The 54812-nt window shown below is 71.4% G+C and carries 60 protein-coding genes and 3 tRNA genes (2 of these 63 running past the window's edge); 34 read left to right on the top strand and 29 right to left on the bottom strand.

All coding sequences use genetic code 11. The features are described 5' to 3' along the window. On the top strand, window positions 1–266 hold the 3' end of the coding sequence (hemL, locus tag LEL83_RS06145) for a glutamate-1-semialdehyde 2,1-aminomutase (RefSeq protein WP_225558147.1). It extends 1066 nt beyond the left edge of the window; the window shows 266 of its 1332 coding nt (coding positions 1067–1332); the start codon falls outside the window, past its left edge; it ends in the stop codon at window positions 264–266. 57 nt (window positions 267–323) lie between these two features. On the opposite strand, the gene LEL83_RS06140 is transcribed toward hemL, so the two are convergent. From LEL83_RS06140 to LEL83_RS06120, 5 genes are all read right to left on the bottom strand, one after another. Then, window positions 324–968: a hypothetical protein gene (locus tag LEL83_RS06140; protein ID WP_225558146.1), complete on the bottom strand. Its 645-nt coding sequence runs from the start codon at window positions 966–968 to the stop codon at window positions 324–326. Window positions 969–1068: 100 nt separating this feature from the next. Further along, window positions 1069–1854, bottom strand: a complete 786-nt coding sequence (locus LEL83_RS06135; protein WP_225558145.1) for an ABC transporter ATP-binding protein — start codon at window positions 1852–1854, stop codon at window positions 1069–1071. Window positions 1855–1874: 20 nt separating this feature from the next. Next, entirely contained in the window at window positions 1875–2543 is a 669-nt protein-coding gene (locus tag LEL83_RS06130) for a GntR family transcriptional regulator (protein ID WP_225558144.1), read from the bottom strand. A 67-nt stretch (window positions 2544–2610) separates the two neighbouring features. Then, window positions 2611–3588, bottom strand: a complete 978-nt coding sequence (locus LEL83_RS06125; RefSeq protein WP_225558143.1) for an acrylyl-CoA reductase family protein — start codon at window positions 3586–3588, stop codon at window positions 2611–2613. Between the two features lie 52 nt (window positions 3589–3640). Next, window positions 3641–4669: a 6-phosphofructokinase gene (locus LEL83_RS06120; RefSeq protein WP_198657289.1), complete on the bottom strand. Its 1029-nt coding sequence runs from the start codon at window positions 4667–4669 to the stop codon at window positions 3641–3643. A gap of 71 nt (window positions 4670–4740) precedes the next feature. Between LEL83_RS06120 and LEL83_RS06115 the strand changes: the two genes are divergently transcribed. After that, window positions 4741–5700 (top strand): DNA-3-methyladenine glycosylase family protein, encoded by a 960-nt coding sequence (locus LEL83_RS06115; RefSeq protein ID WP_225558142.1) that lies wholly within the window; start codon window positions 4741–4743, stop codon window positions 5698–5700. A gap of 135 nt (window positions 5701–5835) precedes the next feature. Here LEL83_RS06115 and LEL83_RS06110 read toward each other — a convergent pair whose 3' ends face one another. Continuing rightward, window positions 5836–6693 (bottom strand): NAD-dependent epimerase/dehydratase family protein, encoded by an 858-nt coding sequence (locus LEL83_RS06110; RefSeq protein ID WP_225558141.1) that lies wholly within the window; start codon window positions 6691–6693, stop codon window positions 5836–5838. A gap of 78 nt (window positions 6694–6771) precedes the next feature. Here LEL83_RS06110 and LEL83_RS06105 point away from each other — a divergent pair, with 78 nt between their 5' ends. The 5 genes from LEL83_RS06105 to LEL83_RS06085 all read left to right on the top strand — a co-directional run bounded on the left by LEL83_RS06105 (window position 6772) and on the right by LEL83_RS06085 (window position 10284). Next, the gene (locus tag LEL83_RS06105; protein WP_225558140.1) at window positions 6772–7107 is read left to right on the top strand and encodes a hypothetical protein; all 336 of its coding nucleotides are present in this window, start codon (window positions 6772–6774) and stop codon (window positions 7105–7107) included. A gap of 179 nt (window positions 7108–7286) precedes the next feature. Next, a complete protein-coding gene (locus LEL83_RS06100; RefSeq protein ID WP_225558139.1) occupies window positions 7287–8327 on the top strand; it encodes a TerC family protein in 1041 nt (346 codons plus the stop codon). A 42-nt stretch (window positions 8328–8369) separates the two neighbouring features. After that, window positions 8370–9059 (top strand): YceI family protein, encoded by a 690-nt coding sequence (locus LEL83_RS06095; RefSeq protein ID WP_225558138.1) that lies wholly within the window; start codon window positions 8370–8372, stop codon window positions 9057–9059. After that, the gene (locus LEL83_RS06090) at window positions 9056–9571 is read left to right on the top strand and encodes a sigma-70 family RNA polymerase sigma factor (RefSeq protein ID WP_198657297.1); all 516 of its coding nucleotides are present in this window, start codon (window positions 9056–9058) and stop codon (window positions 9569–9571) included. The genes LEL83_RS06095 and LEL83_RS06090 overlap by 4 nt, the downstream gene beginning before the upstream one ends. Continuing rightward, window positions 9568–10284 (top strand): anti-sigma factor, encoded by a 717-nt coding sequence (locus LEL83_RS06085; RefSeq protein ID WP_225558137.1) that lies wholly within the window; start codon window positions 9568–9570, stop codon window positions 10282–10284. The genes LEL83_RS06090 and LEL83_RS06085 overlap by 4 nt, the downstream gene beginning before the upstream one ends. Here the strand turns inward: LEL83_RS06085 and LEL83_RS06080 are convergent. Beyond that, window positions 10281–10760 (bottom strand): MarR family winged helix-turn-helix transcriptional regulator, encoded by a 480-nt coding sequence (locus LEL83_RS06080; RefSeq protein ID WP_225558136.1) that lies wholly within the window; start codon window positions 10758–10760, stop codon window positions 10281–10283. The two genes, LEL83_RS06085 and LEL83_RS06080, sit on opposite strands and share 4 nt — an antisense overlap. 128 nt (window positions 10761–10888) lie before the next feature. Between LEL83_RS06080 and LEL83_RS06075 the strand changes: the two genes are divergently transcribed. Beyond that, the gene (locus tag LEL83_RS06075; protein ID WP_225558135.1) at window positions 10889–14461 is read left to right on the top strand and encodes a proline dehydrogenase family protein; all 3573 of its coding nucleotides are present in this window, start codon (window positions 10889–10891) and stop codon (window positions 14459–14461) included. Window positions 14462–14558: 97 nt separating this feature from the next. Here LEL83_RS06075 and LEL83_RS06070 read toward each other — a convergent pair whose 3' ends face one another. The 4 genes from LEL83_RS06070 to LEL83_RS06055 are packed head-to-tail and all read right to left on the bottom strand — an operon-like array spanning window position 14559 to window position 16691. Further along, the gene (locus LEL83_RS06070) at window positions 14559–14756 is read right to left on the bottom strand and encodes a hypothetical protein (protein ID WP_198657301.1); all 198 of its coding nucleotides are present in this window, start codon (window positions 14754–14756) and stop codon (window positions 14559–14561) included. A gap of 10 nt (window positions 14757–14766) precedes the next feature. Next, a complete protein-coding gene (locus LEL83_RS06065; protein WP_225558134.1) occupies window positions 14767–15318 on the bottom strand; it encodes a dihydrofolate reductase family protein in 552 nt (183 codons plus the stop codon). Window positions 15319–15351: 33 nt separating this feature from the next. Beyond that, complete coding sequence (locus tag LEL83_RS06060) at window positions 15352–15699, bottom strand: hypothetical protein (protein WP_225558133.1); 348 nt, start codon at window positions 15697–15699, stop codon at window positions 15352–15354. Then, the gene (locus LEL83_RS06055) at window positions 15696–16691 is read right to left on the bottom strand and encodes an SDR family oxidoreductase (RefSeq protein WP_225558132.1); all 996 of its coding nucleotides are present in this window, start codon (window positions 16689–16691) and stop codon (window positions 15696–15698) included. The genes LEL83_RS06060 and LEL83_RS06055 overlap by 4 nt, the downstream gene beginning before the upstream one ends. A 99-nt stretch (window positions 16692–16790) precedes the next feature. On the opposite strand from LEL83_RS06055, the gene LEL83_RS06050 reads away from it, so the two are divergent. Beyond that, window positions 16791–17444 carry a hypothetical protein gene (locus tag LEL83_RS06050; protein ID WP_225558131.1) on the top strand — a complete coding sequence of 218 codons (654 nt, stop codon included), beginning with the start codon at window positions 16791–16793 and terminating at the stop codon, window positions 17442–17444. Here the strand turns inward: LEL83_RS06050 and LEL83_RS06045 are convergent. From LEL83_RS06045 to LEL83_RS06030, 4 genes are read right to left on the bottom strand one after another with little or no spacing between them, the layout of a single operon-like run. Further along, the gene (locus LEL83_RS06045) at window positions 17416–18177 is read right to left on the bottom strand and encodes a YqjF family protein (protein WP_225558130.1); all 762 of its coding nucleotides are present in this window, start codon (window positions 18175–18177) and stop codon (window positions 17416–17418) included. The genes LEL83_RS06050 and LEL83_RS06045 overlap by 29 nt on opposite strands. Then, window positions 18174–19004, bottom strand: a complete 831-nt coding sequence (locus LEL83_RS06040) for a nitroreductase family protein (RefSeq protein WP_225558129.1) — start codon at window positions 19002–19004, stop codon at window positions 18174–18176. The genes LEL83_RS06045 and LEL83_RS06040 overlap by 4 nt, the downstream gene beginning before the upstream one ends. A gap of 21 nt (window positions 19005–19025) precedes the next feature. Continuing rightward, window positions 19026–19373, bottom strand: coding sequence for a hypothetical protein (locus LEL83_RS06035; protein WP_225558128.1), 348 nt, complete (start codon window positions 19371–19373; stop codon window positions 19026–19028). A 40-nt stretch (window positions 19374–19413) separates the two neighbouring features. Continuing rightward, complete coding sequence (locus tag LEL83_RS06030) at window positions 19414–19851, bottom strand: Lrp/AsnC family transcriptional regulator (protein WP_198657309.1); 438 nt, start codon at window positions 19849–19851, stop codon at window positions 19414–19416. A 234-nt stretch (window positions 19852–20085) separates the two neighbouring features. Here LEL83_RS06030 and ddaH point away from each other — a divergent pair, with 234 nt between their 5' ends. Beyond that, window positions 20086–20988, top strand: coding sequence for a dimethylargininase (ddaH, locus tag LEL83_RS06025; RefSeq protein WP_198657310.1), 903 nt, complete (start codon window positions 20086–20088; stop codon window positions 20986–20988). After that, window positions 20988–22217, top strand: a complete 1230-nt coding sequence (gene rocD, locus LEL83_RS06020; protein ID WP_225558127.1) for an ornithine--oxo-acid transaminase — start codon at window positions 20988–20990, stop codon at window positions 22215–22217. The genes ddaH and rocD overlap by 1 nt, the downstream gene beginning before the upstream one ends. A gap of 72 nt (window positions 22218–22289) precedes the next feature. Here the strand turns inward: rocD and LEL83_RS06015 are convergent, their stop codons facing one another. Then, window positions 22290–23282, bottom strand: a complete 993-nt coding sequence (locus LEL83_RS06015) for an NAD-dependent epimerase/dehydratase family protein (RefSeq protein ID WP_198657312.1) — start codon at window positions 23280–23282, stop codon at window positions 22290–22292. Window positions 23283–23650: 368 nt separating this feature from the next. On the opposite strand from LEL83_RS06015, the gene LEL83_RS06010 reads away from it, so the two are divergent. Then, window positions 23651–24661, top strand: coding sequence for an aldo/keto reductase family protein (locus LEL83_RS06010; protein WP_225558126.1), 1011 nt, complete (start codon window positions 23651–23653; stop codon window positions 24659–24661). Window positions 24662–24870: 209 nt separating this feature from the next. Here LEL83_RS06010 and LEL83_RS06005 read toward each other — a convergent pair. The 3 genes from LEL83_RS06005 to LEL83_RS05995 all read right to left on the bottom strand — a co-directional run bounded on the left by LEL83_RS06005 (window position 24871) and on the right by LEL83_RS05995 (window position 25170). Then, a tRNA-Phe gene (locus LEL83_RS06005) sits at window positions 24871–24943 on the bottom strand. Window position 24944: 1 nt separating this feature from the next. Continuing rightward, window positions 24945–25021 (bottom strand) — tRNA-Asp (locus tag LEL83_RS06000). 76 nt (window positions 25022–25097) lie between these two features. Further along, a tRNA-Glu gene (locus LEL83_RS05995) sits at window positions 25098–25170 on the bottom strand. Window positions 25171–25429: 259 nt separating this feature from the next. Here LEL83_RS05995 and LEL83_RS05990 point away from each other — a divergent pair. Together LEL83_RS05990 and LEL83_RS05985 are read left to right on the top strand one after the other, a co-directional pair. Beyond that, window positions 25430–26707, top strand: coding sequence for a M23 family metallopeptidase (locus tag LEL83_RS05990; RefSeq protein WP_225558125.1), 1278 nt, complete (start codon window positions 25430–25432; stop codon window positions 26705–26707). Window positions 26708–26741: 34 nt separating this feature from the next. After that, complete coding sequence (locus LEL83_RS05985; RefSeq protein WP_225558124.1) at window positions 26742–28247, top strand: C40 family peptidase; 1506 nt, start codon at window positions 26742–26744, stop codon at window positions 28245–28247. Between the two features lie 129 nt (window positions 28248–28376). Here LEL83_RS05985 and LEL83_RS05980 read toward each other — a convergent pair whose 3' ends face one another. Continuing rightward, window positions 28377–28868, bottom strand: coding sequence for an inorganic diphosphatase (locus LEL83_RS05980; RefSeq protein WP_027467055.1), 492 nt, complete (start codon window positions 28866–28868; stop codon window positions 28377–28379). 75 nt (window positions 28869–28943) lie between these two features. On the opposite strand from LEL83_RS05980, the gene tilS reads away from it, so the two are divergent. The 15 genes from tilS (at window position 28944) to LEL83_RS05910 (ending at window position 41852) form a co-directional block, all read left to right on the top strand. Continuing rightward, the gene (tilS, locus tag LEL83_RS05975) at window positions 28944–29963 is read left to right on the top strand and encodes a tRNA lysidine(34) synthetase TilS (protein WP_225558123.1); all 1020 of its coding nucleotides are present in this window, start codon (window positions 28944–28946) and stop codon (window positions 29961–29963) included. Window positions 29964–29972: 9 nt separating this feature from the next. Next, on the top strand, window positions 29973–30524 hold the full coding sequence (gene hpt / locus LEL83_RS05970) for a hypoxanthine phosphoribosyltransferase (RefSeq protein WP_017887686.1): 552 nt from the start codon (window positions 29973–29975) through the stop codon (window positions 30522–30524). Window positions 30525–30692: 168 nt separating this feature from the next. Continuing rightward, window positions 30693–32681 (top strand): ATP-dependent zinc metalloprotease FtsH, encoded by a 1989-nt coding sequence (gene ftsH, locus LEL83_RS05965; protein WP_225558122.1) that lies wholly within the window; start codon window positions 30693–30695, stop codon window positions 32679–32681. Between the two features lie 6 nt (window positions 32682–32687). Next, window positions 32688–33656, top strand: a complete 969-nt coding sequence (folP, locus tag LEL83_RS05960; protein WP_198657318.1) for a dihydropteroate synthase — start codon at window positions 32688–32690, stop codon at window positions 33654–33656. After that, window positions 33653–34042 carry a dihydroneopterin aldolase gene (folB, locus tag LEL83_RS05955; RefSeq protein WP_225558121.1) on the top strand — a complete coding sequence of 130 codons (390 nt, stop codon included), beginning with the start codon at window positions 33653–33655 and terminating at the stop codon, window positions 34040–34042. Before folP ends, folB begins: the two co-directional genes overlap by 4 nt. Next, window positions 34039–34593 carry a 2-amino-4-hydroxy-6-hydroxymethyldihydropteridine diphosphokinase gene (gene folK / locus LEL83_RS05950; RefSeq protein WP_225558120.1) on the top strand — a complete coding sequence of 185 codons (555 nt, stop codon included), beginning with the start codon at window positions 34039–34041 and terminating at the stop codon, window positions 34591–34593. Before folB ends, folK begins: the two co-directional genes overlap by 4 nt. After that, window positions 34590–35081: a DUF3180 domain-containing protein gene (locus LEL83_RS05945; RefSeq protein WP_225558119.1), complete on the top strand. Its 492-nt coding sequence runs from the start codon at window positions 34590–34592 to the stop codon at window positions 35079–35081. Before folK ends, LEL83_RS05945 begins: the two co-directional genes overlap by 4 nt. A 22-nt stretch (window positions 35082–35103) precedes the next feature. After that, window positions 35104–35625 carry a PH domain-containing protein gene (locus LEL83_RS05940; protein ID WP_198657322.1) on the top strand — a complete coding sequence of 174 codons (522 nt, stop codon included), beginning with the start codon at window positions 35104–35106 and terminating at the stop codon, window positions 35623–35625. A gap of 9 nt (window positions 35626–35634) precedes the next feature. Continuing rightward, on the top strand, window positions 35635–37392 hold the full coding sequence (locus LEL83_RS05935; RefSeq protein WP_225558118.1) for a PH domain-containing protein: 1758 nt from the start codon (window positions 35635–35637) through the stop codon (window positions 37390–37392). Continuing rightward, a complete protein-coding gene (locus LEL83_RS05930) occupies window positions 37389–38081 on the top strand; it encodes a Rossmann-like and DUF2520 domain-containing protein (protein WP_181441644.1) in 693 nt (230 codons plus the stop codon). The genes LEL83_RS05935 and LEL83_RS05930 overlap by 4 nt, the downstream gene beginning before the upstream one ends. Window positions 38082–38163: 82 nt before the next feature. Then, window positions 38164–39687 (top strand): lysine--tRNA ligase, encoded by a 1524-nt coding sequence (gene lysS / locus LEL83_RS05925; RefSeq protein ID WP_225558117.1) that lies wholly within the window; start codon window positions 38164–38166, stop codon window positions 39685–39687. A 29-nt stretch (window positions 39688–39716) separates the two neighbouring features. Further along, window positions 39717–39920, top strand: a complete 204-nt coding sequence (locus tag LEL83_RS05920) for a hypothetical protein (protein ID WP_198657326.1) — start codon at window positions 39717–39719, stop codon at window positions 39918–39920. A gap of 47 nt (window positions 39921–39967) precedes the next feature. Beyond that, entirely contained in the window at window positions 39968–40159 is a 192-nt protein-coding gene (locus LEL83_RS05915) for a hypothetical protein (RefSeq protein ID WP_225558116.1), read from the top strand. A gap of 143 nt (window positions 40160–40302) precedes the next feature. Beyond that, window positions 40303–40434 carry a hypothetical protein gene (locus tag LEL83_RS15875; RefSeq protein ID WP_263867246.1) on the top strand — a complete coding sequence of 44 codons (132 nt, stop codon included), beginning with the start codon at window positions 40303–40305 and terminating at the stop codon, window positions 40432–40434. Between the two features lie 359 nt (window positions 40435–40793). Continuing rightward, window positions 40794–41852 (top strand): sigma-70 family RNA polymerase sigma factor, encoded by a 1059-nt coding sequence (locus LEL83_RS05910; protein WP_225558115.1) that lies wholly within the window; start codon window positions 40794–40796, stop codon window positions 41850–41852. A 162-nt stretch (window positions 41853–42014) separates the two neighbouring features. On the opposite strand, the gene LEL83_RS05905 is transcribed toward LEL83_RS05910, so the two are convergent. After that, a complete protein-coding gene (locus tag LEL83_RS05905) occupies window positions 42015–42947 on the bottom strand; it encodes an NAD(+)/NADH kinase (RefSeq protein ID WP_198657329.1) in 933 nt (310 codons plus the stop codon). A 69-nt stretch (window positions 42948–43016) separates the two neighbouring features. Here LEL83_RS05905 and LEL83_RS05900 point away from each other — a divergent pair, with 69 nt between their 5' ends. Then, window positions 43017–43493, top strand: coding sequence for a Clp protease N-terminal domain-containing protein (locus LEL83_RS05900; protein WP_225558114.1), 477 nt, complete (start codon window positions 43017–43019; stop codon window positions 43491–43493). 222 nt (window positions 43494–43715) lie between these two features. Then, window positions 43716–46235: an ATP-dependent Clp protease ATP-binding subunit gene (locus LEL83_RS05895; RefSeq protein WP_225558113.1), complete on the top strand. Its 2520-nt coding sequence runs from the start codon at window positions 43716–43718 to the stop codon at window positions 46233–46235. A gap of 270 nt (window positions 46236–46505) precedes the next feature. On the opposite strand, the gene LEL83_RS05890 is transcribed toward LEL83_RS05895, so the two are convergent. The 5 genes from LEL83_RS05890 to LEL83_RS05870 form a co-directional block, all read right to left on the bottom strand. Then, on the bottom strand, window positions 46506–47504 hold the full coding sequence (locus tag LEL83_RS05890; RefSeq protein WP_225558112.1) for an alpha/beta fold hydrolase: 999 nt from the start codon (window positions 47502–47504) through the stop codon (window positions 46506–46508). After that, window positions 47501–48451, bottom strand: a complete 951-nt coding sequence (locus LEL83_RS05885) for a hypothetical protein (RefSeq protein ID WP_198657333.1) — start codon at window positions 48449–48451, stop codon at window positions 47501–47503. The genes LEL83_RS05890 and LEL83_RS05885 overlap by 4 nt, the downstream gene beginning before the upstream one ends. Then, window positions 48448–48903, bottom strand: a complete 456-nt coding sequence (locus LEL83_RS05880; protein WP_225558111.1) for a hypothetical protein — start codon at window positions 48901–48903, stop codon at window positions 48448–48450. Before LEL83_RS05880 ends, LEL83_RS05885 begins: the two co-directional genes overlap by 4 nt. Then, window positions 48900–49343, bottom strand: a complete 444-nt coding sequence (locus LEL83_RS05875) for a hypothetical protein (RefSeq protein WP_198657335.1) — start codon at window positions 49341–49343, stop codon at window positions 48900–48902. The genes LEL83_RS05880 and LEL83_RS05875 overlap by 4 nt, the downstream gene beginning before the upstream one ends. Before the next feature lie 189 nt (window positions 49344–49532). Next, complete coding sequence (locus tag LEL83_RS05870; RefSeq protein ID WP_198657336.1) at window positions 49533–49985, bottom strand: SRPBCC family protein; 453 nt, start codon at window positions 49983–49985, stop codon at window positions 49533–49535. 154 nt (window positions 49986–50139) lie between these two features. Here LEL83_RS05870 and LEL83_RS05865 point away from each other — a divergent pair, with 154 nt between their 5' ends. Together LEL83_RS05865 and LEL83_RS05860 are read left to right on the top strand one after the other, a co-directional pair. Beyond that, window positions 50140–50682, top strand: coding sequence for an amino-acid N-acetyltransferase (locus LEL83_RS05865; RefSeq protein WP_198657337.1), 543 nt, complete (start codon window positions 50140–50142; stop codon window positions 50680–50682). A gap of 64 nt (window positions 50683–50746) precedes the next feature. Then, the gene (locus tag LEL83_RS05860; protein WP_225558110.1) at window positions 50747–51433 is read left to right on the top strand and encodes a hypothetical protein; all 687 of its coding nucleotides are present in this window, start codon (window positions 50747–50749) and stop codon (window positions 51431–51433) included. Between the two features lie 231 nt (window positions 51434–51664). Here LEL83_RS05860 and cspE read toward each other — a convergent pair whose 3' ends face one another. Continuing rightward, complete coding sequence (gene cspE / locus LEL83_RS05855; RefSeq protein ID WP_017887662.1) at window positions 51665–51874, bottom strand: transcription antiterminator/RNA stability regulator CspE; 210 nt, start codon at window positions 51872–51874, stop codon at window positions 51665–51667. Window positions 51875–52153: 279 nt separating this feature from the next. On the opposite strand from cspE, the gene LEL83_RS05850 reads away from it, so the two are divergent. Then, on the top strand, window positions 52154–52537 hold the full coding sequence (locus tag LEL83_RS05850) for an SseB family protein (RefSeq protein ID WP_198657339.1): 384 nt from the start codon (window positions 52154–52156) through the stop codon (window positions 52535–52537). Window positions 52538–52541: 4 nt separating this feature from the next. Here the strand turns inward: LEL83_RS05850 and radA are convergent, their stop codons facing one another. Both radA and LEL83_RS05840 read right to left on the bottom strand, forming a co-directional pair. Further along, window positions 52542–53903 (bottom strand): DNA repair protein RadA, encoded by a 1362-nt coding sequence (radA, locus tag LEL83_RS05845; protein ID WP_225558109.1) that lies wholly within the window; start codon window positions 53901–53903, stop codon window positions 52542–52544. Between the two features lie 10 nt (window positions 53904–53913). Next, window positions 53914–54812 carry the 3' portion of an SGNH/GDSL hydrolase family protein gene (locus tag LEL83_RS05840; protein WP_225558108.1) on the bottom strand. The gene runs 67 nt beyond the window's last position, so the window shows 899 of its 966 coding nt (coding positions 68–966); its start codon lies off the right edge, out of view — the gene reads right to left on this strand; the stop codon is at window positions 53914–53916.

Genomic DNA, 54812 nt, shown 5'->3' with positions numbered 1-54812 from the left:
GCGTCGCCCACACGGTGCAGCACGCGGGCAACCTGTTCTCGTTCGCGTTCTCGGAGACCGCGCCGCGGAACTACGACGACGTGCGGGCGCAGGACGTGTTCCGCTACGCGCCGTTCTTCCACGCCATGCTCGACGCCGGCGTCACGTTGCCGCCGAGCGTGTTCGAGGCCTGGTTCGTCACGGCTGCGCACGACGACCGGGCGGTCGGACGGATCCTCGACGCCCTGCCCGCCGCCGCGAAGGCCGCAGCCGCCGCGACGGCCTGACGCCCGAGCCCTCCACGAGTGCCTGCCCGGCCCCCGAGGGGGTCGGGCAGTCGCGTGTCAGGAGCAGTCGGCCTTGGTGAAGGTGGTGTCGACCGTCTTCGACGAGCCCTCGAACGCGTAGGTGTACCGCATGTCCACGTCGTCGTCGAGCAGCTTCTTGGTGTCGTCGTTCGAGCACAGGTTCGGACCGACCGCGTCGCGGATGACGTCCTCGGTGATCGCGGCGGGGTCGACGTCGGACGACACCGTGTAGTCGTAGTGGATCGCGGCGCCCTCGGCCTCGATCGCGGTCCACGTGGTGACGGAGTCGACCTGCTTCGGCAGGTTGCTCTGGTCGCGGATCTGCTCGACGGCCTTCGACACGGTCTCCTCGGTGGAGTCGGCGAAGGCGGCGTTGAGCCCCTGCCGGACGAGGAACGCCACGACGACGGCGACGACGACACCGAGGAGCGAGACGAGGATGCGCCGGCCGCGTGCCTGCTTGGGCGGCGGGGCGTACGGCGCAGCGGCCGGTGCGGCCTGCGCGTACGGCGGCTGACCGGGCTGCGCCGTGGGCGACTGGGCGTACGGCGGCTGCCCCGGGGCCTGCTGCTGGGCGTACGGCTGCTGCCCGTGCGGCTGACCGTCGGGCTGCCCGGCTCCGGGCTGCCCGCCCTCGGGCTGCGGTCCGGATCCCGGGTAGGGCGGCGGCGTGTTCGTCATGGTTCCCCCTGGTGACGGTCCGCGGCGCGACACCGGGGTGCGGTGCCGGGGTCCCTCCCCGACACGGGCCGCAGACGCTGAACGGCCATTCAAGCACGGCTCAGGCGGCGCGGCGCGCTGCCCATCGGCCCTCGGATCGCAGGATCGCCAGCGGGAAGTCGAAGGCGTGCGAGACCGCCGACGACGTGATGACCTCGTCCGAGGTGCCCTGTGCCACGGCGGTGCCGTCGCGCAACAGCATCGCGTGCGACGTCGACGCCGGCAGGTCCTCCAGGTGGTGCGTCACCATGACGCTGCCCATGTCCGGGTGGCGGTGCCGCAGCGCGTCGACGGTCTCGAGCAGGTGTTCCCGTGCGGCGACGTCGAGGCCGGTGGCCGGCTCGTCGAGCAGCAGCAGCCGCGGCTCGGACATCAATGCCCGGGCGATGAGCGCGCGACCCCGCTCGCCCTGGGACAGCACCGGCCACCGGGCGTCCCGCCGGGCGGCGAGCCCGACGTCGGCGATGTGCTGCTCGGCCAGCGCGACCTGCTGGGCGGACGGCTCCCACCGCATCATCAGGTCGGTGGTGCCGGTCAGCCCGGTGAGCACCGTCTCGAGCACCGTGAGCGGCGAGAGCATCCGGTGGCGGGGGTCGACGTGTCCGATGTGTTCGCGGAGCTCGCGCACGTCGGTCCGCCCGAGCCGACGCCCGAGCAGCTCGACCGTGCCCGCGGTGGGGTGTCCCGTCGCACCGAGGACGGCGAGCAACGTCGACTTGCCGGCACCGTTCGGACCGAGCAGGGCCCAGTGCTCACCGCTGCGGACGGTCAGGTCGATGTCGTGCAGCAGGTCGCGGCCGGAACGCGTGACGCGCAGGCCGGTGGCGTGGATCAGGACGTCGGTCACCCGTCCATCCTGCCCGCAGGTCAGCTGCGGGCGGCGCGGACCGACTCGATGTGCTGCTCGAAGTTGCGGGTCAGCGCGCGACCGGCCTCGGCCGCCGTCTCGCCGTCGCGCTCCTCGAGGGCCTCGCGGAGGATCGAGAAGAACGCCTCGGAGCCGTACTCCTCGAACGCGGGCGTCGGGTTGAGCGTGAAGCGCACGCGTTCGATCGCACCCACGGCGGCGTTCTGCACGAGCGGGTTGCCGGAGTGCGCCACGGCGAACTCGATGATCTCGGTCACGGCACCGCTGAAGCCCAGGTCGCGCACCTTGCGCAGCCCGTCGGCGCGGTCGAGCAGCTTCTGCAGGTCACGGACGTCCTGGTCTTCGTACTCGGGGACGCCCCAGCGCAGGCTGAGCTCGAAGAAGCCGACCATCGCACGGGTCGCGGTCACCCAGTCGTCGAAGGTGGGGGTGGCGACGCGGGTGTACCGGTTCGCCTCCATCTCGACCAGTCCGATGTCGACGAGCTTGGCGATCGCCTCGCGGATGGGGGTGCGACTCACACGCAGCCACTGCACCAGCTCGTCGTCGTTCAGGCGCTCGCCGTGCTGCAGCGTGCCGTCCCGCAGAGCCGCGAGCATCTTGTCGTAGACGACATCGCGCAGGAGCTTCCGGGGAGAGCTCTCCACGGTGGACTTGGGGACCGGCATGTCATCTCCTCCGGGGGCGGTACGGACAGCCGAAATCCTAACGTGCCGATATGCAAACGTTTGCTATTCAACGCGCCACGGCGACGACCGTCCGACCGTGCACGCGCCCCGCGACGACCTCGGCGCCGACGGCGATGGCCTGCTCCGGGGTGACCGTCCGCGTCACGTCGGCCAGCAGACCCGCGTCGAGGTCCGTCGCCAGACGGTCCCACGCCCGCCGACGCAGGTCGGCCGGGGCGTCGACCGAGTCGATCCCGAGCAGGGACACCGACCGCAGGATGAACGGCAGCACGGTCGTCGGCAGCGCCGAGTCCTGCGCCAGCCCGCACGCGGTCACCGCTCCACCCCACCGGGTCGACGCCAGCACGTTCGCCAGGGTCGCCCCGCCGACGCTGTCCACCGCCCCGGCCCAGGTCGCCCGCTGCATCGGCTTGCCCGGGTCGGCCAGGGTGGCACGGTCGACGACGTCGGTGGCACCCAGACGCCGGAGCGAGGCCGTGTTCGACGTCCGGCCCGTCGACGCCGTCACCCGGTAGCCGCGGGCCGCCAGCAGGGCGGTCGCCACGGTCCCGACGCCACCGGAGGCGCCGGTCACGAGCACCGGACCGTCACCCGGTGCGACGAAGCGCTCGAGCGCCAGCACGCTGAGCATCGCGGTGAACCCCGCGGTGCCGATGGCGGCCGCGAACGAGTCGTCGATCGTCTCCGGCAGCACCACGAGCGGCGCGGTCGGCACCACCGCCTGCGTCGCCCAGCCGCCGTGCCGCGTCTCGCCGAGCCCGGCGCCGGTCAGCACGACCCGGTCACCGATCGCCACGTCGTGCACACCGGGGCCGAGCCCCGACACCGTCCCGACGACGTCGATGCCCGGCACGAGCGGGTCGATCCGGGCCACCCCGGGCGCACCGGCCAGCGCGAGGCCGTCCTTGTAGTTGACGCTCGAGTACGTCACGTCGACCAGGACCTCGCCCGCGGCGGGCTCGGGCAGGTCGACGTCGGTGACGGTGGGCGGGGCGGAACGGGACACGAGCACGGCGCGGGTCATGCGCCGGACGCTACCCCGTGCCTCCCGGACGGGTCGCGACCGCGCTGCGGACTCAGCCGAACATGATGGCGGCTTCGTCGAACCGGGCCTGCGGCACGGTCTTCAGCTCGCCGAGCGCCTCCTCGAAGGACACGTGCTCGATGTCGGTCCCGCGCAGCGCGACCATCCGGCCCCAGCGCTCCTCCACCACGGAGTCGATGGCGGCCAGGCCGAGACGGGTCGACAGCACCCGGTCGTACGCCGTCGGGGTGCCGCCGCGCTGGATGTGACCGAGCGTGGTGGCGCGCGTCTCGATGCCCGTCATCTCCTCGATGAGCGGCGCGAGGCGCTCGCCGATGCCGCCCAGGCGCGGACGCCCGAAGGCGTCCAGGCCGCGCTCGGTGTGCGCGGTGTCCTCGTGGTCGGGCACGAAGCCCTCGGCCACCACCACGAGCGGCGCACGGCCGCGGTCGTAGGCGGCACGCACCCACTTCGCGATCTGCTCCATGCTCGTCTTCTGCTCCGGGATGAGGATCGCGTGCGCACCGGCCGCCATGCCGGAGTGCAGGGCGATCCAGCCCACGTGCCGCCCCATCACCTCGGCCACCATGCAGCGCGAGTGCGACTCACCGGTGGTGCGCAGGCGGTCCATGGCCTCGGTCGCGATGGCGACGGCCGTGTCGAAGCCGAACGTGTAGTCCGTCGCACCCAGGTCGTTGTCGACCGTCTTCGGCACCCCCACGATCTTCAGTCCGGCGTCGGTCAGGCGCTTCGCGGCGGCCAGCGTGCCCTCGCCGCCGATCGCGACGATGGCGTCGATGCCGTGCTTCTCGAGCATCCGCTCGATGTTCTCGACCCCGCCGTTCGGGCCCTCGAACGGGTTCGTGCGACTGGTGCCGAGGATCGTGCCGCCCTGCTTCGCGATGCCCTGGATGTCCTTGCGCCCGAGTGGGACGATGTCGCCGTCGACGACCCCGCGCCAGCCGTCGCGGAACCCGACGAAGTCGTGTCCGTAGATCGCGATGCCCTTCAGGACGATCGCGCGGATGACCGCGTTGAGACCGGGGCAGTCGCCTCCGGAGGTCAGGATGCCGATGCGCATGGGTGCTCCGTCGTCGGTTTCGTGGGACACGCCCATCATGACTGACGGTGGTTGCGCATTACCATCCCGGTGTGTCCCTCGCTCCGCCCGTCTCCGCCTCCGGTCGCGTCGACGACGCGTCGCGCGTCGACACGGTGTACCGGCCTGGAGGCGCGGTGGACGTCGCGTCGACCCTGCGGCCCCTGCAGCGCGGCTCCGGCGACCCGGCCTACCAGGTGGTCGGCGGCGTCGTGTGGCTCGCGCTGCGCACGCCCCAGGGTCCCGCGTCCGTGGCGGTCCGTCGGACGGGCGACGCCGTCGCCGTCTCGGCGTGGGGTGACGGGGCGTCGTGGGCGGTGGCGCACGCTCCGGAACTGCTCGGCCGTGGTGACGACCAGGACGGGTTCGACGTCTCCGGGCACGCGTTCCTGGCGGCGGCGCGGCACCGGCAGCCCGGGCTCCGGCTGCTCCGCACGAACACCGTCGTCGCGATGCTCGTCCCGGCGATCATGGAGCAGAAGGTCACCTCGCGGCAGGCGTGGGGCGCGTGGCGGTACCTGCTGCGCCGCCACGGCACACCCGCTCCCGGTCCCGCCCCCGCGGGCATGATGGTCCCGCCGGACGCCGCGACGTGGGCGCGGATCCCGAGCTGGGAGTGGCACCGCGCCGGCCTGGAGCCCGGTCGTTCGGCCACCGTGATGCGCGCGGTCAAGCTCGCGCCGGCGCTCGAACGCACCCTGGCGCACGGCCGTGGCGGGGATGCCGTGTCGGCCGCACTGCAGTCGATTCCCGGGGTCGGTCGGTGGACCGCCGCCGAGACGGCCCAGCGTTCCCACGGCGACCCGGACTCGCCGAGCGTGGGGGACTTCCACGTGCCGGCACTGGTCGGGTGGGCGCTCACCGGGGCGCCGGTCGACGACGACGGCATGCTCGAGCTGCTCGAACCCTGGCGCGGGCACCGGGAGCGCGTCGTGCGGTTGATCGGTGGTTCGGGGTTCCGCAAGCCGGCGTTCGGCCCGCGCCTGACGATCCAGGACCACCGCGGGCACTGAGCGCTTCGCGGCGTTCGCGGTTCGCGTTCGTCCGCACCCTTCTGCGAGACGACACCCCTTCTGCGACACGACACCGCGTGATCGTGTGGTGTCGTGTCGCAGAAGGGGTGCACGAGCGGGCGGGTGTCGGGGGCGTCAGGGGTGCCGGGTGCCCTCGCCGGCCAGCACGGCGCGGTAGCCCTCGCGGAATGTCGGATACTGCGGCGTCCACCCGGTCGCCCGCAGCAGCGCGTTCGACAGGCGCTTGTCGCCCCCGGCCTGCCGCGCGTCACCGTCGCCCTTCGACGGCTCGGCGACGTGGAGTTCGTCGGCCAGGAACCGCAGCACGTCGTCCAGCCGGCTCGGCTCGTCGTCGGTGCCCAGGTAGAGCGGCGCCGGGTCCGGCAGGGCCGCCAGGTGCACGAGCGCGGCTGCGGCGTCGTCGCGGTGGATCCGGTTGGTGTGCGGTGACGTGCCGGGTGCCAGGCGCGCCGACCCCGAGCGGACCTGCTCGATGAGCCGCTCGCGACCGGGGCCGTACACACCCGACAGCCGGACGAGCACGGCGCCGGGAGCCCGCTCGCGCAGCAGGGCCTCGGCCTCGACCAGGACCTCGGCGGTCGGGGTCGCACCGTGCGCCGGGGTCGCCTCGGTGACCTCGCTGCCGTCGGCGACGTCGTAGACCGCGGTCGAGGACACGACGAGCAGTCGCGGGTCGGCGTCGGACGCGTCGATGCCGTCGAGCACGTTGCGCAGGCCGTCGACGTAGGTGGCGCGGTACTCGTCGACGTCGCGGCTGCCGGCGGCGAAGGCCACCACGACGACACTCGTGTCCGCGGGGATCTCCGGGACCTCGCGGCGCAGGTCGACGCTCCGGCCGGTGATCGGAGCGGGCACCAGCTCGGCCCGGCGGCGGAGGCCGATCACGCGGTGGCCCTGTCCGGTGAAGCGGAGACCGGCCTCGGCCCCGAGGTCGCCGCAGCCGGCGATGACGACGGTGGTGGAGTTCTGCACGCATCGACCCTGGCACGGTCGCTTGGTGGAACGCGGGGAGCCCGCCCGTCGCGCAGCACCGTTCGCTATCGTCGCGGCATGGGGCAGCGGGGGCGCACGAGGCAGCGGGTGGCGCGGGACGTGGCGATCGCCCTGCCGCCGGTCGTCGAGATCGGACTCTTCGTCGCGGGCATGATCGTCTCCGTCGATGCCGTGGGGGAGAGCGCCGAGTCGTGGGCGCCGTTGTCGTGGCCGCTGTACGCCGTCCTCGGGACGTTCCCGTTCGCGGTCGGTGCGTTCGTCGCAGCAGTGCGCCTCCGAGGGTTGGAGGCCAGGACACCGGCCATCTGCTTCGCTGCCCTGTCGGCGGCCGTGGGAGTCATCCCCTTCGCGGGGGTGCTGAGCATCCTCGTGCCGATCTGGTTCGGCAGCTAGTGTCCTCGACGCCACCGAGGTCGCCCGGGCCGTCGCCGATGCGGTGACGTCGGAGCGCTGACCGGACGGGTCTGTCCACCGCACGCAGCCCCCGCGTTCGCCAGCACCCGGATCATGCCGGAGACTGGTCCGGGCCGTTCACGAAGCAGCCCGCCCACCACCAGCAAGGAAGGCTCCGCATGCCCGAGCTCCCCGTCGTCTTCGAAGTCGGCTCGATGATCGCCCTGGTCGCGATCCTGCTCGCCGACCTGCTGATCGTGGCGCGCCGGCCGCACGTGCCGACGCTCCGCGAGTCCGGCACCTGGGTGGGGATCTACGTCGGCCTGGCGCTGGTCTTCGCGGTGCTGATGCTCGTGTTCGCCGGTGGTGACCCCGCCGGGGAGTTCCTGGCCGGTTGGCTGACCGAGTACAGCCTGAGCATCGACAACCTGTTCGTCTTCGTCATCATCATGGCGCGGTTCTCGGTGCCGAAGAAGATCCAGCAAGAGGTCCTCATGCTGGGGATCATCATCGCCCTGGTGCTCCGGGGCATCTTCATCCTCGTCGGCGCGCAGCTGATCGAGAACTTCTCGTGGATCTTCTACATCTTCGGGGCCTGGCTGATCTGGACCGCGATCCAGCAGCTGCGCGGCGAGGACGAGGGTGAGCAGCAGGACAGCGCCCTCGTGCGACTGCTGCGTCGCCGGGTGCGGATCACCGACGACTTCGACGGCATGAAGTTCCGCACCACCCAGGACGGCGTGCGCCACTTCACCCCGCTGCTCATCGTGCTCATCGCGATCGGCACGACCGACCTCCTCTTCGCGCTCGACTCGATCCCGGCGATCTTCGGCATCACCGAGAGCCCGTTCATCGTGTTCACCGCGAACGTCTTCGCCCTGATGGGGCTGCGGCAGCTGTACTTCCTGCTCGGCGGGCTGCTCGAGCGCCTGGTCTACCTGAAGTACGGGATCGCGGTGATCCTGGCCTTCATCGGCGTGAAGCTCGTGCTGCACGCCCTGCACGACAACGAGCTGCCGTTCCTGAACGGCGGCGAGCACATCGCGTGGGCACCGGAGATCAACACCTGGGTGTCGCTCGGCGTGATCGTGGCGGCGATGGCGGTGTCGACCCTGGCGAGCGTCATCCGGATGCGTGGCGAGACCCCGGCGACCGACGACGACGCGGTGGCGAGCGACCCGGATCGTGCCGACGCGGAACGCGCCCGCGCCACCGACTGAACCCGACCTGAACGATCTGGCTGGCTGCCTCGTCGTCTGGGTATGGCACTCCGCAAACGCACCAAGGTCATCATCGGGATCTCCGCCGGCGTCGTCGTCGTCGCGGCAGCAGCCGTCATCGCCGGCCCGGTCATCTACGCGAACACCGTCAACGGCCAGGCCGCCGCGGCCCCGTCGCTGTCGGCGTCCTCGTCCGGCTCCCTCGACGCGAAGGACGCCGACGGCACCTGGACCAGCACGGGCAGCTCGTACGCCGGGTACCGGGTGCACGAGGTCCTGCAGGGGAACGACGTGGACGTGGTCGGCCGCACGAAGGACGTCGAGGGCACCGCCGTCGTCGACGACGGCTCCCTGACGAAGGCGACCGTCACCGTGCAGGTCGCGAAGATCACCACCCCCGAGTCCGCCCGCGACGAGTACTTCCGCTCCACCGCGCTGCAGACGGACGAGTACCCGACGGCGACGTTCGAGCTGACGAAGCCCGTCGACGTCACGAAGGCGCTCGACGGCTCGACGCAGGACGTCACCCTGACCGGCACGATGGACCTGCACGGCGTCGAGCAGCCCGTCACGGCCGATGCACAGGTCGCGGTCGGCAAGGGCGGCACCGTCCAGGTCGCGGGCACCGTGCCGATCACCTTCGCCGACCACGGCGTGAAGGCTCCCTCGCTCGGCTTCGTCACCGTGGACGGGAAGGGCTCCGTCGAGTTCTCCCTCGACCTCGGGAAGTGACCGTGACGAGTCGTTCCGCCGACGAGCTGCTGGCGACGCTGTACCGCGAGCACGGGGACGCGCTCACCCGGTACGTCCGGCACCTGACGCGGGACGGCTCGACGGTCGAGGACGTCGTGCAGGAGACCATGGTCCGTGCCTGGCAGCGTCCGGCCGTGCTCGAGCGGGCACCCGACAGCGCGCGTGCGTGGCTCTTCACGGTTGCCCGCAACCTGGTCGTCGACGACGCCCGGTCAGCGCGCAGCCGCCGTGAGCACGGTTCGGAACACCAGGTCGACCGGGTCGAGCCGGACAGCACGGACGCCGTGCTCGACCGGATCGTGGTCGCCGACGCCCTCGCGTCCCTGACCCCGGACCACCGCCGCGTGGTGGTGGACGCCTACTGGCTCGGACACACCGTGCCCGAGATCGCACGACGACACGACATCCCCGAGGGCACCGCGAAGTCGCGGCTGCACTACGGGCTGCGAGCCCTCCGGCTCGCGCTGCAGGAACGAGGAGTGACCCGATGAGCGACGACCGGCACGACGAGTACGCGGAGTGGGATGCGGCGTACGTCCTGGGGTCGCTCCCGGCGGACGAGCGGCTGGCGTACGAGCGGCACCTCGAGACCTGCGACCGCTGTGCGGCCGCGGTCGCCGAGCTCGCCGGTCTGCCGGGCCTGCTCGGCAAGCTGCCGGCCGACCAGGCGATCGAGATCGCCGAACCGGACGGGAGGCCCGACACCCGTCCCGAGAGCGACCTCGCCTCCGTCGCACACCGCGTCCGCCACCGTCGCCGCCGTCGCCGGGTCTGGGTCGCCGCCACCGCGGGGCTCGCCGTGGTCGCTGCCGTCCTCGGCGGGCTCGCGGTCGGGGCCGCGGGGGAGCGCACGACGGTGCAGGCCGGTCCCGTCCCGACCGCGGCGGCCACCGCCGACCGCTACGACATGACCGGCGTGCCGGGGCTCGACGTCCGGCTCGCGGTCAGCGGCCAGCAGTGGGGCACCCGCTTCGACTGGGGGTGCTCGTACGGCGGCAAGGAGTGGTCTGCCGACGGGTCGGTCCTGTACGACCTCGTGGTCGTCCGGACGGACGGCACCACCGAGACCGTGGGGTCGTGGACCGCTGCGGGTGCTGACGCCCGGGGGCTGTCGGCCTCGACGGACATCCCGCGCGACGAGATCGCGAGCGTGCAGGTCCGGCTGCGGGGTGAGCGCGGCGCGCTCGCCGCCGTCACGCTCTAACCGGCGTCGGCCTCGTCCGACGCGTCGTCGGGGCCGATGGCGTCCTGGACGCGCGCGCTGACGGACCGCAGCGTCTCGGCGTCGGTCCCCACGGGCCTCCAGAACAGGTCCTCGAGCGCCCCGGTGTGCGCACGGATGCCGGCGAGCACCGCGCGCCGGCCGTCCGCGGTCATCACCACCCAGCTGCCGCGGCCGTCGGTCGGGCAGTCCGCGCGCTCGACCAGGCCACGCGAGACCATCCGGGTGACCTGGTGGCTGACGCGTGACTTCTCCCAGCCGATGCCGGCCGCGATGTCCCGCACCCGCAGACGGTGGTCGGGGTCGCGGTGCAGTCCGATCAGGATCTCGAACTCGGGGATGGAGATGCCGGCGCCGGCCTGGACGGCCTGGTCGAGCGCCCGGTCGAGCCGTCGCCAGACGTCGTGGTACGCGTCCCAGGTGGCCCAGTCGTGGCCACCGTTGCCCCTCGTCGACATGCCGACCAGCGTATCCACCGGCTCGCTGGTCGGACCGTGCCGTCGGTGGTTTCATCCGCTCGGATGAACCCTGGCCGACGCACGGCGCGCTCCGATGTGGCGTCGGACGTGCGGCATACGATCGGAGCATGCCGAGCGCCCGTCTGCAGGACACCACCGACGACGCCGTCGCGCTCGTGCGACGGTGGCTGGCGGCGTCTGCGGGGGCCAAGCCGGACCCCGGAGCGGCCCGCCTGACCGAGGCGCTGCGCGACGAACGCGGACTCGACTTCACGCGCGGCTTCATCGACAAGGTCATCCGTCCGGAAGACCCCCGGGTCGCCGCCCGCAACCTCGAACAGCTCAGCCGTGACGTCCCCGACTTCCTCGCCTGGTACCTGCGCGGCGCGGTGACGCTCGGCGGCGGGTTCGCCACCATGGCGCCCTGGGCCGTGATCCCCACCGCGCGTCGGATCCTGCGCCGGATGACCGAGCACCTGGTCATCGACGCCAGCACGGCCAAGCTCGGGCCGGCGCTCGCCAGGGTGCGCGGACCGGGCACCCGGCTGAACGTGGCCCTGCTCGGCGAGGCAGTGCTCGGCAGCGCCGAGAGCGACCGCCGGCTGCAGGGCACGATGGACCTGCTCGCGCGCGACGACGTCGACCACGTGTCGGTCAAGGTGAGCGCTGTCGTGCCGCAGCTGTCGTCGTGGGGGTTCGACCAGACGGTCGAGCGCGTCGTCGACCGGCTCGTCCCGCTGTACCGACTGGCGGCCGCTCCGCTGGCGTCGGGCCGTCCGGCCAAGTTCATCAACCTCGACGTCGAGGAGTACCGCGACCTCGACGTCACCCTCGCGGTGTTCCGCGCGCTGCTCGACCGCGACGAGTTCACCGACCTGCCCGCCGGGGTGGCGCTGCAGGCGTACCTGCCCGACGCCGCACCGGCCCTCGACGCGCTGACCGTGTGGGCGCAGGAACGCCGCTCGCGCGGTGGCGCGCCGATCACGGTGCGGCTCGTGAAGGGCGCGAACCTCGCCCTCGAGCACGTCGACGCGATCCTGCACGAGTGGCCCCTCGCGACGTGGGGGAGCAAGCGCGAGACCGACACCGCCTACCTGCGGATGCTCGACGCCGCGCTGACCCCGGATCGCACCGACGCCGTGCGCATCGGCGTCGCCGGCCACAACCTGTTCGACCTCGCCACCGCGTGGGTGCTCGCCCAGCGTCGCGGGGTGACCGACGCGGTCGACGTCGAGATGCTGCTCGGCATGGCGTCGACGCACGCCCAGGCGGTGCGCGCCGACGTCGGGCAGGTCCTGCTCTACACGCCGGTCGTGCAGCCCGACGAGTACGACTCCGCGATCGCGTACCTGGCGCGCCGGCTGCAGGAGAGCGCGAGCCCCGAGAACTTCGTCTCCGGCGCGTCCGAGATCGACCGCGACGCCAGCGTCTTCGAGCGCGAACGGGAGCGCTACCTGGCGTCCGTCGCAGCGCTCGACGAGCCCGTGCCGACCACGCACCGCACGCAGGACCGCCACCGCGCCCTCGGCGAACCCGTGCTGCGCGACGCGTTCCGGAACGCCCCGGACACCGACCCCACCGTCGCCGCCAACCGGGCATGGGCGCTCGACGTCCTGCGCCGGGTCCCGCGCTCGAAGCTCGGCGCGCAGACGATCCGCGGGGCGCGGGTCACCGACCGCTCCACGCTCGAGCGCATCATGGCCCGCACCGCCCAGGCCGGCGTCAACTGGGGGCGGCAGGACCCGTCCGACCGTGCGGAGCTCCTCGACCTGATCGGGCACGAGCTCGAGACCCGTCGGGCCGACCTGATCGAGGTGATGGCCGCCGAGACCGGCACGACCTTCGCCGAGGCCGACACCGAGGTCACCGCGGCCGTCGACGCCGCCCACCACTACGCCGAGAGCGCCCGCCGCCTGGACGACGTCGACGGCGCGCAGTACGTCCCGCCGCGGCTCACCGTGGTCGTGCCGCCGTGGAACTCCCCCGTCGCGATCCCCGCCGGGGGCGTGCTGGCGGCGCTCGCCGCGGGCAGCGGCGTGGTGCTCAAGCCCGCGCCCCGTGCGGAACGGTCCGGTGCCGTGCTCGCCGACGTGCTCTGGGACGCCGGGGTGCCGCACTCGCTGCTGCGGCTCGTCGACATCGCCGAGGACGAACTCGGCCGCGACCTGATCGGCCACCCCGCGGTCGACCGCATCATCCTGACCGGGTCGTCGGACACGGCCCGGTCGTTCCGGTGGTGGCGGGCCGGGCTGCCGCTCACCGCCGCGACGAGCGGGAAGAACGCCATCGTGGTCACCCCGAGTACCGACGTCGACCTCGCGGTGCAGGACATCGTGCGGTCGGCCTTCGGGTACGCGGGGCAGAAGTGCTCGTCGGCGTCGCTCGTGGTGCTGGTCGGGTCCATCGGCGAGAGCGAGCGGTTCCGCCGTCAGCTCGTCGACGCCACGCGCACGCTCCGCGTCGCCTGGCCCGACGACCCCACGGCCCAGGTCGGCCCGCTCATCGACGAACCGCAGGGCACGGTGCGGCAGGGTCTGACCGAGCTCGGACCGGGGGAGTCCTGGCTGGTGCAGCCCGAGGCCCTCGACGACTCGGGGCGGCTCTGGTCACCGGGCATCCGCGACGGCGTGCGCCCCGGCAGTGACTTCCACCAGGCGGAGCACGCCGGACCGGTGCTCGGCATCATGCGCGCCGAGACCCTCGAGCAGGCCATCGCCCTGCAGAACAGCATCGACTCCGGACTGGCGGCGGGCATCCACTCGCTCGACGTCGACGAGGTCGCGGAGTGGCTCAGCCGCGTGCAGGCGGGCAACCTGTTCGTCAACCGCGCCACCACCGACGCCGTCGTGGGGCGCCAACCGTTCGGCGGGTGGAAGGGCTCCGCGGTCGGCACCGGCACCCAGGCCGGCGGCCCGATGTACGTCGCGACCCTCGGCCGGTGGCTCCCGGTGCCGCGCACGGTCCACAAGAGCATCCAGCTGCACGGCCTGCCCCCGCGCGTGACCGCGGTCATCGAGGCGGCACGCAGCGGCCTGTCCTTCGAGGAGTTCGACCGCGTCCGCGCCGGCGCGCTGAGCGACGTGCGGGCCCTCGAGACGCGCTACGGCCGGTCGCAGGACCTCGCCGGCCTCGTCGTGCAGCGGAACGTGCTGCGGCACCGCCCGCAGTCGGTCATCGTGCGCCAGGCCGAGGACGCCTCGACGGGTGACCTGGTGCGGACGCTCGTCGCCGCGACCGCTGCGCGTGCGCACGTCCTGCTCAGCACGGCCCGCCCGCTGCCCGGTCCGCTCACGCAACTGCTGGCGTCGAGCCGGTCCCCGCTCGACGTCGTCGACCACCTGGTGGAATCCGACCAGGAGTTCCACGCCCGCGCGTCGTCCGGCGCGGTGTTCCAGGCGAACTGGTCCGACGGCCAGGACGACCAGCCCGTCGACGCGCTGGAGGCCGTGCTGTCGCAGGGACAGGAGCGTCGGGGGCACACGGCGTTCGGAGGACCCGGCGCGCGCATCCGTCTGCTCGGTGGCGACCCGCTCGCGCTCGAGGAAGCCTTCGGGGCGAGCATCGACGTCGCGATCCACGACGCCCCCGTGGTCGAGGCCGGCCTGATCGAGATGCTGCCGTACCTGCGCGAGCAGTCGGTGTCGATCACCGCGCACCGGTTCGGTGACGTCGACCCGGACTTCGCCCAGCTGCGGGTCTGACCCCGCCCGAGCGTTCCGCGCGTCACGCTTCGTGAGCAGGAATGGTCGGGTACCCGCACGGCACCCGACCATTCCTGCTCACGAAGTCGCTCGGCGGTCAGTCCTCGCCGTCGCCTCCCTCTTCGGCCTCGACGCCGGTCTCGTCCATGCGGTCCCGCAGGTGGTCCGCCATCGCGCCGGCACCCTCGTCGCCGTGGTCGTGGTCGACCTGTTCGATCAGGCCCTGCAGCTTCTCGTGGTTCGTGGCTTCGGTGGCACCGTCCATGACGGGCTCGGTCTGCTCGTTGTCGCTCATGGTCCGGACGCTACGCCGACGAAGCTGCGGAAGCCGCGGAGCGGTAGTGCAGCTCGACTGCCCCGCCCGCGAACGGCGTCGTACCGACGAGCGCGAACACCGGGGTCGGGGCCGCCACCGGCAGCAGCGGTGCTCCGGCACCGAGCGCGACCGGCATCACGGTGACCCGCAGCTCGTCGAGGAGTCCCGCATGCTGGTACTGCGCCGCGAGCAGCCCGCCGCCGACGACCCACACGTCACGGTCACCGGCCGCATGCTCGAGGTCGGCCTGGTGGTCGCCGACCTCGCCGGAGACGAACCGCACGTCGGCGCCGTCCGGCACCGGCAGGGTCCTCGAGGTGAACACCCACGTCGGCACGTCCGGGTAGGCCCAGGTGTCGTCGTGGGTCAGCAACCACTCGTACGTGGTCGACCCCATCGCGATCGCACCGACGCCCGCGAAGAACCGGTCGTGGTGCTCCTGGAACGGCTCGAAGCCGAACTGCAGCAGCCAGCCGAGGTCGTCGTCGGGTGCGGCCACGAACCCGTCGAGCGACGAGGCGACCGAGTAGATCGTGCTCATGTCGGGGGACGCTACCGAGCACCCCCGACAGGATCAGCGCCGGCGCTGACCGCGACCGACCGCGGCGGCCTCGGCGACCGCCAGGACCGTCGCGATCCACAGCTGGTCGACGGCGAACCGACGGCGGTGGGGGTCGGCGACCGCGAGCGGCACCATGGTCACGCCGTGCAGCGCGTCGACGACGGCGCTCAGGGTGTGCGCGTTGCCGGTGCCGGAGCGCCTGACGAGCAGGGCCTGCGCCAGCTGCCGGACACCGAGCACGCCGTGCAGGACCGCCTGCTCCCGGCCGCGCAGGGCACGGCTCAGGTGCCACAGCCCGAGCCCGGCCCGACCGATCTCGACCAGCGACGGCGCTGCGAGCCCGGTTACCCGGCGGCTCATCGTCGTCGCCCGGCCACGAGCGCGACGGCGCCGGCGGCACCGAGCACCGCACCGATGATCCCGTTGCCGACCCGGCGGTGCTCGACCCACCACGTCTGCGGCGACCAGGCGTGCGCCGACTCGTCGAAGACCCCGTGCGCTCCGTGGTCGCCCGGCACCGGCTCGTACAGGTTGTCCCGCATCTCCAGGCCGTCCTTGTCGGGCGCCTGCTGCCCGGACACCAGGGTCTTCGCCGCGTACCAGTCGGCGAAGCGGCCGCTGATCCGGTTGCCCAGGATCGTGTACACCGTGGACTCACCGACCCACGTGCGGCTGCGCGGTCGTTCGGCGACGGCCGCGATGGACCGCGCCCCGACCTCGGGCTGGTAGATCGGTGCGACGGGCTGCGGGTGGTGCGGCAGCTTCGACTTCACCCACTGGAACTGGGGCGTGTTGAGCGCCGGCATGTCCACGCGGGAGACCCGGACCTTGCTGCCCTGCTCGCGGAGTTCGGAGACGACGGACTCGGTGAAGCCGACGATCGCGTGCTTCGCGCCGCAGTACGCGGCCTGCAGGGGGATGCCGCGGAACCCGAGCGCCGACCCGACCTGGATGACGTGGCCGCGGCCGCGCGGGACCATCCGCGACAGTGCGGCCCGGGTCCCGTTCACGAACCCCAGGTACGTGACGTGCAGCGCCCGTTCGAAGTCCTCCGGCGCGGTGTCGAGGAACTTGCCGAACACGCCGACCATGACGCCGTTCACCCACAGGTCGATCGGCCCGAGTTCCCGCTCGATCCGGTCGGCAGCGGCCTCGACGGCCTGACGGTCGGACACGTCGACGGCGACGGCCAGTCCCCGGCGTCCGGCGGCCTCGACCTCGGCGGCCGCGGCGTCGACGCCCTCCTGACCGCGGGCCAGGACGGCCACGTCCCACCCCCGTGCGGCGAGCTCCCGGACGGTCGCCCGTCCCAGTCCTGCGGATCCACCGGTCACCACTGCCACTCGCGTCATGGCTCCCTTGTACCTGCGACCGGTCGTGCACCACTCAGCCGCTGTCCCCCGGAGCGGCTGCGTCGAACCATGACGACGGCGACCGGACATCATGGCCAGGTGGAGACCCGACACCCCGAGACCGATGACCCCACCGACGAAGCACCGCCCGGTTGGGTGCTCAACGCGCCGAACCGGCCGCTCGAGGTCTGGACGTACCCGGTGCTGGCCGTGGTCTTCGCTGCCGCGTTCGCCGTCGTCGGTGTCGTCCTGGGGGGCGTGCTCGCCCTCGTCGTCGGAGTGTCGGGTGCGATCATCATCACCGTCGGCGCCGTCGCCGTGTTCGTCACCGGTCGGCATGCGTACGACGAACAGACGCGTGTGGCCTCGTGGCGGAGCCACGTGACCCGCGTGGTCGTCGCTGCGACGGCTGCTGTCGTCGTCGCGATCACCAGCTCGTTGGTCGGGTCACGACTCGGCCTGCTCGTCGGGGTGGGGGCCGCGGTGTGGCTGTACACGACCGCGCGCGCGGCGCCGCGGTTCGATCACCTCGTGGCCGCATGGGCTTCTGCGACCGTCGCGGTCGCGTGCGCGACCCTCGCCGTCGTCGGACTCACCGTCGAGAGCGTGCCGGAGTCCCTGCGTGCCGCCTGGATCGCCAGCGCCGTGTTCGCACTGTTCGCGACCCTGCTGGCCGTCGGTCAGTTCCGGATCGCCGCCCGCACACCACGCGGCCAGGAACCGCTCAGCGCCCCCGACCGAACCGCGTCGTGACCCCGGGCGAGGAGAGCACCGAGTCCGGCTCGAGCTCCGTCAGCCCGAAGGGCAGCCCAGCCGCCCCGACCAGGTCGTCCCGCAGCGACACCACCGACGCCCGGTGCAGCGGCCACGGCTCGTGCTCGTTCGGCCAGAACCGCGTCCGACCGGCGCGGTGCACGTGCATGCCCCACCGTGCAGTCAGGAACGTCTCGAGCGGCCCGGGCTCGTCGATCGCGTCGCCGACCCGCACGTCCACCATCGACCGCAGGTGCGTGCCGTGCCGTCGCATGGCGTACCCGATCCGTCCGTCACCGCTGCGCGACTCCGCGACCGCCCACCGGTAGGGCAGCCCGGTGGCGACACGCGCGCCGATGGTCGGCAGGAGCTTGCCGGCGTCGAGCGACAGGAACACGACGCCACGCTGCCCCTGCTCGTCGACGGTGTAGACGCGGACGTTCAGCTCGACGAAGTCGCCGATGCTGCCCGTCGAGAACGGCGGGAACCGCGTGTCCTCGAACCGGAACGCGATGAGCCCCACCCAGGTGGTCACCCCGTCGTCGGTCCCGTCGAGCGCCATCGTGTCGGGTCGCGTGCCGGCCGGCAGCAGCGGGGCCACCGCCGACACGTCGACGCGCCAGTGCACGAAGACGACGTCGAGCCAGTCCTGCGAGATCCAGGGGCGGCCGGTCAGGCCGGGGGCGACGGGTTGGAGGCCCGGAGCGCCGTCAGCGGGTCGGGTGTCGGTCACGGGGTGGTCGCCTCCGGGTCGGTGCTCACGACGGGCAGGTCGTCCCACCCGGCCTGCGGGGTCGCGCACGTGCCGCGGAACACGTACTGCGACGGTCGCTTCCGCTCGTTCGACACCCAGTCGATCGCGGGGCGCCGACGCTCGGGTGGCAGGTACCCGATCCGGTACACGGCCATCAGCTCGAGCTCCGGCGGGACCTCGAGCAGGGACTCGACCTCGGCCCACGCCTCCTCGATCTCCATCGGGAACGACACGAACTGGATCCCGAGGCCGAGCTCGGTGGTGGCGAGCCACACGTTCTCCATCGCCGCGCCCATGCTGAACACCGAGTAGAACGCGTTCCGCGCCTCCTTGCGGTACTCGTCACGGTCGAGCATCACGCCGAGCAGCATCGGCGACCCGGCCACGAGCTTCCGGTTCTCCTCACCCAGCGTCTGCGGCACCCGGAGCGCGTTCATGAGCACCTGCCCGCGCTTGGTGAACACCTGCTTCGTGAAGGGCCGGAGCGGTGCGGGCAGCTTGTCGAACAGCATGCCGTCGCGCCGGGCGTCCATTTCGGCCTGCGAGAACCGGAAGTACGGCTTGTACCGCTCGAAGAACGTCCCCTCGGCCATCGTGCTGGTCATCGACCGCCCACTGATCGCCGCGATCCGGTCGATCGTGTCGCGCTCCTCGATCACCACGAACCGCCACGGCTGGCTGTTCAACTGCGACGGGGCCCGGCCCGCGAGCTCCATCAGCAGTCGCTGGTGCTCCTCGGACACCGGGTCGGGCAGGAACGCACCGTTCGTCGTGCGTCGTCGTCGGATGGCCTCGAACAGCTCCACTGCGTCCTTCTCGTCTCGTCGTCAGGCACGGCGCCGGCTGAGCAGCGCCCCCAGGTAGGACGGGGCGGCGGCGACCGCGACGCTCCAGTGTGCTCTGGCGCGCGGGTCCGTGCGTGGAGCGACGGCCAGGGGCACGAGCGCCGGCAGCAGGAACAGGGCCGAGCGGTCCCGCGTCCAGACCGGCGTCGTCGCGGCGGCGCCGGTCAGGGTGGCCGTCACCACGAACAGGCCGTGGTGCACGACGCGGAGCTTCTTCGTGCGGATCAGCCGCACGGCCACCGCCGTGCCCCACAGGCAGTTCGCCACGTACGCGAGGGTCGCCGCGGTGACCAGACGCCGGGCTGCGCCCGATCGGACGGGAGGCCCCACGCGCCTCCAGGCTGTCTGCTCGCGTCCCACGAACGCGACGTTACGCCGTGTCGCGACTGACGAGCTTGGAGAGCACGATCGCAGACCGGGTGTGGTCCACCTGGGGTGCGAGGCGCACCTTGTCGAGCGCTTGCTCGAGCGCCGACAGGTCCTTCGAGCGCATGTGCACGACGGCGTCGGCGCTGCCGGTCACGGTGCCGGCGTCGATGACCTCGGGAACCGTGTCGAGCAGGGCGCGCAGCTCGCTGGGCGAGACGGTGCCGCGGCAGTAGAGCTCGACCCAGGCCTCGGTGCCGCGGTCCTCGACAGCGGGGTCGACCTTGATGGTGAAGCCCTGGATGACCCCGTCGCCGACCAGCCGGTCGACGCGGCGCTTCACGGCCGAGGCCGAGAGTCCGACCACCGACCCGATGTCGCCGTAGCCGGCGCGGGCGTTGTCCCGGAGCTGATCCAGGATGCGGTGGTCGAGCGTGTCCATGTACGACCATCGTACGCCGACTTCTTGCGAGTCCAGATGGTTCCGCGCACGAAACGTGCGTCACCCGAACGGGTGCCAAGCCGTGGGCAGCGGGGGACTGCACTCGTCGGACGGTTCGTGCCAGACTTTCCGTGGCGTCGACCTGGTCCGCTACGGCGAGTGAGCCTGCATCTCGCCGGAGCAACTTTCAGTGGTGGTTCCTGGCAGGCTCGGGCCCCGGTCCTCGGAGGACTGATGTCGAACACCGCACCCGCCACTCCCGCCGCTCCGGCCCGTGTCGCCACGAAGCGCACGATCCTGATGTGCAAGCCGGACTTCTACACGGTGAGCTACCGGATCAACCCGTGGATGCACCCGGAGGAGCCGACCGACACGTCGAAGGCCGTCGAGCAGTGGGAGTCGCTCGTCGCCGTCTACGAGCAGCTCGGCTTCGACATCTCGTACATCGACCCGATCGACGGGCTGCCCGACATGGTCTACGCGGCCAACGGCGGCTTCGTGCTCGACGGCATCGCGTACGGTGCGAAGTTCCAGTACCCGGAGCGCCAGCCCGAGGGTCCCGCCTACATGGACTGGTTCCGCGATGCCGGTCTGACGGTCGCCGAGCCGGAGCAGACCAACGAGGGCGAGGGTGACTTCCTGCTCATCGGCGACACCATCTTCGCCGGCACCGGCTTCCGGTCGGACAGCACCTCGCACGACGAGCTCGCCCGCATCTACGGCCGCGAGGTCGTCACGCTCAAGCTCATCAACCCGAGCTTCTACCACCTCGACACCGCCATCGCCGTGCTCGACCCCGAGCCCGCGGCGGACGGGACGTCGAACATCGCCTACCTGGAGAGCGCCTTCGACGAGCCGTCGCTGGCGATCCTGCGCGAGCGCTTCCCCGACGCGATCATCGCGACGGAGGAGGACGCCGCCATCCTCGGCTTGAACTCGTACTCCGACGGGTACAACGTCGTGATCGCCGCCCGGGCTGTTCGGTTTGCCGAGCAGCTGAAGGAGAAGGGGTACAACCCGATCGGCGTCGACCTGTCCGAGCTGCTGCTCGGCGGTGGCGGCGTGAAGTGCTGCACGCTCGACCTGCACCCGGTCGGCACCGGCACCTCGGTCGCGCGTTCCCTCGGGGTCAGCTGATGTCGGCGGCAGCATCGCTCGGGGTCAACACCGCGGCGGCGCTCGCCGTCGAGGACCGCGCCCTCGCGCACAACTACAGCCCGCTGCCCGTCGTCATCGCGTCGGGTGCCGGAGCGACCGTCACTGACGTCGACGGCAAGCAGTACCTGGACGGCCTCGCCGCGTACTCCGCCGTGAACTTCGGCCACGGCAACCCCCGGCTGCTCGATGCCGCGCGGGCCCAGCTCGAGCGGGTGACGCTCACGAGCCGCGCGTTCGTGAACGACCAGCTCGGGCCGTTCGCTGCGGCGTTGGCGGAGCTGACGGGGACCGAGATGGTCCTGCCGATGAACACCGGTGCCGAGGCCGTCGAGTCCGCGATCAAGGTGTCCCGCGCGTGGGGCTACCGCGTCAAGGGTGTGCCAGCCGACCGGGCCACGATCATCGTCGCGTCCGGGAACTTCCACGGCCGGACCACGACGATCATCTCGTTCTCCGACGATCCCGACGCCCGCGACGACTTCGGTCCGTACACGCCGGGCTTCCGCACGGTGCCGTACGGCGACGCCGCTGCCCTGCGCGAGGCGATGGACGAGACCGTCGTCGCCGTGCTGCTCGAGCCGATCCAGGGTGAGGGCGGCGTGGTCATCCCGCCGGAGTCGTACCTGCCGTCCGTCCGGGAGATCTGCGACGAGTTCGGCGCGCTGTTCGTCGCCGACGAGATCCAGTCCGGCCTCGGTCGCACGGGCCACACCCTGGCGGTGCAGCGCGTCGGCGTGCGCCCCGATCTCATCACGCTCGGCAAGGCCCTGGGCGGCGGGATCGTGCCGGTCTCCGCGGTGGTGGGCTCGCGCGAGGTCCTCGGTGTCCTGCGCCCCGGCGAGCACGGATCGACCTTCGGCGGGAACCCGCTCGCCGCAGCCGTCGGCGCCGAGGTCGTGGCGATGCTCGGTGAGGGCACGTTCCAGCAGCGGGCCCTCGAGGGCGAACCGCTGCTGCGCGGCCTGCTCGACGAGCTCGTCGGGCACGGGGTCGTGTCGCACCGCGTCGCCGGACTCTGGGCGGGGATCGACATCGACCCCGCGCTCGGCACCGGCAAGGCGATCGCGAAGGACCTCGCCGACCGCGGGCTCCTGGTGAAGGACACCCACGGGTCGACGATCCGCTTCGCACCGCCCCTCGTCGTCACCGACGACGAGATCCGCTTCGCGATCGCGACCCTGGGCGAGGTGCTCGCCGCGCGCGGGTAGCTCGCCGAGTGAGCAGAAGACGTCGGGTCATCGCAAGCGACCTGACGTCTTCTGCTCACTGAAGCGCCCGGCTCACACCGCCCAGCGCTCCGCCAGCTCGTCCATCAGCCCGTCGAGCCGCTCGTCCACGACCTGCTCCTCGGGGTGTGCCTCGTACCAGGCGATGACCTCGCGCACCCCGTGCCGGTACGGCGTGCGGGGCCGGTACCAGGGCACGAGCGACCGGACCTTGCTGTTGTCGAACACCGAGCTGTTCGCCTTGTCGCCGAGCAGTGCCGCACCCCACTCCGGGTCCACGGCGTTGATGGCGTCCGCCGGCACGTGCACGATCCGCAGGTCGTCGACCCCGGCCGCCGCCGCGATCTCCTGCGCGATGGCGTTCCACGTCGGCGCCTCGTCGCTCGTGATCGTGAACGGCTCGCCGATGGCCTCGGCCCGGTCGAGCAGCCCCGTGAACCCGACCGCGAAGTCGCGGCTGTGCGTGAGCGTCCACAGCGAGCTGCCGTCGCCCGTGATGATGATCGGCTTGCCGGCGCGCATCCGCGCGACCGCGGTCCACCCGCCGGTCAGCGGCAGCTTCGTCTCGTCGTAGGTGTGCGACGGCCGCACGATCGTCACCGGGAAGTCCTGCTCCCGGTAGGCCTGCATCAGCAGCTCCTCGCACGCGATCTTGTCGCGCGAGTACTGCCAGTACGGGTTCTTCAGCGGCGTCGACTCCGTGATCGGCAGGTGCGTCGCCGGCGTCTGGTACGCCGAGGCCGAGCTGATGAACACGTACTGCCGCGTTCGCCCGGCGAAGAAGTCGACGTCGGCCTGCACCTGGTCCGGCGTGAAGGCGATCCAGTTCACCACCACGTCGAACCGGCGGTCGCCCAGTGCGTCCGCCAGGGCGCTGCGGTCCGACACGTCGGCCTGGAGGCGCGTCACGCCCTCCGGGATCGGCCTGCCCCCGGTGGTCCCCCGGTTGAGCACGGTCACGTCGAACCCCTGCTCGACGGCTTCGCGGACACAGGCGGCGCTGATGACGCCGCTCCCGCCGATGAACAACACGTTCGCCCCGGTCATGGGTGCTCCCTCGCTCCTGGCTGCACTGCTCCGTGCCGCACTCCTACCGATCCTGCACCCCCACGTCGGGGCGGGCGCGGAGCACGACGTGCAGCGAGGTGGTCTCCGCGGCCCAGCTCGCCGCGTGCGGGATGATCCACCCGAGCAGCTCGACCGCGTAGTCGTGGTCCCGGCTGCTACCGTTGTCGGCGAAGACCCCGGAACGATCCCTGGCTCAGGCCACATCGCCGGGGTTTCGTCTTTCCCCACCACTCCTGAAACATCAGCGTACAGCGCCGCGCCACGTTGCCGAGTACGCGGCGGCGACGTCGGACTACCGTCACGGTTCGGGTCGCACCGACGCGTCCCACGACAGGAGTGACACGCACATGGAGTACCGCTACCTCGGCAACTCGGGCCTCAAGGTCTCCGAGATCACCTACGGCAACTGGCTCACCCACGCCTCCCAGGTCGAGAACGACGCGGCGATCGCCTGCGTCAAGGCCGCGCTGGAGGTCGGCATCTCGACGTTCGACACCGCCGACGTCTACGCCAACACCGGCGCCGAGACCGTCCTGGGCGAAGCGCTCAAGGGGGAGCGGCGCCAGTCCCTCGAGATCGCCACGAAGGTCTTCGGTCCGACGGGGCCGAAGGGCCACAACGACACAGGCCTGTCCCGCAAGCACATCCTCGAGTCGATCGACGGTTCGCTCGAGCGGCTGCAGACCGACTACGTCGACCTGTACCAGGCGCACCGCTACGACCACGAGACCCCCCTCGAAGAGACGATGCAGGCCTTCGCCGACATCGTGCGGCAGGGCAAGGTCCTGTACGTCGGCGTGAGCGAGTGGACGGCGGACCAGCTCCGTGCCGGCGCTGCGCTGGCGAAGGACCTCGGGTTCCAGCTCATCTCGAACCAGCCGCAGTACTCGGCGCTGTGGCGGGTCATCGAGGAAGAAGTGGTGCCGACCTCGAAGGAGCTCAGCATCTCGCAGATCGTCTGGTCGCCCATCGCCCAGGGCGTGCTGACCGGCAAGTACAAGCCGGGTCAGCCGCTGCCCGAGGGCTCGCGCGCCACGGACGAGAAGGGCGGCGCGGACATGATCAAGCGGTTCATGCGCGACGAGGTGCTGTCGTCGGTGCAGGAGCTCGAGCCGATCGCGAAGGAGCTCGACCTGTCGATGGCGCAGCTCGCCGTGGCCTGGGTGCTGCAGAACGAGAACGTCGCCTCGGCGATCATCGGGGCATCGCGACCGGAGCAGGTGCACGACAACGCCGGCGCTGCCGGGGTGCAGATCCCCGCCGAGCTGATGACCCGCATCGACGACGCCCTCGGTGCCGTGGTCGAGCGCGACCCGGCGAAGACGAACGACAGCAGCCCGAAGACCCGCGAGGCCTGAGTCCGACGGCGGCCTGGCGGACGCGAGCCGCGCCTCCAGGCCGTCAGCGACCCCGCGCGGACGCGAGCCGCACAACCGAAGTCACCCCGAACCGCACCTGCGCGTGGTTCCGGGTGACTTCGGTTGTGCGAACGACAGGCGTTCGACCGACGCTCGAGACACCCAGACAACCGAAAAGGCCCCCTGCCGAAGCAGGGGGCCTTCACCGGTGGCTGGACACGGCATCGATCCGTGGACCTTTCGATTTTCAGTCGAACGCTCTACCAACTGAGCTATCCAGCCGTGGCGACCCTGACGGGACTTGAACCCGCGACCTCCGCCGTGACAGGGCGGCACGCTAACCAGCTGCGCTACAGGGCCATGTTGTGTTGTGGGTACTGCATGTTGTGACTTGCTGTGGTGTTGTTCAGTACTACTTGCTTGCTCACTCAAGGAGTGACCCCAACGGGATTCGAACCCGTGCTGCCGCCGTGAAAGGGCGGTGTCCTAGGCCACTAAACGATAGGGCCGCAAGCAGTGCATCGCGCTACCGATGGACAAGCATACGGACGCCCTCCGGGTTTCACAAATCCGAGCCCGTCGAACGTGCATCCCCGGCGTGTCGCGCCCTCGCCGCCCGGCTGTCTACCGGGTCACGATGCCAGCATCGACGCCGGTCCCGCCCCTCGACCGAGGGGCTGTCGAGCCTGGGGCCGCTGTTGTTACTGTTGCGTGTGTTGACAGTGTTACGTGCGTGAGCCATGCCGCGCTGTTACGAAATCGAGACCCATGACGACCTCTCCGCAGTTCTCCCGCCCCGCCCGCAGCCGCCTCGTCGCCGCCGCGGTCGCCGTCGCGCTCACCGCCGGCACGCTCGCCGCGCTGTCGCCGACGTCGTCCGCCAGCGCGGTGGACTACCCGAGCTGGGACGAGGTGCAGCGGGCGAAGTCCTCGACGAGCGCCCAGCGGGACAAGGTGCACGAGATCGAGTCGCTCATCACCTCGCTCCGGTCCGAGGCGACCGCCAAGCGGAAGGCTGCGCAGGCGGCGGGCGAGGCGTACCAGGCGGCGCAGACGAAGTACGACGCCGCGACGCTGAAGCAGCACACATTCCAGTCGCAGGCGGACGAGGCCGAGCAGACCGCAGCGGAGTCCGAGGAACAGGCCGGGCAGCTCGCCGCACAGCTCGGTCGGGCCAGCGGGGACGACGTGACGACCGACATCCTCACGCACCCGTCCGACTCTGACGACCTGCTGTACGAGCTCGGCGCCATGTCGAAGCTCACCGAGCAGGCCGACGGCATCTACTCCCAGGCGTCGCAGGACCGCGGTGTCGCCCAGGGCCTGGCCGACAAGGCCGACCGTGCGAAGAAGGCCCTCGGTGACCTGGCCGACGCGGCGCAGTCGAAGATGCAACAGGCGCAGGGTGCCGCCGACGCGGCCCAGTCCGCCGTGGACGCCCAGAACGACAACGAGGCCCGGCTCGAGGCGCAGCTGACCGCCCTCACCTCGAAGCAGCGCGGCGTCGAGGCCGACTACCGCAAGGGCGTCGCCGCCGAGAAGGCCCGGCAGGCCCGCATCGCCGCGGCGGCAGCGAAGGCGGCCGCGAACGCCCCGACGACCAGCCAGGGCGGTGCCGGTGGCGGGTCGGCCAACGCGGCAGGGTGGGTCCGGCCGTCCGGCGGGTTCCAGACCAGCCCGTACGGCTACCGCGTCGACCCGTACACGCACTACACCGCGCTGCACGCCGGGGTCGACCTCGCGCCCGCCTGCAACGCCCCCATCTACGCGGCCCACGACGGCACCGTGACCTTCGCGGGCAACGGCGGCGGCTACGGCAACGAGGTCATCCTGGACAACGGCGGCGGCATCTCCACCGCCTACGGGCACGTGGTCGACGGTGGCATCCTCGTCACCGCCGGCCAGCACGTCACCGCGGGGCAGCAGATCGCCAAGATCGGCTCGACCGGCTGGTCCACCGGGTGTCACCTCCACTTCGAGACCCGGGTCAACGGTGCTGCCGTCGACCCGGTCCCCTTCATGGCAGCGCGGGGGATCTCGGTATGAGCACCAGCGCGTCCGAGAGGCACCGATCCACGTCATGACCACGTCCACACGCTCGCTCTCCTGCGGGATCGCCACCATCGCCGTGCTCGGCTTCGGCCTGTCCGTCGTCATCGCCGGCCCGGCCCAGGCGGCTCCGTCGACCCCGTCGTGGGACGACGTCAAGGCTGCGAAGTCCGACGCCGCCGACGCCCAGCAGACCGTCGACGAGCTGAGCGACCGACTCGGAGCGCTGCAGGACGCCGCGGACCAGGCGGGCATCGCGGAGCAGCAGGCCGGGCAGGCGTACGCGCTGGCCGCCTCGCAGCAGCAGGAGGCGAAGGACACCCTCGCCGACCTGACCGCGCAGTCGGAGCGGGCCGAGGGGCGCGCGGATGACTCCGCCGGGCAGGTGGCCGGCCTGGTCGTCGAGCTGTCGCGTACGGGCGGCGGCGACCTGTCCACGTCGATGCTCGTGGACTCGTCGGACTCCGGTGACCTGCTCTACCGGGTCGGCACGATGTCGCACCTGTCCGAGCGGTCGGCCAGGATCCTCGCCGAGGCCCGTGCCGACCAGAAGACGGTCGAGTCCCTGGCCGCCCAGCAGTCCGCGGCCGAGCGGGCCCTCGACGACGCCACCGAGGCGACCAAGACCGCCTTCGCCACCGCGAACGACGTCTCCGCCGATGCGCAGGCCAGGGTGCAGGAGGAGCAGGAGCAGCAGGACGAGGTCCTCCGCCAGCTCGCCTACCTCAAGGGCACGAGCGTCGCGACCGAGACGGCGTACTGGAACGCCCAGCAGGCGAAGGCTGCCGAGGCCGCCCTGGCCCGACAGTCGGGCCCGAGCACGACCGGCGGCGGCAGCGGGGGCAGCGGCGGCGGCGCGGGCAGCAGCGACGGTGCCGGCACCGGCGGTGCGGGAACCGGCAGCGGCACCGGCGGCACCGGCAACGGAGGCAGCAGCAGCGGCGGTGGGGACCGCGGCGGCTCCGACGACGCACCGGCCACCCCGTCACGACCCGACACTCCGGCCGCCCCGTCGCAGCCGAGCGCGCCGCGGCCCAGCGCCCCGCAGCCCAGCACGCCGAAGCCGAGCACCCCGAAGCCCAGCACGCCCAAGCCGGCCCCTGCCCCCGCTCCGGCCCCGAAGCCCGCCGTGCCGAGCAGCCCCTCGAAGGCCGCCGGCGCGATCTCCTACGCCCGCGGACAGCTCGGCAAGCCGTACGTCCTCGGCGGCGCCGGCCCGAACACGTGGGACTGCTCCGGCCTGGTGATGATGGCCTACGACTCGCAGGGCGTCTCGACCGGTGGGCACAACGTGGTCTGGCAGTACAACCACTTCAGCTCGATCGGCCGCCTCGTCCCGCTCTCGCAGCGCCAGCCCGGCGACATCCTGTTCTACTCGTCGAACGGAACCGCATCAGGCGGTTACCACGACTCGATCTACACCGGCAACGGGATGATGGTCGAGGCAGCGCGTCCGGGTGTCGGCGTGGTCGAGCGTGCCGTCTGGACCCCGAGCCAGCTCCTGCCCTACGTCGCCCGCCCGACCGGCGCCCTGTAGACGTCACACCCACGAACGAGAACGCGCCCCCGCGCGGTCATCGCGCCCCGAGGAGTCGGGGTGCAACGACCGCACGGGGGCGCGATCCACTGTCCGGACGGACGGACGGACGAACGAACGGACGAAGCGTCAGTGCGAGCCGGGCACGTACGCGGCCTGGCCGGCCTGCACGATGCGCTCGGCCTCGGCGGCGTCGCCCCAGCCCTCGGCCTTGACCCACTTGTTCGGCTCGAGGTCCTTGTAGCGCTCGAAGAAGTGCGCGATCTCGGCCTTGGTCTGCTCCGGCACGTCCGAGATGTCCTGGATGTGCGCCCAGCGCGGGTCCTTGGCGGGGACGACGAGGACCTTCTCGTCGTTGCCGGCCTCGTCGCTCATCTTGAAGACGCCGACCGGGCGGACCTTGACGCCGACGCCGGGGAACGTCGGGAACTCGAGCAGCAGCAGGGCGTCCACGGGGTCGCCGTCGTCGGCCAGGGTCTTCTCGAAGAAGCCGTAGTCGGTGGGGTAGACGAACGACGTGAACAGCACGCGGTCGAGGTACACGCGACCGGTCTCGTGGTCCACCTCGTACTTGTTGCGGCTGCCCTTGGGGATCTCGACGACGACGTCGTACGCGGCCATGTCTGCACTCCTGGTGTGTCGGTGGGTGTGTCGTGGGGCTGTCGGTGGTCCCGAGAGCGCGGCTAACGTTACCGGGTGAACTCTCCGCGCCCCCGGCTGGATCCCGCGGTCGCCGACACCCGCCGTGCGGTGCGCGACCTGCTCGCCGACGCCCGCGACCAGCGGCTCGTCGCGGACGGCGACCTGGTGCTGGTGGCCCTGAGTGGCGGGGCCGACTCGCTCGCGCTCGCCGCGGCCACCGCGTTCGAGGCCGGCAAGCAGGGACTGCGCGCCGGAGCGGTGGTCGTCGACCACGCGCTCCAGGCGGGCTCCGAGGCGGTCGCGAGCCGCGCCTCCCGGCAGGCGTCCGAGCTGGGACTCGACCCGGTGACGGTCCGCCGGGTCACGGTCGGCTCCGACGGCGGTCCGGAGGGCGCCGCCCGGGAGGCCCGGCACGCGGCGATCGCCGAGGTCGCGGCCGCCACCGGGTCGCCCCTGGTGCTGTTCGGGCACACGCTCGACGACCAGGCCGAGACGGTGCTGCTCGGCCTGCTGCGCGGCAGCGGCCCGGACAGCCTGTCCGGCATGCTCCCGCTCGCGCGGCGTGACGACGGTCCGGCCTACGGCCGGCCGCTGCTCGCCGTGCGTCGGCACACGACCCGGCAGGCGTGCGCGGCGGCGGGCCTCGCGCCGTGGCACGACCCGCAGAACGACGACCCGGCGTACGCGCGGGTGCGGGTGCGGAACACCCTGGTGCCCGTGCTCGAACGGGAGCTCGGTCCCGGGGTCCAGGAGGCCCTGGCCCGCACCGCCGACCAGCTGCGCGAGGACTCCGCGGCACTCGACCACTTCGCCGAGGAGCTCGCCGAGGACATCGCCGAGCACTCCGAGGCGGGCATCTCGCTGTCAGTGCGGGCGCTCGGGGCGAACCCGCCGGCGCTCCGCCAGCGGCTCGTCCGGCTGGCCGTCGCGAGCGAGTTCGGGGTGACGCTGACGCGTGTGCAGACGCTCGAGGTCTGCCGACTCGTCACCGACTGGCGGGGGCAGGGGCCGATCGACCTGCCGGGGGTCCGGGCATCGCGATCCGGTGACCGCCTGTCGTTCAGCGCCGGTTAGGCTGGACCGGTGGAACTCTCCGACGTCCAGGCAGACCTGTCCGAAGTCCTCTTCACCCCCGAGCAGATCGACGAGAAGCTCGCCGAGCTCGCGGCGGTCGTCGACGCCGACTACGCGGGGCGCGACCCGCTGCTCGTCGGCGTCCTGAAGGGCGCCGTCATGGTGATGGCGGACTTCTCGCGACACCTGAAGATGCAGGCGCGGATGGACTGGATGGCCGTGTCGTCCTACGGCTCCGGCACGAAGTCGTCCGGCGTGGTGCGCATCCTGAAGGACCTCGACACCGACCTGCACGGGCGCGACGTCCTCATCGTCGAGGACATCATCGACTCCGGCCTGACGCTGTCGTGGCTCAAGCAGAACCTGCAGTCCCGCGGTGCCGCGAGCGTCGAGATCGTCGCCCTGCTCCGCAAGCCCGAGGCCGCCAAGGTCGAGGTCGACGTGAAGTACGTCGGCTTCGACATCCCGGACGCCTTCGTGGTGGGGTACGGCCTGGACTACGACGAGCGCTACCGCAACCTGCGCGGCGTGGGCGTCCTCGCCCCGCACGTCTACTCCTGACGGGCCCCGACCAGCGCGTCCGCCGGCGCAGGCTGCGCTCGGCGGACTCGTGTCCGGCGGTGAGTTCGCCCGCAGAGGACACCCATTCTCGCCACAGAATCGCGGCCGTATGCTGATCAGCACGCAACTTCGGCAGAGAAAGGTGTCGGGCGATCGCGCCCGGATCACATGAACTTGAAGCGCATCTTCCGCGGCCCGTACCTCTACGTGTTGATCGCGCTGGCCGGCATCCTCATCGGCTGGAGCTTCCTCGCGCAGGCGAACACGCAAGAGATCGACACCCAGAAGGGCCTCGAGCTGCTGTCCGACGGCAAGGTGTCGTCCGTGGTGGTGAACTCCACCGAGCAGCGCGTCGACCTCACCCTGAAGGACGGCGGCAAGCAGGAGCAGTTCTACTACTCCACACCGCGTGGCGAAGAGGTCATCAACGCCGTCAACAGCGCCGACCTGCCGAAGGGCTACAACGATCACGTGTCGCAGGGCAACTGGTTCCTGTCGCTGCTCGGCATCCTGCTGCCGTTCCTGATCATCGGTGCCCTGTTCTGGTTCCTGCTGTCGAGCGCCCAGGGCGGCGGCTCGAAGGTCATGCAGTTCGGCAAGTCGAAGGCGAAGATCAACAACAAGGAGAACCCGCAGGTGTCGTTCGCCGACGTCGCGGGCTCCGACGAGGCGATCGAGGAACTCCACGAGATCAAGGAGTTCCTCAAGGAGCCGGCGAAGTTCCAGGCCGTCGGCGCGAAGATCCCGAAGGGCGTGCTGCTGTACGGCCCTCCCGGCACCGGCAAGACCCTGCTCGCCCGCGCCGTCGCCGGCGAGGCAGGCGTGCCGTTCTACTCGATCTCCGGTTCGGACTTCGTCGAGATGTTCGTCGGTGTCGGTGCGAGCCGCGTCCGCGACCTGTTCGAGCAGGCCAAGGCGAACTCGCCGGCCATCGTGTTCATCGACGAGATCGACGCGGTCGGTCGTCACCGTGGTGCCGGCATCGGCGGCGGCAACGACGAGCGTGAGCAGACGCTGAACCAGCTGCTCGTCGAGATGGACGGCTTCGACGGCAAGACGAACGTCATCCTCATCGCGGCGACGAACCGCCCCGACGTGCTCGACCCCGCGCTGCTGCGCCCGGGCCGCTTCGACCGCCAGATCGGCGTCGACGCCCCGAGCCTGGCCGGCCGCAAGCAGATCCTCGAGGTGCACGCGAAGGGCAAGCCGCTCGCCGCGAGCGTCGACCTCGAGCTGCTCGCCCGCAAGACGCCGGGCTTCACCGGCGCCGACCTGGCGAACGTCCTGAACGAGGCCGCGCTGCTGACCGCGCGGTCGAACGCGCAGCTCATCGACAACCGCGCCCTCGACGAGGCCGTCGACCGCGTCATGGCGGGCCCGCAGCGCCGGACCCGCGTGATGTCCGACCAGGAGCGCCTGATCACCGCGTACCACGAGGGCGGCCACGCCCTGGCGGCGGCGGCGATGCGGCACACCGACCCGGTGACGAAGATCACGATCCTGCCGCGCGGCCGTGCCCTCGGCTACACGATGGTCCTGCCCCTCGAGGACAAGTACTCGGTCACCCGCAACGAGCTGCTCGACCAGCTGACCTACGCCATGGGTGGTCGCGTCGCCGAGGAGATCGTGTTCCACGACCCGACCACCGGTGCCTCGAACGACATCGAGAAGGCCACGGGCACCGCGCGCAAGATGGTCACCGAGTACGGCATGAGCCGTGCCGTCGGGTCCGTCAAGCTCGGCTCCGGGTCGAGCGAGCCGTTCGTCGGTCGCGACATGAGCGGTGGGACCGGCCGGGACTACTCGGAGAACATCGCCGAGACCGTCGACGCCGAGACCCGTGCGTTGCTCGAGCAGGCGCACGACGAGGCCTACCAGGTGCTCAACGACAACCGCGACATCCTCGACCGCCTGGCCGGTGAGCTGCTCGAGAAGGAGACGCTCGACGCCCCGGAGCTCGTCGAGATCTTCAAGGACGTCCGCAAGCTGCCGGAGCGCCCGCAGTGGCTCTCCAGCGACAAGCGCCCGGTGAGCAACCTGCCCGCCATCGGTGTTCCCGGACAGGCTGCCTCGACGGCGGCGGAGACGTCGGACTCCGAGTCGGCCTCGAAGCCCCGCCGTCGTCCGTTCGGCAACCCCGGTATCGCCCCCGCGTAGGCCGGCATGACGGACCAGCCGACGCGACGAGAGCGCCGACTCGCCGAGGTGCGTCGCGCCCGAGCCGTCGCCGCCGAACCGCCGACGGTCGCGATCGACCTCCGTGCACCCCAGCCGGTGCCGGAGGTCGTGACCGGCCGTCGTCGGGACCGCGGTGGTCCGGCCGACGACCGCACCCGCGTGCTCGGCATCCTCAACGTCACCCCCGACTCGTTCAGCGACGGGGGGCTGCACCAGGCCTACGACGCCGCCGTGCAGCACGCGAGGGACCTGGTGGCCGCCGGTGCCGACCTCATCGACGTCGGTGGCGAGTCGACCCGCCCCGGGTCCGAGCGCGTCCCGGTCCCCGTCGAGCAGGAGCGGGTGCTGCCCGTCGTGCAGCAGCTCGTCGCCGAGGGGATCCCGGTCAGCGTCGACACCATGAACGCCGCCACCGCGGAGCGCGCCGTCGAGCTCGGCGCCGCGATCGTCAACGACGTCTCCGGCGGCCTCGCCGACCCGGACATGGCCCGGGTCGTGGCGTCCACCGGGGTCGGGTTCGTCGTCATGCACTGGCGCGGCCACAGCGACCGGATGTACCGCAACGCCGAGTACACCCACGCGGTCGAGGAGGTCCGGCGCGAGGTCGAACTCCGGGTCGCCGAGCTCATCGTGCTCGGCGTCCGGCAGGAGCAGGTCGTGATCGATCCGGGCCTCGGATTCGCCAAGCACGGTGTGCAGAACTGGGAGATCCTGGCCGGCTACGAGCGCTTCGCCTCGATCGGTCTGCCGGTGCTCGTCGCCGCCTCGCGCAAGCGCTTCCTCGACGGCGTCGGCAGCCCCGAGGGTGCCCCGCCGAAGGAGCGCGACCTCGCCACCGCCGCCATCAGCCTGCTCGCCGCCGAGCGCGGCGCGTGGGGCGTGCGCGTGCACGACCCGGCACCGACCCGTGCCGTGCTCGACGTCTGGGACGCCTGGAGGGCAGCTCGATCGTGAACGACACCATCCGCCTGACTGGGGTCCGAGCTCGTGGACACCACGGTGTGTTCGACCACGAGCGCACCGACGGCCAGGACTTCGTCGTCGACGTCGCCGTGGAGCTCGATGCCCGCGCGGCCTCGGGCTCCGACGACCTCGACGCCACCGTGCACTACGGCGTGCTCGCCGAGCAGGTCGTCGCCGAGATCGAGCGGGACCCCGTCGACCTGATCGAGACGCTCGCCGAGCGCATCGCCGCCGTCGTGCTGACCCACGGTGCGGCCCTGGCGACCGAGGTCACGGTGCACAAGCCGCAGGCGCCGATCACCGTGCCGTTCACCGACGTGTCGATCACGATCCGCCGCAGCCGTGCCGACGCGGTGCCGGACGGGGACGCCGCGTGACCCGCCGGGTCGTCGTCGCACTCGGCGCGAACCTCGGCGACCGGGGGAGCACCCTGCGCGCCGCCGCGGCCGCGATCGCCGCGCTGCCCGGTGTCGAGCCGGTGGCCTCGAGCCGCGAGGTCGAGTCCGTCGCCGTGACGCTCGACGGGCCCGACGCGTCGAAGCCCCGCTACCGGAACGCCGTCGTCATCGTGGACACCGAGCTGGAACCGCAGGCGTTCCTCGACGCGCTGCACGGCATCGAGGACGACCACGGCCGGACGCGCCAGGTCCGGTGGGGCGACCGCACCCTCGACCTCGACGTCGTCGCCGTCGACGCCGAACGGATCGACACGGACACCCTGACCGTCCCGCACCCCCGGGCAGCGGAGCGCGCGTTCGTGCTCGCGCCGTGGCTCGACGCCGACCCCGCGGCCGTGCTGCCCGGCGCCGGACCGGTGGCCGACCTGCTGACCGCAGTCGGGGACGACACCGAGCGCGTCGACGAGCCGCGCCTGTTCGACGAGCCGAGCCGGGCCTCCCGTCCGGCGGGGAGCACGACGACCGCATGAAGCCCACCCGCGCCTCCACGCTCATCAGCATCGCCGTCGTGACGGCGGTGGCGGGCTTCGCGCTCGACGCCGTCCTGGCGTCGCGCCCGGCACCCACGCTGATCCTGTCCGTCCCGCTCGGCGTGACGCTGGCGTTCATCGGTGTCGCCGTCGTGCTCATGGCCCGCCCGGTCCGCCGGCACGCCCGCGAGGGCGCAGGACGACAGCGGCCCGTCGACCCCCTGTACGCCACCCGGGTCGTGGTGCTCGCCAAGGCGTCGAGCATCTGCGGCACCCTGTTCGGCGGGTTCGCCCTCGGCCTCGTCGCGTACCTGCTGACCCGGTCGGTGACGCCTTCGCTAGGCTCGACCCTGCCGAACGTCATCGCCGTCGCGGGTGGGATCGTCCTGACGGTCTGCGCACTCGTGGCGGAGCGCATGTGCATCGCACCCCCGGGTGACGACGACGACCGCGACGACCCGCGGGGCGGCACGACCACGGTCCACTGACCGCACACCCAGGAGGCCCGCGATGCCGCGTGAACGACTCGACGAGCCGGGCCTCGGCCTCGGTGGGATCCACTGGCACCGGGTGTCCGCCAAGCTCGTCTGGACCGAGCTCGTCACCACGCTCCTCATCGGGGTCGTGATCACCGCCGGGTGCGTGCTCATCGGCGTCGCGAACGACGGCTTCGGTTCCCCCGCCGGCACGATCTGGATCGCCGTCGGGGTCGTCGTCGCCGTCGTCACCGCCGTGACGGCCGCGCTGACCCCGCGCCGGGTCCGCGCCATCGGGTACGCGTTGCGCGACGACGACCTGGTCGTGCGGCGCGGGCTGATGTGGCAGCGGTTCACGGCCGTCCCCTACGGGCGGATGCAGCTGGTCGACGTCGCCCGCGGCCCCCTGGACCGCGCGCTGGGGATGAGCGAGCTGAAGTTCGTGACCGCGGCGGCAGCCACCAACGTGCGCATCCCCGGCGTGCCCGCCGCCGACGCCGACGAGCTGCGCGATCGACTCGTCGAACTCGCCGAGTCCCGTCGCGCCGGGCTGTAGGGGTCGTCCGTGACCTTCCGACCCGGTACCCCGCCGCCCGCACCGCCCACCCGGGGCGACGCGGCCGCAGCAGCGCCCCTGACCGACGGCGAGTGGCACCGCCTGCACCCGCTCACCCCGCTGCTCAAGGGCGGGATCTTCCTCATCGTCATCCTCGGCTACGTGCTGAACAGCCTGCGTGACCAGCTCGTCGAGTTCTTCATCCCGGGCGAGCAGCAGGAGGACGGCGACCCCGTCCGGTACGTGTACGAGCACGGGGCGGTCGGCTGGGTCCTGCTCGGCATCGCGGTGTTCCTCGTCGTGCTGATCGGGCTGTTCTACCTGTCGTGGCGGATGCACGAGTTCCGGGTCACCGGCGAGATCGTCGAGGTGCGATCCGGCGTGCTGTTCCGGAACCACCGCAAGGCCCGGCTCGACCGCATCCAGGGCATCAACATCCAGCGGCCGCTCGTGCCCCGCGTGTTCGGCACCGCCAAGCTCGAGATCGCGCAGGCCGGCAACGACGCGAACGTCCAGCTCGCCTACCTCGGGGCCCGGGCCGCCGACGACCTGCGGCAGCGGATCCTGGTGCTGGCGTCCGGCGCGAAGGACGACGACGCCCACGACGGCCCGGCACGCCGCTCGAACGGTGCGCTGCAGGACCGCGTCGACGAGATGTTCTCGCCCGAGCTCGACCCGGCGGCCGTGCACGCCACCCGGATCGTCAAGGTGCGCCCCGGTCGACTCATCGCCTCGATGCTGCTGTCCGGCACGACGCTGTTCATCCTGCTGGTCGTCGCGGCGATGATCGTCAGCGTCGCGCTCACCGGCGAGTACGGGTTCCTGTTCGGGCTCTTCCCCGCCGTGATCGGCGCCGGTGGCTACTACATCCGCAAGTTCTCGCGCTCGCTGCGGTACACGATCGCCGAGACCCGCGACGGTATCCGGATCGGCTACGGCCTGGTCTCGACGTCGAACGAGACGCTGCCGCCGGGGCGCATCCACGCCGTCAGCGTCGCGCAGCCCCTGCTGTGGCGGCCGTTCGGCTGGTGGGACATCCGCATCAACCGCGCGACGAGCGCCACCGGTGCCGCGTCGAGCAACCAGCAGGTGTCGTCGATCATCCTGCCGGTCGGCACCGCCGCCGACGTCCGCGAGGTCCTCGACATCATCCTGCCCGGCCTGGTCGGCACCGTCGTCGCCGGTCCGGAGGCATCGCAGGAGGCCCTGCGCGAGGGCTCGGCCGAGGCCGTCAACGTCGTCGACGACAGCCTCACCACCTCGGGCGACCGCGGCGGCTTCGTGCACTCGCCCCGCCGTGCCGCCTGGCTGCGGCCGTTCGCCTTCCGGCGCAACGGGTACCGGTTCGTGCAGGGCGCGGTGCTGCTCCGGCTCGGGGCCGTGTGGCGGTCGCTGGTCATCGTGCCGCTGCCCCGGGTGCAGAGCGTCAAGGTGGAGCAGGGGCCGTTCGAGCGCGCCCTGCGGCTCGCGGCCGTGCACGTGCACACCGTCGCGGGGCCGGTCTCCGCGCGCGTGGGCGCGCTCGACGCGCGGGACGCACAGCGGCTGTGGGCCGAGACGGCGCACCGCGCGGTCGAGGCGGCTGCCGTCGACACGACCCACCGCTGGCGCGAACGGGAGGCCCGCCCCGCGGTCGCGACGCAGGCTGCGGATGAGCCCGTGCCCGGGTCCGGTGCCCCTGCCGGGCGGGGCGAGGACCGCGCGACCGGCGCCGTGCCTCCCGGTCCGGGGTGGGACGACGTCCCGCCCACGGGAGCCGCGCGGTGAGGGCGGGACGACTCGGGGTCGGCGTCGTCGGCGCCGGGCGGGTGGGTCCGGTCCTCGGCGCAGCGCTCGCCAACGCGGAACACGCCGTCGTCGGCGTCACCGCGGTGTCGGACGAGGGTCGCGACCGAGCCGAGGCGATGCTGCCCGGAGCACCCGTCCTCGCGACGCCGGACCTGGTCGAGCGGAGCGAACTCGTGCTGCTCGCCGTGCCGGACGACCAGCTCGCGTCCCTGGTGCAGGGCCTGGCCGACGCCGGCATCTGGCAGCCCGGGCAGCTCGTCGTGCACACCAGTCCGGACCACGGCGTCGGCATCCTCGCCCCCGCGATGGCTGCCGGTGCGATCCCGCTGGCGATCCACCCGGCCATGGCGTTCACCGGCACGAGCGTCGACCTGTCCCGACTCCGTGACGCCTACTGCGCGGTGACCGCTCCGGCGCCCGTGCTGCCGATCGCCCAGGCGCTCGTGGTCGAGATGGGGGCCGAGCCGTTCGTCGTCGCCGAGGGTGATCGACCCGCCTACGCCGACGCCGTGCGGGCAGCGGTGAGCTTCTCGACAGCGATCGTCGACCAGTCGGCGGGCACGCTCTCCGGGATCGGGGTGGAGCACCCCGGCCGGGTCCTCGGTGCGCTCGTGCGCTCGGCCGTCGACAACGCGCTGACGGCGGCCGACGGGCAGTCGACGCTGTAGGTCCGGGGCCGCCGTTCGGGTGCGGGTGTCGGGCGCGGGTAGCATTTCCCCCGACCCCCACGACCATCGGAGCCGCACCCGCATGACCGACGAGACCGTCACCCCCGACACCGCGATCGCCGACGCCACCCTGGCCGAGCAGGAGACCAGCGAGCAGCGACAGGTCCGGCTCGACAAGCGCGCGAAGCTCCTGGAGTCGGGTGTCGACGCGTACCCGGCCGAGCTGCCGATCACCACGACGATCCCGGCCGTGCGATCGCAGTACGAGCACCTGGAGACCGGCGAGGAGACGCAGGACGTCGTCGGGATCGCGGGTCGTGTCGTGTTCTCGCGCAACACCGGCAAGCTCTGCTTCGCGTCCCTGCAGTCGGGTGACGGCTCACGCATCCAGGCGATGGTGTCGCTGGCCGAGGTGGGCGACGAGTCGCTGGCCCGGTGGAAGGAGTTCGTCGACCTCGGCGACCACGTCTTCGTGCACGGCCGGGTGATCTCCTCGCGTCGTGGCGAGCTGAGCATCATGGTCGACGACTGGGCCATGGCGGCGAAGGCGATCCTGCCCCTGCCGAACCTGCACAACGAGCTGAACGAGGAGACCCGGGTCCGCCAGCGGTACCTCGACCTCATCGTGCGCGACGAGGCCCGTGCGACGGTCCGCGCCCGTGCCGCCGTGATGGCCTCGCTCCGGCAGACCTTCACGTCGCACGAGTACCTCGAGGTCGAGACGCCGATGCTGCAGACCCAGCACGGCGGCGCCTCGGCCCGTCCGTTCGTGACGCACTCGAACGCCTTCGACACCGAGTTGTTCCTGCGCATCGCGCCCGAGCTGTTCCTGAAGCGCGCCGTCGTCGGCGGCATCGACCGGGTGTTCGAGATCAACCGGAACTTCCGCAACGAGGGCGCCGACTCGTCGCACTCGCCCGAGTTCGCGATGGTCGAGGCCTACCAGGCGTACGGCAACTACGAGCAGATGGCCGACCTGACGCAGGAGCTCGTGCAGAACGCCACCCGCGCGGTCACCGGTGGAGCGCTCGAGGTCACCCTGCCCGACGGCACCACCTACGACCTGGGTGGCGAGTGGCCGCGCATCGACATGTACGGCTCCCTGTCCGAGGCCGCCGGGCGCGAGATCACCCCGGAGACCCCGCTGTCCGAGCTGCAGGCGCTCGCCGAGGCCGAGGGCGTCGAGGTCGCCCACGCGACCCACGGCAAGTACGTCGAGGAGCTCTGGGAGCACTTCGTCATCGACTCGCTCGACCGTCCGACCTTCGTCATGAACTTCCCGGTCGACACCTCGCCGCTCACCCGGCAGCACCGCACCCGTCCGGGCATCGTCGAGAAGTGGGACCTCTACATCCGCGGCTTCGAGCTGGCGACGGCGTACTCGGAGCTCGTCGACCCGGTGGTGCAGCGCGAGCGCTTCGTCGAGCAGGCGAAGCTCGCGGCCGGCGGTGACCCCGAGGCGATGCGCGTCGACGAGGAGTTCCTGCGGGCCCTCGAGCACGCGATGCCCCCGTCGGGCGGCATGGGCATGGGGATCGACCGGTTGCTCATGGCCATCACCGGCCTCGGGATCCGCGAGACGATCCTGTTCCCGCTCGTCAAGTAGGCGACGCTCCACCCGGGTAGGATGGCCGGGTGCCTGAAGGAGTCGTGAGCGGGATCGTCTTCGCCCTGACGCCGACCATCGTCGTCGGCCTCATCTTCTGGTTCGTGATGCGCGCGATCATGCGCGCCGACCGGACCGAGCGAGCGGCGTACGCCAAGGTCGAGGCCGAGGAGCGCGCCCGCTTCGAGCGTGAGCACGGGTTCCCGGCGCCCGCACCGACCTCCGCCGAGTAGCGCGGCACGTCACCCTCCGTTCACCCGGCGGTGTGAGGCTGGCGCACATGGCCGCCACCCCGCCGGACCGCGTCGGCGACGTTGATGCACCCGGCCTCGAGCCCGACGTCGACGCACCGGGCCTCGAGCCCGACGTCGACGTCGACGACGAGGACGCCTTCGGGCACCCGGTGCCCGGTGTGGTCCCGACCGACGACCGGCCCTGGCCGACCGGCGACGACGACGACCTCGACGGCTGACCCCGGACCTCGACGTCTGAACGCGGACCTCGACGTCTGGACGACGACTCCGACGTCCGAACGACGACCTCGACGCCTGCGCGCCGACGAGCCGTCACACGACGTTCACCTCGCCGTCGCGCCCCGGGATGACCATCGTCCGCATGGCAACCTCACATCCCTTCACCGGCCGCAGCCTCGTCGGTGACATCGAGAGCGAGTACGACGAGTTCGACCGCGACGCCGACCTCGAGGTCTCCAAGCGTCGGGACGGGTGGCTCGAACCCTCCTGGTGACCCCCACCCAGTCGCCGTTCGGGGTACGACGGCCGGATCCCACCGATCTGGTCCGACGTACCCCTTCTGCATGTCCGGATGACGCGGTACGCCGGGGTACAGCACCCGAAACACGGCGGCAACACCGTCGTAACCCCGGAAAAACGGCGATCCAGGGCCGGTCGGGCGTGATCCCGGGGGGCATGCGGGGGTGCGTGCTGTCCCCCATGGGGGACGGTTCTAGGCGTGAAGCACGGAGAAGGCTGGGAATCGATCCGGACGGTTTGTGGGGTACACCCCCGGACCGCTTTACTCGTCAACGCCCCCCACAGGGCGCACCACCCCGAAAGCCATCACCGCCGAACGCAGGGAGAGACACCATGACGATCGCAACGGCTGCCCCCAGCACCACCCGCCGCACCGCCACCAAGAAGGCTGCGGCATCGAAGACCGCGACCGCCGAGGCCGCGACCACCTCGCTCGACACCGAGGTCGAGGCGGACGAGCAGCTCGCCGGCGTCCGCGGTGCATCCGTCGACCAGGTCGGCGACTACCTGCGTCACATCGGTCGCCTCTCGCTCCTCACCGCCGAGGAAGAAGCGCAGATCGCCCGCCGCATCGAGGTCGGTCTCTTCGCCGAGGAGAAGCTGGCCACCGAGAAGGGCCTGGCGAAGACCCTGCAGCGTGAACTCCGCTGGCTCGTCCGCGACGGCGAGCGTGCCAAGGAGCGGATGATCACCTCGAACCTCCGTCTGGTCGTCAGTATCGCCAAGCGCTACTCGCAGCGCGGCCTGCCCTTCATGGACGTCATCCAGGAGGGCAACCTCGGTCTGGTCCGTGCGGTCGAGAAGTTCGACTTCACGCAGGGCTACAAGTTCTCGACCTACGCCACCTGGTGGATCCGCCAGGCGATCTCGCGCGGTCTCGCCGACAAGGCGCGCACGATCCGCATCCCGGTGCACACCGTCGAGCTCATCAACAAGATCTCGCGCACCGAGCGTGACCTGACCGTCGACCTCGGCCGCGCGCCGATGCCCGAGGAAGTGGCCGCCGAGCTGAGCATGAGCGTCGACGAGCTCGTCGACCTCAAGGGCCGTTCGCACGAGCCGGTCTCGATCCACACCGTCGTCGGCGACTCCGACGACAGCGAGCTCGGTGACTTCATCGAGGACGAGGACGCCGCGAGCCCGAACGAGCTCACCGAGACGACGCTCCTGCACCGCGACATCCGCTCCATCGTCGCCGAGCTGCCGAGCGACGAGGCCAACGTGATCCGCATGCGCTACGGCCTGGACGACGACAAGCCGATGACGCTCGACGAGATCTCGAAGATCGTGCACACGACCCGTCAGGCGGTCAGCCGTGTCGAGTCGCGTGCCAAGCTGCGCCTGTTCGCCAAGGCGGTCTCGCAGGACATGCAGCTCTACCTGACCGACTGAGGTCAGCGCACTTCCGCCGGTGCGGTTCCCGTGCCGGCGAGGGGAAACCGGGTCGTCCTGTGGGAAGGCGATCCGGTGGGGTGATGGGACGGCCCGCTCGAGCACTGCTCGGGCGGGCCATTCGCATCTGTGCCGCCGGCTCGACCCGTGACCTGCTCCCGCTCAGTCGTCGAGCTCCGGTCGCAGCTTCTGTCGCAGGTCGTTCGGGATGAGTTCGATGAGCTGGTCCGGACGGACCGGCAGGTCGAGCAGGCTCAGCTTGACCCGGCCCGTCCGCCCGTGTCGCTCGGCGTCGAGCCGGACGACACTGCCGGCGTCCTTCCGCAGGCGCATGTCGATCTGTGCGCCGGTGGCGACCTCACCGACCACGAGCCCGTCGACCTCGAGCGCGGCGCTCCTGGTGCCCTCGGCGATGTCGAAGCGGTAGCGCTCACGTGCGGCGAGCACGACGGACCGGTCGATACCGGCCATCGGCGCGACCGGGGTCACCACGGACCCGGAGAGCGCGGGGGAGAGCACCGGACCGCCGGCGGCGTAGTTGTACGCGGTCGACCCGGCGGGCGTCGCGGCCACGATGGCGTCGGCACGGTAGTACCCGTAGCCGAGCCCGCCGACGCTCAGGTCGGCCGAGACCTGCCCGGCACCGGGTCGCCGCACGATCGTCAGGTCGTTGAAGGCCAGGTAGTCCGTCCGCGCCCCACCCCAGGACAGCCGGGCCTCGAGCGCGTGGTGCGGCTCGAGCTGGTACTCGCCGGCGGACAACCGGTCGAGGGCGATCTCGAGCTCGGGTGGCTCGATCTCGACCAGGAACCCGACGTTGCCGTAGTTCACACCGAGCACGGGCACCGGCCGCCGCGCCACGAGCCGCATCGCGCCGAGCATCGTGCCGTCGCCGCCGAGTGCGACGACGAGGTCGACCCGGTCGGTGAAGTCGTCGTCGTCGACGACGTCCACGCCTCCGCCGATGCGCTGTGCATCAGCTCGTCTGGCGATGAGGGCGCCCTGGCCGGACGCGTTCCAGCGCTGCAGGGTCGTGATGGACTCCTGCACGTTCTTCGTGGGGTGGACGACGAGGCCGACGACGGGCTGCTCCATGCCCGGATCGTACCGAGCGGACCTCCGATGCAGGCTGTTCGTTCAAAAGGCATGAGATATTCTGCATACATGCAGACCGCTCACCTCTCCGTCGCCCTCCCCTCCGTCCGGCACGGCCGCGAGATCGTGCTGCTGGCCGACCTCGAGTCCCACGAGTCCGGCTTCGGGTTCGTCGACGCCGAGCACCTGCTGCTCGCCGCGGTGACCCTGTGCGCGGGCATGCCCCGCTTCCGTCCCGTGCTCGATGCGCACGGCGTCACCCCCGACGGCGTCCGCGCCGGCATCCGGGCCTTCGTCGGCGCCCACCGACCGTGTCCCGGCGAGCACGACCGTGTCGCCTGCACACCCGCGGCGGCACGGGTCCTCGCCCGGGCCGCGACGATCGCCGGTCCGCTCGAGCGCGTCCGCCCCGTCCACGTCGTGCTGGCCGTGCTCGACGGCGTCGACGATCCGTTCATGGGCTCCGCGCACGACGTCCTCGACGCCCTGGGCGTCGATCCGCGCCGTTTCCGGCGTGCCCTGCGTCGGGCGGCGCGACGCGCCTGAGTCGGGAGCGCAGGCGGGACGGGAGGCCCGTGGCGGACGCCGCCACGGGCCTCCCGACCGTCCTGCCGTTCGCCCACCGCGCACAACGCGCACCGTGGTCACGCCCAGGGCGAACAGGGGCGGCCTCCGGAGGGAGCGCTGGTTACTCTCGAAGGACGTGACCGGACTCACACGATTCCGGTGCAGCTGTCGGCTCCGGACGAAGGGGCCAAGGGAGAGCACATGTTCGAGAGATTCACCGACCGGGCCCGTCGTGTTGTCGTCCTCGCTCAAGAAGAAGCGAAGATGCTCAACCACAACTACATCGGCACCGAGCACATCCTCCTCGGCCTCATCCACGAGGGCGAGGGCGTCGCCGCCAAGGCGCTGGAGTCGCTGGGCATCTCGCTCGACGCCGTCCGCGAGCAGGTCCAGGACATCATCGGGCAGGGCCAGCAGCAGCCGACCGGGCACATCCCGTTCACGCCGCGCGCCAAGAAGGTGCTCGAGCTGTCCCTGCGCGAGGCGCTGCAGCTCGGCCACAACTACATCGGCACCGAGCACATCCTGCTCGGCCTGATCCGCGAGGGCGAGGGTGTCGCAGCCCAGGTGCTCGTGAAGCTCGGCGCCGACCTCAACCGGGTCCGCCAGCAGGTCATCCAGCTCCTGTCCGGCTACCAGGGCAAGGAAGCCGTCGCCGTCGGTGGCGAGCAGCAGCAGAACGCCCAGCAGGGTTCGCAGGTCCTCGACCAGTTCGGTCGGAACCTCACCCAGGCCGCGCGCGACGCCAAGCTCGACCCGGTGATCGGCCGCGAGAAGGAGATGGAGCGGGTCATGCAGATCCTCTCCCGCCGCTCCAAGAACAACCCCGTCCTGATCGGTGAGCCCGGCGTCGGCAAGACCGCCGTCGTCGAGGGCCTCGCCCAGGCGATCGTCAAGGGCGACGTGCCCGAGACGCTCAAGGACAAGCAGCTCTACTCGCTCGACCTCGGCTCGCTCATCGCCGGGTCCCGCTACCGCGGTGACTTCGAGGAGCGCCTCAAGAAGGTCACGAAGGAGATCCGCACCCGCGGCGACATCATCGTCTTCATCGACGAGATCCACACCCTCGTGGGTGCCGGTGCCGCCGAGGGGGCGATCGATGCCGCGTCGATCCTCAAGCCGCTCCTGGCCCGCGGTGAGCTCCAGACCATCGGTGCCACCACGCTCGACGAGTACCGCAAGCACTTCGAGAAGGACGCCGCACTCGAGCGTCGCTTCCAGCCGGTGCAGGTCAACGAGCCGTCGCTGCCGCACGCGATCAACATCCTCAAGGGTCTGCGCGACAAGTACGAGGCGTTCCACAAGGTGTCCATCACCGACGGCGCGATCGTCGCCGCGGCGAACCTGGCGGACCGCTACGTGCAGGACCGCTTCCTGCCGGACAAGGCCATCGACCTGATCGACGAGGCCGGCGCTCGCCTGCGGCTGTCGATCCTGTCGGCGCCTCCGGAGCTCCGCGAGTTCGACGAGAAGATCTCGACGGTCCGCGGGTCGAAGGAAGCCGCCATCGAGGAGCAGGACTTCGAGAAGGCCGCGAGCCTGCGCGACGAGGAGAAGAAGCTCCTCGGCGAGCGGCTCCGCCTCGAGAAGCAGTGGCGTGCGGGTGACGTCGCCGCGTCCGGCACCGTCGACGAGGGCATCATCGCCGAGGTCCTGGCGCAGGCCACGGGCATCCCCGTGTTCAAGCTCACCGAGGAGGAGACCTCGCGTCTCGTCTTCATGGAGAAGGCCCTGCACGAGCGCGTCATCGGTCAGGAAGAGGCCATCTCGGCCCTGTCCAAGACCATCCGCCGCACCCGTGCCGGTCTGAAGGACCCGAACCGTCCCTCCGGCTCGTTCATCTTCGCCGGCCCCACGGGCGTCGGGAAGACCGAGCTCGCCAAGGCGCTCGCCGAGTTCCTGTTCGACGACGAAGGCGCGCTGATCTCCCTCGACATGTCGGAGTTCGGTGAGAAGCACACCGTGTCCCGCCTGTTCGGTGCCCCTCCCGGGTTCGTCGGGTTCGAGGAGGGCGGGCAGCTCACCGAGAAGGTGCGCCGCAAGCCGTTCTCCGTGGTGCTGTTCGACGAGATCGAGAAGGCCCACCCGGACATCTTCAACTCGCTGCTGCAGGTGCTCGAGGAAGGCCGTCTCACCGACGGTCAGGGCCGCGTGGTCGACTTCAAGAACACCGTCATCATCATGACCACGAACCTCGGTTCGCAGGGCATCGCCGGTGGTCCGGTGGGCTTCCAGGTCGAGGGCGACTCGGCCGTCGGCTACGACCGCATGCGCGGCAAGGTGAACGAGGAGCTGAAGAAGCACTTCAAGCCCGAGTTCCTGAACCGCGTCGACGACACGATCGTGTTCCCGCAGCTGTCGCAGCCCGAGCTGCTGCAGATCGTGGACCTGTTCGTGAAGCGTCTGGCCGACCGCCTGCTCGACCGCGACATGACCGTCGAGCTCACGCTCGCCGCCAAGGAGCAGCTCATCAAGGTCGGGTTCGACCCGTCTCTGGGTGCTCGCCCCCTGCGCCGCGCCATGCAGCACGAGGTCGAGGACCAGCTGTCCGAGCACATCCTGCAGGGTGAGCTCAACGCGGGCGACCACGTGAAGGTCGACTTCGTCGACGGTGCGTTCCGCTTCGAGACCGGCCGTCAGCCGGGTCGCGAAGGGGTCCTCGCCGGCGCAGCCGCCGTCGAGTCCGCTCCGGACGCGCCCCAGGGTGAGATCGAGTCCTAGGACCTGACACGCCACGGACGGGAGGCTCGGTGCCAGCTGGCACCGGGCCTCCCGTCCGTTCTCGGGTCGCGTACAGATCCCGCCTCGCCGATCTGCGCGTTCCCGCGTCCATCGGCCCCCGTCCGGGGGTACTGTGATGATCACGCGCGAGACGTTCCCCCCAACTCCTCGCGCGTCGCGCTCGATCGGTTCCCCCCAACGGATCGAGACGCAGTCGGCCCCGGTCTGTTCGCAGACCGGGGCCGTTGCACGTCGTGGGGCGGTGCGCGCCTAGGAGCCGGACGGCAGCCCGGCGGCGAAGTCGCGGATGGCAGTGTCCCAGCGCTCCGGGTCCTCGTTCCACTCGAGCGTGTGCGGGGCCGTGCGGAACACGACCGTGGCGGCGTGCTGTCGCTCGGCGACGGCGGCGACGTCGTCCGCCGCGACCAGGACGTCCGCCTCGGAGTGCACGAGCAGCGTCGGCGTCGCCGAGCTCTGCCAGGTGGCCGTGGCGAGGGGCTGCGCGGCGCCGGCGAGGCGGGAGAGCACCGGGGTGGTCGTGATCCGCGCGGCGACCGTACCGACGAATGCGGGCAGGTGTGCAGCCCGGACCGCGCCCCGCAGCGCCGAGGCGACGTCGAGCAGGGGCGAGATCCCGACGAGTCCGTCGACCGGCACACGGGCGGCCGCGATCGAGCAGGCGAGGGCGCCGGCCGACCAGCCCTGCAGCACGACGCGCTGGGCGCCCCGGGCTCGGGCGGCACGGACCGCTGCGACGACCCGGTCGGCGGCCTGCGGGTCGAGGGAGCGGAGCGGCAGGTCGGTGGTGTCGACGATCTCGGACGTCGCGCCGAGGGACCGCCAGACCCCGATGCCGCGGAGCACCTGGCGCGGCCCGAGGGACTGTCCGTGCACGTGCACCACGTGCGTCGTGGCGGGCTCGGGCTCGACGTCGGGCACCTCGGTCGGCTCGTCGTACCGCAGGGCGTCCCAGGTCCACTCGCCGGCCGCCACCGGGCCGGTGACGCTGCGGCGCACGGTCTCGGCGTTCGTGTCGAGGATCGCGCCGACCTGCGCCCGGGTACCGTCGCGCTGCAGGTCGTAGGTGCCCGGCAGCCGGGTGTCGCGGGTGGCGGTCAGTTCGACCTGTGTGTCCGTGGCGCTGCGGACCGTGGCCGTCGCGGTGTACGGAGTGGGGAAGAGCAGCCGTCGGGCGACGAAGGCGCCGAGCCCGAGCGTGCCGACCGCCCCTGCTGCGGTGCCGAGTGCGGTGATGCGTCCACCGGTCATGAGATCTCCTTGAGTCGTGCCGTGGTCAGCGTCGCGTCGGCCGGGACGTCCTGCCCGGCCTCGCGCGCCCGGTCCTCGATCTCGACGGACAGCCGGTGCAGCCGGCTCCGCCACTGGCGACGCTGCCAGACGATCGTGAAGTAGAGCCCGGTGTTGCCCGATGCCGCTTCGAGCCGCCGGAGTTCCGGTTCGAGGCGTCGGAAGCGCCGCCGGGCGTCCCCCCAATCGCGGAACTCGCGTGCCGCGTCGGGCAGGACCCCACCGGCCGCCCCGACGGCGAGCAGCACCATCGAGGTCAGGAACACCGGTGCGTAGATCGTGGACAGGACCGCGACCGCGGGCTCGATCCCGGCGACGTGCACGGCGTCGAGGGCGATGGCGATCGCCGCGAGCAGCACGAGCCCCGCCGCGCCGACGACGAACAGCCAGTACATCCGGCCGAGGCCGTCTCCGCTGCGGAACGAGCGCAGCACCGCCACGGCGGACCGGGCGATCACGATGGCGATGTACGTCATCTCGACCGCCGAGTACAACGCGGTCGGCAGCTGGTCGCCGTACACGACCATGAACTGCGCCGTGGGCGTCGGAGCGTCGATCATGGTGAACAGCACGACGAGCGCGACGAGCACGGCCAGACAGCCCGCGATCCGACCGGGGCGCACGAGCTTGGCCGACCGTGCGGCGGCCTCGACCGACTGCGCCAACGCGAACATCCCGCACACCATCAGGCAGCGGCCGATCAGGTCGGCGATGTTCGGTACCGAGGTCACTCCGGCCAGGAACGACGTGATCTCGGGCTGGTTGATGGTCAGGCCGACGGCGACGAAGCCGCAGCACGCCATGAGCCAGCCGACGCTCGCCGACTGGGTGCGCACGAGCACCAGCCGGACGACGAGCACCGTCAGGACGACCCACACCGGGATCGAGCCCCAGATGTGCAGCGTCACCGGAAGATCCCGGGACGGCCGTCGGGGTCGAGCAGGCCGATCCGGAGCGCGAGCTGGTCGGCGACCAGCTCGACTGCCTGTTCGTGCGGGGTGTCGAGCGACCGGGTGAAGGCCGTCCGACCGCTGAGCAGTCCCGTGTACGCCTGGTGGTCGCAGCCGCTGTCGTCCATGAACACGTGCGCGAGCTCGTGCAGCACGCAGGCCACGCGCGAGCGTTCGGACAGTCCGGGTCGGGTCTCGAGCAGGGCGTGGTCGGTACGCTGGATGAGCCGCGCGGACAGGTCGCCCGGCAACTCCGTGGTCTGCACCCGGATCGGTTTCCCGAGTGCCTGCTCCGCACGGATGGTCAGCTCCGGCAGGGTCAGCCGGCGGGGGAGGCCCAGCCGCTGCACCCGTCGACGGGCCTCGGACTGCCGGCGGCGTGCGCCGAACCGGTCGCGACACACGTTCACGACGCGCCGCCGGACTCGTCGAGCCGCCGCAGGTGCTCGGTGAAGTCGCGGATCTCGTCGGCCGAGGCGAACTCGCCGAGCCGTCGGGTCGCGAACGCGACGACCTCGCGCTTGCGGAGTTCGAGGACGAGCTCGAGCTGGGCCTGCACCCGTTCCGGCACGTCGGTGTTGCCAGCCGCGTCGGTCAGGTACTCGGCCGGCACCCCGAAGTACGACGCCAGGGCCGCGAGGAGCCGCTGGTCGCGCACCGCCGGACCGTTGCCGCCGAGCATGTACCCCCAGCGCGGCCGGCTCATCGAGGCACCCTGCGCCTCGATCTCCGCGACGATCTCCTTGTACGGGGGACGCTGTCCGGAGTTCGCCTCGACGACGTCCATCAGGAGCTGCAGTTTGCGCGACAGTTCCCGGCGGTGTGCGTCGTCATCGGTGTACTCGATCACGTGACCCCTCTCGCATCTGTCTCAGACATGGTAAAACTGAACCAGCGCGACCGCCGGTGTCACCACTCTGCCAGGCTCGCGCTCGGGCGTCAGGTCGGCATTTCAGTGGGGGGATGCCGAAGGGGGCACGACGGACGGGAGGCGCGGTGCCAGCTGGCACCGCGCCTCCCGTCCGGCGCGTGGTGTGGACTAGGCCTGCACGTCGCCGCGCCAACCCGGCTGGGTCGGTGCGTTCTCGACGCGCTCCTTGTAGTTCTGCAGGTCCTTCTTGACGGCGTGGCCGCCGACGCCGACGGCGGAGCCGAGCTTCTCGAGGATGCCGGAGGGCTCCCAGTCGATCTGCGCGGTCACGCGCGTCTCGGTGTCCGACAGCTTGTGGAAGGTGACGACACCGGCGTGGTCGGTCTCGCCGTCCTTGACGGTCCACGCGACGCGCTCGTCGGGATGCTGCTCGGTGATCACGGCACGGAACTCGCGCACCTGGCCGGCGACCTTGACGGTCCAGTCGGTGGTCGTGTCGTCCACCTGGACGATCTTCTCGACCTCGTCGAGGAAGTGCGGGAACTCCTCGAAACGGGTCCACTGGTCGTAGGCCTGGCGGACGGGGACGTTGACGTCGACGGTTTCGATGATCTGAGGCATGACCCGCACGGTAGGCCGGTGACCCTGGGTGCGGCTCAGTGAGGTGTCCCCCTGTCGCGCGGATGCCGTGGGGTGGTCCTGTCGTGCTGGTGCCGTGAGGTGCTCCTGTCGTGCGCCGTGAGGTGTTCCTGTCCTGCGCAGTAGGGTGGGGCGGATGACAGAGCACGGGAAGCACGCGTTCCACGAGCGCGACGAGCACGGGATCCTCGTGCGGCCGGCGCTCGCCTCCGACGTCCCGCACATCCAGCGGCTCATCGCCCCCTACGTCGACCGGCGCATCCTGCTCGGCAAGGAGAACGTCGCCCTGTACGGCTCGATCCAGCAGTTCCGGATCGCCGAAGGGCCCGACGGTGTGCCGATCGGCTGCGGAGCGCTCGCCGTGTTCTGGGACGACATCGCCGAGGTCCGCACCCTGGCGCTCGACGAGCGGTGGATCCACAAGCGGGTCGGCCACCGGATGCTCGAGGGGCTCGAACACGATGCCCGTGCGCTCGGCGTCGCCCGGATCTTCTGCCTGACGTTCGAGGTCGACTTCTTCACGAAGCACGGGTACCTGGAGATCGGCGAGAGCGTGGTGTCGCCCGACGTCTACGCCGAACTCGTGCGGTCGTCGGACGAGGGGGTCGCGGAGTTCCTCGACCTCGCCCGGGTCAAGCCGAACACCCTCGGCAACACCCGCATGCTGAAGATCCTCTGACGCTTTCGCACGGCACCCGGCGGGGTTCCCCCTCGTGTCTCGTGGCGTTGTCTACCCTGTGCGCATGTCGTCGTTGCGTCACCCCGTCGGTCCCGAGAAGCCGGTCGTCTACTGGCGTCGGCGGGCCCTGGTGCTCGGGGCGCTGCTGGTCGTCGTCCTGGTCGTGGTGCTGATCGTCGTCGGGCGGGGGAGCGGGGCCACGTCGGCGGCGCCGACGGCCTCGGCATCGCCCGCCGGGTCGTCGTCTGGGTCTGGGTCTGGATCTGGGTCTGCTGCTTCTTCTTCCTCGCCGTCGCGCTCGTCCGCAGCGTCGGCTCCGGCGTCGGCCGCACCGGCTGCTGCTGACGGCGCGACCTGCGCGAAGGACCAGATCGTCCTGACCCCGGTGCTCGACAAGCAGGCCTACGGCCCCACCGAGGACCCGCAGATCGCGATGTCGATCGAGAACACCGGGAAGAACTCGTGCCACCTGGACCTCGGGTCGGCGCAGCAGGTGCTGACGATCAGCTCGGGCGAGGAGCAGTACTGGTCGTCGAAGGACTGCCAGACCGGGGGCACGAACCAGGACGTCACGATCAAGGCCGGTCAGACGCTGACGACGCCGGCGATCGCGTGGGACCGCACCCGGTCGTCGACGTCGACGTGCGACTCGTCACGGCCCGCGGTGAGTGCCGGCGGGGCGAGCTACCACCTGGAGGTCGCGGTGGGGGACCTGGAGTCGGAGCGCTCGGCGCAGTTCATCCTGCAGTAGGGGTGGTGCGGCTGCTGCCGCTGGTTCTGCTTTTTGGTTGCCGGGCGCGGTTCGTTGTTGGCGGTGGCCGGTGGGCGGTTCCGATGCGGTTCGCTTAACCGAAGTGCATCGGCGCCGCGCGTTCACGTGGTTCGGCGTGACTTCGGTTGTGCGGGGCGCCGGGTGAGGGCGCCGGGAACAGCAACAGGCCCCGTCGTCCGGAGACGACGGGGCCTGTTCAAGCTGATGTGATCAGCCGAGGACGGTGATGTTCTCCGCCTGCGGGCCCTTGCGGCCCTCGGTGATGTCGAACTCCACCTTCTGGTTCTCCTCGAGCGACTTGTAGCCGTTGCCAGCGATCGCGGAGAAGTGCGCGAAGACGTCAGCGCTGCCGTCGTCCGGGGCGATGAAGCCGAAGCCCTTTTCGTTGTTGAACCACTTGACGGTACCGGTAGATGCCATGATGGCGTTTCCTTAGCTTTCTTGCTTCCGCCAGGGTGCGATCGCACCGACGGAGACCCCGACGGACATCGACGGGGGTGATGCGCCACGCGGGCAGGTGCCGGCGGGACGGGTTCGGGGTCAGACCTGACGGCCAGTGACCCTGGTGCCCGGTTGAGGGGTAAACCACCTCGCCCGGACGTTGAGCGCCGCCGAAGCGGTTTCATCAGGCTAGCGTGCTGTGGGCTGACTGGCTACCCGTGCGTCCCGGAACGACGAAAATCTGGTGGAATTGAGCTGATGGCAGACAAGGAACAGCGCTTCCGGAGCGAACAGCTCGAGGAAGCCCTCGCGAAGCAGGACGTCGCTGCGGTGGCGTTCGCGCTGCGCAACGACATCGTGATCGTCCCCCGACTCGTCACCGGCAAGAAGGACATGCAGGTACGGGTGTTCGGCCGCGAGGGGTCGGACAAGCGCATCCTGCTGCTGTTCTCGTCGGCGGACGCCTACACGGCGATGGTCCCGGACGAGAAGATCCGGCAGGTCATGGTCTACGACGGACCGCGGCTCGAGGAGTTCCTGGCCGCCCACCTCGACATGCTCGAGGGCGTGTTCTTCGACATCGCGGGGCCGCACACCATGCAGGCCGCGCCCGAGGACCTGCTGGCCGCTTTGCGCGCGTAGACCCTCAGAACGCGCGGTCGAGCTCGCGTTCGCGGGCGGACTGCGTCATCGAGAACGCAACGCGCAGGGCTTCGCGCAGGTGCCCTGAATCAGAGCCGAGCACGGTGGTGAACCCCAGGCGAGTCGCCTCGTTCACGCGCTGCTTGGTGCCGGTGGCCGGTCGGATCTCGCCGGCGAGGCTGATCTCCCCGACCGCCGCGAGCGTGTGCGGGTACGGGCGGTCGCGCGCAGCGCTCGCCAAGGCCAGTGCGATCGCGAGGTCGGCGCCCGGCTCGGTGAGCTTCATGCCGCCCACGGTGGACACGTAGACGTCTGCGTCGGAGAGCTTCAGGCCCGCTCGACGCTCGAGGACGGCGAGCAGCATCGCGACGCGTGACGAGTCGACACCGTTCACGACGCGTCGCGGCTGCGGCGCCGAACTCGGCACGATGAGGGCCTGCACCTCGACCGGGAGGGCCCGACGCCCCTCGAGCGCGACCGTGACGCACGTGCCGGAGACCGGTGTGGCGTTCTTCGACATGAAGAGGCCGCTCGGGTCGGGGACCTCGTGGATGCCGTCGCCGCCCATGTCGAAGCAACCGACCTCGTCGGTCGGGCCGAACCGGTTCTTCAGCGCCCGGACGAAGCGGAGCGCCGTCTGCCGGTCGCCCTCGAAGTGGCACACGACGTCGACCAGGTGCTCCAGCAGCCGGGGCCCGGCGATCGTGCCGTCCTTGGTGACGTGCCCGACGATGAGGACGGGGAGCGCGCGGTCCTTCGCGATGCGGATCAGCGTCGACGCGACCTCGCGCACCTGTGACGTGCCACCGGCGATGCCGTCGATCGAGCTGGACGAGATGGTCTGCACCGAGTCCGCGATGAGCAGGTCGGGCTGGACCTGGTCGATCTGCCCGATGATGACCCCGAGGTCGACCTCGCTCGCCAGGTACAGCTCGTCGTGCATCGCCCCGGTGCGTTCCGCGCGCAGCCGGACCTGGTCGACGGACTCCTCGGCGCTGACGTACAGGACACGCTTGCCCGATGCCGCCGCTCGTGACGCGACCTCGAGCAGCAGGGTCGACTTGCCGACGCCCGGCTCCCCGCTCAACAGCACCGCCGCGCCCGGCACGACACCGCCGCCGAGCACGCGGTCGAACTCGCCGATGCCGGTCTGCCAGCGCTGCACCGACGTGCCACGGGCCTCCGTGATCGGCCGAGCGGCCCGTGCGCCGGTCACGGCGACGGCCGCGGTGCCGCGGGTGCTCGCCGACGCGGCCGAGGAGTCCTCGACGGAACCCCACGTCTGGCACTCACCGCACCGGCCGACCCACTTGACGCTGGTCCAGCCGCACTCGGTGCAACGGTAGAGGGACTGCGGGCGTGCCATGACGACGAGGCTAGGGCGTACGGCCGACATCACCGGCACGGTCGTCCGGTCCGTCGGGCAGCGCGATCGAACCGGTCATGCGCTGACGCAGCCGGCCGACCGGCCCAGGCCCCGAGGGGTGGTCGAGCGCCTCGGCCCCGTCGGTGTCCTGTTCTGCTCGTGCGCTGGCGACCGCACCGGCCTCGCGCCCGAGGTTCTCGGCCTCGCGCGCCGACAGGTACTGGCGGATCGTCGCGACCGTGTCCACCCGGGCGTCGACCGCCGGCTCGAACGCGCTCGCCCAGATCTCGTAGCCGCGGTCGTTCGGGTGGAACAGGTCGCCATAGCTGTTGAAGAACGTCCGCCGCAGGCCCACCCGCTTGGTGATCGTGTGCAGCGGCGCCACCGTCAACCCGAACTCGGCGGCCACGCGGTGCACGATCTCGTTGGCGACCGCCACCTTGCGCTCACGGTCGGGCACGAACATGCAGGGCAGCTCGGCGACGATCGTGTGCGACGGCACTGCTCCGTAGATCGCGCGGATGTTGCGCTCGAACTTGTCCGGGGCGAAGTCGGCGATGTCGTTCGCACCGATGGACACCGTGCAGATGTCAGGAGAGTGGTGCCGGAGCTTCGGCAGCTGGTCGCGCTTGGCGCCCCACGTCGTCGATCCCGAGACGCTCAGGTTCACGACGCGGACCGACATGCGGGAACGGTGCCGGATGCGGCGGGCGAGCAGACCGACGTACCCGCGCCCGGGAGCGGTCGCCCCGACGCCCTGCGCGGCCGAGTCGCCGATCGCGACGTAGAGCAACTGCCCCTCGTGCTGCTGCCGTTCGCGCCACCAGTCCGCGTGGATGGGGAGCATGTCGACGACGCGTTGGGCGGCGGCGCGCTGGCCGCGGACGCCGGCCCGGGCACCGACAGCAG

It is taken from the genome of Curtobacterium oceanosedimentum, assembly GCF_020297365.1.
In the GTDB taxonomy this organism is placed as follows: domain Bacteria; phylum Actinomycetota; class Actinomycetes; order Actinomycetales; family Microbacteriaceae; genus Curtobacterium.
The sequence above is the reverse complement of the archived record's forward strand: the minus strand, read 5'-3'. Positions and strand labels throughout refer to the sequence as shown.

What these genes read in the sequence shown, in the direction of transcription:
- LEL83_RS06140 (WP_225558146.1), bottom strand. Translation starts at nt 968, where the DNA reads ATGACGAACACGCCGCCGCCCTACCCGGGATCCGGACCGCAGCCCGAG.
- LEL83_RS06130 (WP_225558144.1), bottom strand. Translation starts at nt 2,543, where the DNA reads ATGCCGGTCCCCAAGTCCACCGTGGAGAGCTCTCCCCGGAAGCTCCTG.
- LEL83_RS06125 (WP_225558143.1), bottom strand. Translation starts at nt 3,588, where the DNA reads ATGACCCGCGCCGTGCTCGTGTCCCGTTCCGCCCCGCCCACCGTCACC.
- LEL83_RS06120 (WP_198657289.1), bottom strand. Translation starts at nt 4,669, where the DNA reads ATGCGCATCGGCATCCTGACCTCCGGAGGCGACTGCCCCGGTCTCAAC.
- LEL83_RS06105 (WP_225558140.1), top strand. Translation starts at nt 6,772, where the DNA reads ATGGGGCAGCGGGGGCGCACGAGGCAGCGGGTGGCGCGGGACGTGGCG.
- LEL83_RS06100 (WP_225558139.1), top strand. Translation starts at nt 7,287, where the DNA reads ATGCCCGAGCTCCCCGTCGTCTTCGAAGTCGGCTCGATGATCGCCCTG.
- LEL83_RS06095 (WP_225558138.1), top strand. Translation starts at nt 8,370, where the DNA reads ATGGCACTCCGCAAACGCACCAAGGTCATCATCGGGATCTCCGCCGGC.
- LEL83_RS06085 (WP_225558137.1), top strand. Translation starts at nt 9,568, where the DNA reads ATGAGCGACGACCGGCACGACGAGTACGCGGAGTGGGATGCGGCGTAC.
- LEL83_RS06080 (WP_225558136.1), bottom strand. Translation starts at nt 10,760, where the DNA reads ATGTCGACGAGGGGCAACGGTGGCCACGACTGGGCCACCTGGGACGCG.
- LEL83_RS06075 (WP_225558135.1), top strand. Translation starts at nt 10,889, where the DNA reads ATGCCGAGCGCCCGTCTGCAGGACACCACCGACGACGCCGTCGCGCTC.
- LEL83_RS06070 (WP_198657301.1), bottom strand. Translation starts at nt 14,756, where the DNA reads ATGAGCGACAACGAGCAGACCGAGCCCGTCATGGACGGTGCCACCGAA.
- LEL83_RS06065 (WP_225558134.1), bottom strand. Translation starts at nt 15,318, where the DNA reads ATGAGCACGATCTACTCGGTCGCCTCGTCGCTCGACGGGTTCGTGGCC.
- LEL83_RS06060 (WP_225558133.1), bottom strand. Translation starts at nt 15,699, where the DNA reads ATGAGCCGCCGGGTAACCGGGCTCGCAGCGCCGTCGCTGGTCGAGATC.
- LEL83_RS06055 (WP_225558132.1), bottom strand. Translation starts at nt 16,691, where the DNA reads ATGACGCGAGTGGCAGTGGTGACCGGTGGATCCGCAGGACTGGGACGG.
- LEL83_RS06030 (WP_198657309.1), bottom strand. Translation starts at nt 19,851, where the DNA reads ATGGACACGCTCGACCACCGCATCCTGGATCAGCTCCGGGACAACGCC.
- ddaH (WP_198657310.1), top strand. Translation starts at nt 20,086, where the DNA reads ATGTCGAACACCGCACCCGCCACTCCCGCCGCTCCGGCCCGTGTCGCC.
- rocD (WP_225558127.1), top strand. Translation starts at nt 20,988, where the DNA reads ATGTCGGCGGCAGCATCGCTCGGGGTCAACACCGCGGCGGCGCTCGCC.
- LEL83_RS06015 (WP_198657312.1), bottom strand. Translation starts at nt 23,282, where the DNA reads ATGACCGGGGCGAACGTGTTGTTCATCGGCGGGAGCGGCGTCATCAGC.
- LEL83_RS06010 (WP_225558126.1), top strand. Translation starts at nt 23,651, where the DNA reads ATGGAGTACCGCTACCTCGGCAACTCGGGCCTCAAGGTCTCCGAGATC.
- LEL83_RS05990 (WP_225558125.1), top strand. Translation starts at nt 25,430, where the DNA reads ATGACGACCTCTCCGCAGTTCTCCCGCCCCGCCCGCAGCCGCCTCGTC.
- LEL83_RS05985 (WP_225558124.1), top strand. Translation starts at nt 26,742, where the DNA reads ATGACCACGTCCACACGCTCGCTCTCCTGCGGGATCGCCACCATCGCC.
- LEL83_RS05980 (WP_027467055.1), bottom strand. Translation starts at nt 28,868, where the DNA reads ATGGCCGCGTACGACGTCGTCGTCGAGATCCCCAAGGGCAGCCGCAAC.
- ftsH (WP_225558122.1), top strand. Translation starts at nt 30,693, where the DNA reads ATGAACTTGAAGCGCATCTTCCGCGGCCCGTACCTCTACGTGTTGATC.
- folP (WP_198657318.1), top strand. Translation starts at nt 32,688, where the DNA reads ATGACGGACCAGCCGACGCGACGAGAGCGCCGACTCGCCGAGGTGCGT.
- LEL83_RS05945 (WP_225558119.1), top strand. Translation starts at nt 34,590, where the DNA reads ATGAAGCCCACCCGCGCCTCCACGCTCATCAGCATCGCCGTCGTGACG.
- LEL83_RS05940 (WP_198657322.1), top strand. Translation starts at nt 35,104, where the DNA reads ATGCCGCGTGAACGACTCGACGAGCCGGGCCTCGGCCTCGGTGGGATC.
- lysS (WP_225558117.1), top strand. Translation starts at nt 38,164, where the DNA reads ATGACCGACGAGACCGTCACCCCCGACACCGCGATCGCCGACGCCACC.
- LEL83_RS05915 (WP_225558116.1), top strand. Translation starts at nt 39,968, where the DNA reads ATGGCCGCCACCCCGCCGGACCGCGTCGGCGACGTTGATGCACCCGGC.
- LEL83_RS15875 (WP_263867246.1), top strand. Translation starts at nt 40,303, where the DNA reads ATGGCAACCTCACATCCCTTCACCGGCCGCAGCCTCGTCGGTGACATC.
- LEL83_RS05910 (WP_225558115.1), top strand. Translation starts at nt 40,794, where the DNA reads ATGACGATCGCAACGGCTGCCCCCAGCACCACCCGCCGCACCGCCACC.
- LEL83_RS05905 (WP_198657329.1), bottom strand. Translation starts at nt 42,947, where the DNA reads ATGGAGCAGCCCGTCGTCGGCCTCGTCGTCCACCCCACGAAGAACGTG.
- LEL83_RS05900 (WP_225558114.1), top strand. Translation starts at nt 43,017, where the DNA reads ATGCAGACCGCTCACCTCTCCGTCGCCCTCCCCTCCGTCCGGCACGGC.
- LEL83_RS05895 (WP_225558113.1), top strand. Translation starts at nt 43,716, where the DNA reads ATGTTCGAGAGATTCACCGACCGGGCCCGTCGTGTTGTCGTCCTCGCT.
- LEL83_RS05890 (WP_225558112.1), bottom strand. Translation starts at nt 47,504, where the DNA reads ATGACCGGTGGACGCATCACCGCACTCGGCACCGCAGCAGGGGCGGTC.
- LEL83_RS05870 (WP_198657336.1), bottom strand. Translation starts at nt 49,985, where the DNA reads ATGCCTCAGATCATCGAAACCGTCGACGTCAACGTCCCCGTCCGCCAG.
- LEL83_RS05865 (WP_198657337.1), top strand. Translation starts at nt 50,140, where the DNA reads ATGACAGAGCACGGGAAGCACGCGTTCCACGAGCGCGACGAGCACGGG.
- LEL83_RS05860 (WP_225558110.1), top strand. Translation starts at nt 50,747, where the DNA reads ATGTCGTCGTTGCGTCACCCCGTCGGTCCCGAGAAGCCGGTCGTCTAC.
- cspE (WP_017887662.1), bottom strand. Translation starts at nt 51,874, where the DNA reads ATGGCATCTACCGGTACCGTCAAGTGGTTCAACAACGAAAAGGGCTTC.
- LEL83_RS05850 (WP_198657339.1), top strand. Translation starts at nt 52,154, where the DNA reads ATGGCAGACAAGGAACAGCGCTTCCGGAGCGAACAGCTCGAGGAAGCC.
- radA (WP_225558109.1), bottom strand. Translation starts at nt 53,903, where the DNA reads ATGGCACGCCCGCAGTCCCTCTACCGTTGCACCGAGTGCGGCTGGACC.